Here is a 56,739-nt window from a genome sequence, read left to right on the forward strand (position 1 = left end):
ATTGGTGAACGAATACAGCACAGTGCCAACATAGGACAGATCAACCTCGGCCGCGCCATCGGACGCCATGCTGCCCTGCCCTGCCGAGAATTTGCCATAGCTGCCTTTCAGGGCGAAATCGACGTGGCGAATATCTTCGCGCGACCAGCCATCATTATTGGTGCCGTCCTGATTGGCCGAACCGGTGCTGGGCAGCCCCAATCCGGTTTCAAACCAGAACGTGAACTCGTTGCTGCCATAGGGCTGCATCAGGCGAAGCCCCACACGGCTGTTCGACAGATCATTGTCGAGTAAACGGGTTTCCGTTTCTTCCCCGTCATCTACCGAGACGATGACCGGGTGAATCTGGCCGTAGAGCTCGACATAGCCGCCGCTGTTATTGTCGTATCGCAATTGCGCCATTGCCGGAACGGCAGTCGTTACGGCCAACACTGCAGCCAGAGAATGAATTCTAAAATTCTGGGTCATTTCAGTCACCATGAGAAAAACTGTTTTGGCGCTGCTCAATTTTTTGTCTTCTACCTGCCTAGGACGGGCGCTGAACGCACAAGTGATGCCTATTGCCTTCCGTAACGTACCTCACACCGCGTCCTCGAAATCTGGCTTCTTTTTAAATTCTTACTTCTCGCAAAACCTTCCCTTGCTTCCAGGTTGGTTCGTCCCAAGGCACAGACACAATTGTCGATTGGCCAGCTTCACCCTTCAGACGGCCATTACCAGTGCAGCAACCAGCGTTCGGCGACACGTCGAATATACAATCATATATCTATGTTTTTCAATACATATGGCAGTTGCTCAGGCAAATCCTCGGCGATCAAGCCCGGCCCAAAGCTGCGCGCGCATTCCACATGCAACCACGCCCCAGTTTCCGCCGCCTGCATAGGTGTGAACCCGCGGGCCAGCAAACCGGTGATAAACCCGGCCAGCACATCTCCAGACCCCGCCGTTGCCAACCAAGGGGCAGAACGGTCATAAAAAGCCGCATTGATCGAGCATCTACCATCCGGCGCCGCAATCACCGTATCCGGCCCCTTGAAAAGCACCACACACCCAGCACGCTTGGCCGCCTCTCGCGTGGCATCCACCTTCGAATAAGCCGGTCCCTTTGTCGGCGTCGCCGCCAGCTTTTCGGTGATATCCGGGAAGAGCCGCGCAAACTCGCCCCCATGCGGGGTCAGAACACACTTGTCGTGCAACTTCGAGAACAAAGCCGCCGGGTCACCCTCAAACGCCGTCAGAGCATCCGCATCCAGCACGGTCGCCCGCTTGGCCTGCAACGCAACCGGCACCAGTTCGCGCGCCCGCTCCACCCCCATTCCAGGCCCAAGACACAGCGCATTCAACCGATCGTCGCCCAGCACATCCGCAAACCCCTCGGCCCCATCAACCCGTTGCACCATGAGGGCCGTCAGCTGCGCCGCCACCTCCATCTGAGCCGAGCCCGGCACCCCAAGCGTCACCAACCCAGCCCCAATCCGCAAAGCCCCCCGCGCCGCCAACCGCGCAGCACCAGTTTTCGCAGCGCCGCCTGAGAGGATCAGGGCGTGACCGTGGGAGTATTTATGCTCGTAATGCTTTTTGAAGAGATACTGTGGCAAGTTGCTTTGATCTGCTTCCGTACACAGGACCCGAACCAGTTTTTCCTGATCGTGGAGCTTAACCAAAGCACTCCGGGCCGCTGAATCAGGCTTTTCCAGTGACGGCAACCCAATGCCAGCCACAACAGTCTTTCCACAATATCGGGGACCATCCGCGATTAGATGACCAATCTTTCTAGTATGAAATGAAACGGTCAAATCAGCCGAAATTGCGGAGCCTATCGCCCGACCGCTGTCTGCGCACAATCCACTCGGTGTGTCTACGGACACAACCCGAACACCTTTCTCTGTTAGCAAAGTTTTCACCGCCTCTTGAGCCAAAAGGCTAAACGCCCCCCCAAAAGGACGAGTCAAACCGGTTCCAAACAAGCTATCGACAATCAGGTCCAAATGATCCGGGAAAGGCAGATACTCATCCACCAAGGGTGGTGGATCAATCTTTCGAGCTTTGACAGCCCCCAACTCCATCCAACGCTCATAATTCACTCGCGCATCCGGCGGCAGCTTCTCGGCATCCCCGTACAGAAACACCCCAAGGTTCCACCCCAACGCATGCAGCAGACGCGCAACAACAAACCCGTCACCGCCATTGTTCCCCGGCCCGCACAGCACCACGGCGCGCAACGGATCCCCTTCATCTGGCCCCAAATATCTCGGGGAGCTCGAGGGGCTGGCCCCTCGATCCTTGAACTCGGGCCACTCCTCATAAATAGCGTCGACAACGCCCTGCCCGGCCCGCTCCATCAGTTCCAGCCCGGTTACCTCACCAGACTCAATCGCGGTCCGTTCGATGGCCTGCATCTGTGCAGCCGTCAGCAGTTCCGTCATCTCACTTTTCCCAGTCGATTCAGTTTCGATCATTTTTTACGCAAACTGACTAAAATTTAACCTCAAGCCCATTTTCCCAACGGCCAAACGGGGCCAAATTCGCAATCCGATTGTCGCCCGATCTTAGACGTGGTCACTGCCATCCTTACAAGAGTTAAAGGGAGCCCGGTATGAAGAAGATCGAAGCGATCATCAAACCGTTCAAGCTGGACGAAGTAAAAGAGGCGCTGCAGGACGTAGGCGTCCAGGGTCTCAGTGTGATCGAGGTCAAAGGCTTTGGCCGTCAGAAAGGCCACACCGAACTCTATCGTGGCGCGGAATATGTCGTCGACTTTCTGCCCAAAGTAAAAGTCGAGGTCGTTTTGGACGACGATCAGGTCGATGCTGCCATCGACGCCATCGTTTCGGCCGCTAAGACCGACAAGATCGGCGACGGCAAGATTTTTGTGTCGCCCGTTGAGCAAGCCATTCGCATCCGGACCGGTGAAACCGGCTCGGAAGCGCTGTAATCGAACACTCCAATCAGAGGAAAATAGAGTATGAGCAAGGACGCAGTTCTTCAGCTGATCCGTGATGAAGACGCAGAATACGTCGACATCCGCTTCACCGACCCGCGCGGCAAGCTTCAGCACGTCACCATCATGTCGGACCAGGTTGACGAAGATTTCCTGGAAGAAGGCTTCATGTTCGACGGCTCGTCGATCGCTGGCTGGAAATCGATCGAAGCATCGGACATGAAACTGATGCCCGACACCGAAAGTGCCTATGTTGATCCGTTCTACGCGGAAAAGACCATCTGCCTGCACTGCTCGATCGTTGAGCCCGACACCGGCGAAGCCTATGAGCGTGACCCGCGCGGCACCGCCCAGAAAGCCGAAGCCTACCTGAAAGCTTCGGGTATTGGTGACGTTGCCTACATGGGCCCAGAAGCCGAATTCTTCCTGTTCGACGACGTCCGTTTCTCGAACAGCATCAACAAGGTATCTTACGAAGTTGATGCAACCGACGCGTCGTGGAACACCGACACTGAGTACGAGATGGGCAACATGGGCCACCGTCCCGGCGTCAAGGGCGGCTACTTCCCCGTGAACCCCGTTGACGAAGCGCAAGACCTGCGCTCAGAGATGCTGTCGACCATGAAGCGCCTGGGCATGAAAGTGGACAAGCACCACCACGAGGTTGCTTCCTGTCAGCACGAGCTGGGCTTGATCTTCGACAGCCTGACCAAGCAAGCTGACGAGCTGCAGAAGTACAAGTACGTCATCCACAATGTTGCACATGCCTACGGCAAATCGGCCACCTTCATGCCGAAGCCGATCGCAGGCGACAACGGCACCGGTATGCACGTGAACATGTCGATCTGGAAAGACGGCAAGCCTCTGTTCGCTGGCGACAAATACGCTGACCTGTCGGATGAAGCGATCTACTTCATTGGCGGCATCCTGAAGCACGCCAAGACCCTGAACGCCTTCACCAACCCGTCGACCAACAGCTACAAGCGCCTGATCCCGGGCTTCGAAGCACCTGTTCTGCGCGCCTATTCGGCCCGCAACCGTTCGGGTTGTGTCCGTATTCCATGGACCGAAAGCCCGAAAGCTAAGCGCGTCGAGGCTCGCTTCCCCGACCCAGCCGCGAACCCCTACCTGGCGTTTGCTGCTCTGCTGATGGCTGGTCTGGACGGCATCAAGAACAAAATCGATCCGGGCGAAGCCATGGACAAGAACCTGTACGATCTGCCGGCCGAAGAACTGGCCGACATCCCGACCGTATGTGGTTCGCTGCGCGAAGCGCTGGAAGCTCTGGCCTCCGATCACGACTTCCTGCTGCAGGGCGACGTGTTCACCAAAGACCAGATCGACGGCTACATCGCACTGAAGATGGAAGAAGTCGAAACCTACGAGCACACACCGCACCCGGTCGAGTACGGCATGTACTACAGCTGCTGATCCAAGAATTTTCGACGAAAATTCTTCCAAGGGCGCCCAACCGGGCGCCCTTGTTTCGTTTCGGGTGATCTTCCAGACTGCCTGCCAAGGAGGAGATCCCATGGACACCGAGTTTACGCATTTCGTGACCACCGCCGAAGAATTGGAACAGATAACCGGCGCGCCTCTGCCCCAGATCATCGCCAAGGAATTGCCCGCTCTGGATCAGATGTGCCGCGACTTTGTTGCAACCTCGCCGTTTTGCATCATTGCCTCTGCCAATCCCGACGGACATTTGGATGTGTCACCGCGCGGAGACCCAAGCGGTTTTGTTCACGTGCTCTCGGACACCCTGATCGCCATCCCCGACCGTCCTGGCAACAAACGCGTGGACACGTTCCACAACATCCTGAAAGACCCACGCGTCAGTTTGATTTTCTTCGTGCCCGGCAAGATGGAGACATTGCGCATGCGCGGAACGGCCCAAATCTGCGTCGACCCAAAGCTGCTGGACACCATGGCCGTGCAAGGTCGCGCGCCCAAGCTGGCCTTACTGATCAAAGTTCAAACCGTCTTCGCCCATTGCCCCAAATGCGTGATCCGCGCAAACCTGTGGAACCCTCAGGATTGGCCAGATTCGTCAAACCTGCCGAACATGAACGCCATGATGGTCAAGCACGCGCGGATCAACAAAACTCCGGATGAATGGTTCGAAACCCTCAAGCAAAGCGGAGAACTGGATCTGTACTGACCCCCTTTGCGGGACAGCTCTCGGTACGTAAGATGGGAATTGTTCTTTTCAGTCCATCAGGTTTTTCACCATGTTTCGTCTTGCCCTGCTTTTCGCCTTGATCCTTCCAACTCTTGCGATTGCTGCCCCCTGCGGTGACACAAGCGCCGATTTTGAGGCTTGGAAAAAGGACTTCGCGAAACAAGCCAAACGCGCGGGTGTAAAGAAGAAAGGCCTCCAGGCACTCGCCCAGACGACCTATGCAACACGCACTATTGCAGCCGATCGCAACCAGAAGAGTTTCAAATATTCGCTGGACAAATTCATGCAGGTTCGCGGCGCCGACACGATTGTCGCGCAGGGACGCAAGCACAAGGCGCGAAACCCGCAATTCTACGCGGCGCTCGAGCGGCAATATGGCGTTCCAGCGGGTGTTCTGATCGCCATTCACGGCATGGAAACCGGCTTTGGCGGCTTTATGGGCGACAGTCAGGTTGTTTCGGCAATCACCACCCTTGCCTATGATTGCCGCCGGTCGGAATTCTTCATTCCCCATGCGATCGGCGCACTGAAACTGGTGGATCAAGGCAGCATTACGACCGCGACACGGGGGGCGAAACATGGCGAATTGGGGCACACGCAGTTCCTGCCCGGCAACGCACTGAACTATGGGGTCGATGCCACGGGGGACGGCAAAGTGGATTTCTACAACATGACCGACGCGTTGGCCTCGACCGCGAATTTTCTTCGCAAAAAGGGTTGGAAACCGGGGCGCGGCTACCAGCAAGGGCAGCCAAACTTTGCCGTCATTCAGCAATGGAATGCTGCCACCGTGTACCAGCAATCCATCGCCATCATGGCCGCGCGAATCGACGGCTAAGGCTGGCCACAATCTCAGCACGCGCCTCCTTATTTCAGCCACATTCCTGCCACAGACATTTAATGGCCCTTAAATTGCCTAGGTTTCCAGACCGTAATCAATCTTTGCAATTTGTGATTTTTTTCCATTTTCGCCTAAATCTGCCCCATTTCTCTCACTAGACTGGAGTCCAAACAGGATGCGACAAAGGAATGCGCAGTGACTCCGAAGAACAGCTATCATGGTGGTTTGCAGTTTGACGGCGAGACCGATGGCGCGATCGAGCGGTTCAGCGCCATTGTTTCTGCAACGCTTGAAGATTACGGGCATCTGGTCGAACGCAAGAGCATTCGTGACGCGACCGAAGCCAGCATCGTCTGCAATCAATATCTGGTGCGTCTGACGCTGGACACACAGGTGCCCGTGGCTGAAGACCGGTTTGAGCGCATGAACCGCTCGGCTGGTTTGAAGACGCTGCAACGGCCCGTGGTTACGTTGCCGAAAAACCGGCTGACCATTACGATCACGCCGGTCTCACCGCTTCTGGACGACCGCGAGATTTCCGAGCTGATGCTGGTGGTTGTCCTGTATCGCATGGTCGACATCTGCGCCACGCAGCGGGTTGAATGGCTGACCCCCAACACCGTGCTGACCATCGAACAATTCATGAGTGCGTTTGACACTCTGCCCCCCGTTAAAAAAAAGAAGCGAAATAGAAAACAGATTTTCGAGGCAGTCTCAGGCCCGTTCGCGGAACTGGACACTATTGAGGAAGACCCACTGGACGAGCCACAAAAAAAGGCGCCGCCCCCGGCAGCCCGGCCGATCCAGTTGTCGGATGAGCAGTTGCTCAGCATCGCTTTTCGGACAGAACCAATCGAGCAGCCTTTGGATCGGGACGACACGCACCCCCTCGACCACGACGAACAGCCCAGTGATATCCTGCGACTGACCAGTTGGGGATTGACCGGTGCCGTGGCCAGTGTGTCTGTTCCGATCGCGGCCTCTATGGCCGCTGTGAACCTGATCCGGGGCGAAGATTTTCGCCTTAACACTCAGGTGCTTGCCTATTCGGTAGCGATCTCCGCTCTCAGCACAAGCGGGGCCTTCGCAGGTGTTGCCAACGTTTTGGGCATGTGATTCACGAACCTAAGACCCTCCTAGGAGGCCCCGCCATCAGGCGGGGTTTTCTATATTTGGCAAGCTGTACGCTTTCAGCACGTAGGTATGGATTGTAAATACCACCGCCTGCGTCTGCGGCAGCCGCAACAGTGTTTGCTTTTCGCTGCGCAGATAAGGCGCGGATCCGGGGTCTTTGATGTGACGTGACTCCTGCACGCTTCGGGGTTGGTGCAACTCGGCATCATCGTACCACAGCGCGTTGAACCTCCAGAGCGGCCGACCCGGCCGTATCCCGTCGAACAAGCGCTGGACACGGCGGGCGATGTCATCGTCATAGCTGTCGACCGGCACATGGATGTCGATCAGCGGGCGCATGAACTTCTCGGACAGGCGCCAACTGGCCGGAAAACACAAGACGGCCCCGGTCAGAACATGTTCATCGCCGCGCTTTTGCAAGATACAGATATCCTCCTGCACCAGTTTGCACAGGGTCTCCATCGGCTGGGCTCGATCGATGACCACCATTTGTCCATCGGGTCGGGTGACATGGTCGGAGCACCCCGGATAGGCGTGGTACAGCACAAGATCTAGCAGCTCCTGCGCCGCCGGTTCAGCGCTCGGGTCCAGCGCCAGAACATCCGCCCGGCGGTCGCGCAACAAAGCTTCTCGGTGCTGCATCTGCGCCGCAAAGGCATCATCCCGGTGCAGCCATGTCTCCATACTGTCGGGCTGGATACCCGGCAGTGGGCGTTGATCTAGCGGGTTGTAGGGAATTGCGGTCTGAAAAATCGTCATAAGGCTGATCTATCACTGCAACGCAGAGCTGTCGGTCAAAAAGCGACGATCCGACCGTCGCAATTTATCGAGACTGCGCGGCAATGATTCTCCACGCTGAAAAAACAGGCAGAGAGGGCATCCATGAACACACATTACCGCGACGGCCGCAAAATCGACCCCACCAAAGGCGCGACCCTTGGTGATGGCACCCCGAACGAATTGGACCGGATCGAGATCGGTCCCACCCAACTAGCCTTTTCCGAGTGGGAAGCCGCCGGGTTGACCCTGCCCAACCTTGCCAACATGCGCGAGTATCGCTGGAAACGCCTGACGCAAGCGGTCGTGGATCGCGGCTATGGCGGGGTGCTGATGTTCGACCCGCTGAACATCCGCTATGCCACCGACAGCACCAACATGCAGCTTTGGAACACCCACAACCCGTTTCGCGCCGTACTGCTGTGCGCCGATGGGTACATGGTAATCTGGGACTATAAAAACTCGCCCTTCCTTTCGACCTTCAACCCGCTGGTGCGCGAACAGCGTTCAGGCGCCGACCTGTTCTATTTCGACCGGGGAGACAAGGTGGATGTGGCGGCTGATGTGTTCTCGAATGAGGTGCGGGTGCTGATCGAAGAGCATAGCGGCGGCAACAAACGCTTGGCCGTGGACAAGATCATGCTGCATGGGCTGCGCGCGCTCGAGGCGCAGGGGTTCGAGATCATGGAGGGCGAAGAACTCACTGAAAAGACCCGCGCGATCAAGGGCCCGGACGAGATTCTGGCCATGCGCTGCGCCCATCATGCCTGCGAGACCGCTGTTGGCGCGATGGAGCAGTTTGCCCGCGCCAATGTCGGCGACAGCAAGACATCCGAGGATGACATTTGGGCCGTTCTGCACGCTGAAAACATCCGACGCGGCGGTGAATGGATTGAAACCCGCTTGCTCGCCTCAGGGCAACGCACGAACCCGTGGTTTCAGGAATGTGGACCGCGGATCACGCAACAAAATGAGATTATCGCGTTTGATACGGACCTGATCGGTTCTTACGGTATATGTATCGATATCTCACGCACATGGTGGATCGGCGATCAGAAACCCCGCCCGGACATGATCTATGCCATGCAGCACGCGCATGAGCATATCATGACCAATATGGAGATGCTGAAACCCGGCGTCATGATCCCCGATCTGACGGCCAACTCACACAAACTGGACGACAAGTTTCAGGCACAAAAATACGGTTGCCTGATGCACGGTGTCGGCCTGTGCGATGAATGGCCGTTGGTGGCCTACCCGGACAAGGCGGTTGCCGGCGCTTACGACTATGCCTTGGAGCCCGGCATGGTCCTGTGTGTCGAGGCCGCCGTGGGCGAAGTGGGCGGTGATTTTTCCATCAAGCTGGAGGATCAGGTTCTGATCACCGAAGACGGGTATGAGAACCTGACAACCTATCCGTTCGACCCCCAGCTTATGGGTCTGGCCTAGTCCGGCCAGGTTGAGCGTTTGACATTGCCGTGCCAGTCTTCAGCGGTTTGCGCCGCGACCGGCGCGGCCTCGGGCCAGTTGTGACCCGCCGCAAAGCTAAGCAGCGCCGTCAGGGCAAGAATGATCAGAAGATCGGGGCGCAGCGCGGTGCTGCGTGGTGCGCAAGAAATGTGTGCCATCATGGCCTCCGAGATTGTGTGACGTGAACAAAGTCAATGTGGAGGCTCCAAACATATTTTTAAAACGAATATTATTTTGATACCTCATCACATAAATTGATGGCAATTGAAGCCTACGTTCCGCTTCATGTACTGGATGACCGATCTGTTCTCACCTTCCCGTGACGCGCGTTACATATGGGTTGAGCGACCCGGTAGAAGCCCACAGTATTGGCGCCAACTTGCGACGTAAGGAACTGCCATGCCCACCGAACGCATTACCTTTGCCGGTCACGACGGCAACCAACTTGCTGCGCGCCTCGACCTGCCTGACGGGCCGGTTCTGGCCACAGCGTTGTTTGCCCATTGTTTTACCTGCTCCAAGGACATTCCCGCCGCCCGTCGCATCGCGGCTCGCTTGGCTGGAATGGGTATTGCCGTTCTGCGTTTTGACTTCACCGGTCTGGGTCACTCTGAAGGCGAATTCGCCAACACCACTTTCACTTCTAATGTCGAAGACCTGATTGCCGCCTCTCACTATCTTGCCGGGCGCGACATGGCGCCGTCGTTGCTGATTGGGCACTCGCTTGGCGGAGCTGCTGTGCTGCGCGCCCGCGCTGGCATTCCCAGCGTCAAAGCGGTGGTCACGCTGGGCGCACCTGCTGATCCGGGCCATGTCTCGCACCATTTCCAGGCCGCTCTTCCCGAGATCGAGCAGGAAGGCTCGGCTGAAGTGACGCTGGGCGGGCGTCCTTTCCGCATTGGCAAGGCCTTTGTCGATGACATATCGGAAACCGAACTGACCCCCGCCATCAAAGAGCTGAAAGCCGCGCTGCTGATCCTGCACGCCCCCTTGGATGAGACCGTGAGCGTCGACAACGCCAGCGCCATCTTTATGGCCGCCAAGCACCCCAAAAGCTTTGTTACTCTGGATGATGCCGACCACCTGATCACGCGGGCCTGTGACGCTGAATATGCGGCCGATGTGATTGCGGCCTGGGTGACACGCTACATAACCCTGTCCCCACCAGCCCCACCGCCCGGCGCCCCCGAAGGCATTGTGCGCGTGACCGAGGCCGACCCCAGCGGTTTCTTGCAGGACATTCAATCCGGCCCCCGTCACCATGCGGTCGCGGACGAGCCTGCCTCGTATGGCGGCACCGACCGAGGCATGTCGCCTTACGGTTTCGTGTCTTCCGGATTGGGGGCCTGCACCTCGATGACAATTCGCATGTATGCGCGTCGCAAACGCTGGCCGTTGACGGGCATTGTTGTCGATGTCTGCCACAACAAGGTCCACGGGCAGGATGCGGGGCTAGTCGGCGACGGAAAGGTTGATCTGTTCCGGCGCAAGATCCGGCTCGAAGGTCCTCTGGACGACGAACAGCGCGCCAGGTTGCTGGAAATTGCCGACAAATGCCCTGTTCACAGGACACTTGAGGGTTCGGCGGAAATTACGACCGAATTGCTGACCTGACGCACCTTACCGTCGCGGTGCCGGTCGATGGATCGGCGGCCGTGCTGTCGGGGGCCGAGCCACAGGTGGCCGGGGCCGCGCGGGCGGTTTGGCGATCGGTGGCTTGGGCCGTGCAGGCGGTTTCCCAACCGGCGGCTTCGGGCGAACCGGGCGATCTACGTCGATGTCCACATCTACGTCGTGGTAATAGTCGTTCCAAAGAAGCGAGTCGTAAAACGGATCATATCCGTATCCCACGCCAACAGTGACCCCATCACAGGCCGAAAGGGTAAAACTGGCTGCGCCCAGACTCAGGGCAAGACAGGTGCGTTTGATCAGTTTTCTGGCCATCTTCCCCCTCCTCACCGAGCAGCCCGGAACGAGGCGAACACTGCGTTCAGATCATCCACATAGGCCGGATCGGCCCCATCGCGCAGAACGGCCACGGCCACGGCGACGCGGTCATTGGGCAGGTCGATCACAGTCGCAGTGAAGTTAACGCCCCGCCCATCACGGGTACCGGTGCCCCGGATCACTTGCGCGGGCAGCCCTCCGATACGAGTCGAAACATTGTCTGAGACCACTGGAGATTTGACCAGAAACTTGTCGACATCCTGAAGATACCGCAATCCTCCGTCGATCGAGGCGACGCCGGCGGGTGCGACAAAACCGATCCAGACGTTGTCATCGGTCACAGGCCGTATCCCCATGACACGAGCCACTGCGCGGGGATCTCCGAGTTGCGTATCCTCAATCTCGCGTGTGCCGCCTGTCCGCACGGCCCAGAAATCGGGCACCGAAAAGCTAAACAAGGCGCGTCCATTATCCGTATACGTCACCGGGGTATCGGCCAACACTGGCGCGGCGCCAAGCCATATCGCCGCAATGGCAGAGCTTATTCGCAAAAACATATCATAATAACCTGTTGTTTCTGTTGGCTCAGAGTGGCCCGCGATGACTGGATTTGTCCAGTCTCATTCCACAACAAAAACCGCGTCGGGATTGCTCCGGGCGCGGGTTTCGTCGTTCTCAAAAGCGGGAAATCAGGCGCGGGCGTCGCCCACCAGTTTCCACAGGCCAGGGATCAGCAGCGCCGCCAGCGCCAGTTTGATCGCATCACCCACCAGGAACGGCGTCAGGCCCCAGGCCAGGATCGGCTGATCCCAACCATACAGCTGACCCAGCCAAAGCAGGCCGGGGACGTAGATCAACACATTGGCCAGAACCAGCGCCAGCGCCAGCTTGCCAACCGAGCGGTCCCAGCCGCGCGCGGCCAGAGCACCCAGAGCCAGGGTCGCCAGAACGTAACCCACCAGATAGCCGCCTGTGCCACCCATCATGTAAGTCAGCCCGAATTTCTCGGCCGACGAGCCGGCGAACACATCAAAGCCCAGCGCGCCGATCAGCAGGTAACCCAGCATGGTCACCAAACCCAGACGCGCGCCATAGGCGGTGCCAATGGTCAGAACGGCAAAGGTGCCCATGGTGATCGGAACCGGCCACATCGGCACTTTGATTTTCGCGGCAACGGCCAAAGCAACGATGCCCAGCGCAACCAGGATCACTTGCTTAACGCGCAGCGCCGTGCCTTCGCGCGGGCCAAACGCATTGGCCAGTACATTTGCATTCATCTTCACTTCTCCCCAATTCGGATCGGAAATCTGCGACAGCAATGCCCAATCCGGCCGCTCACTTCAAGGTGATTACGCTACCGTAGCACGTATTCCGTGTCCATTTCGTAGGATTTTCGGGGTCCGGAGACGATCCAGCGTACGCTCCATCGCGGCCAGGACGAGAAATCGTAGATAGCGTCATAGCTGTCTGGCGCGCAATCATGGTGATCCGACGTCTGCGGAACCCCCAGATTCAAACGGTGGAAATACCGCCCGTCGTCAAAAAAGACTGCTACGTCGTCGCGGTCCGCACGCCAAAGGTAGCGCCGGGCGCCTTTCACCTCAGCTTGACCGGGTATGCGCAAAACCACTTCTTCGTCATAGATCAGGCCGTCATCAACAGGACGCAGATACGCCATCCCATCCGCCTGCACCACCTGCCCCGCTCTTGCGTCGCGGATGGTGCGCGTCAGGCCCCAGCAGCCTTCGAAATCGGACAGGCTGTTCGGAGCGATCATTCCGGCAGATACCCGTCCGTGATCCCGCCCCTGTCGTCGATGAATCGAATGATTACCCCACTTTGCAACACATCGTAGCAGGCCCAAAGCCCGGATGGTGGCCAGGTCGAACAATACTGATCTCCGCGAACTGCCCACCGTCCACTGCTGGGTCGCCCCGAGAAATACTGCGTGGCCCCGCTTGCATCGAAGGTTTGCCAGACGCCTTCGCCATAGCTGAGTTTCTGTCCGGTCAAGGTCGACACGATTTCACTCCCAGTCAGTGGCCAAAACTCTGTCGCGGCCGAAATATCGGGCCAAAGGGCTAAAATCAGGGCAAACCGTCTCATCTGCGCACTCGCATCTTGTTCCCGTGGCGGGTCGCGTTTAAACCGCGCCGCAACGCCTCCTGCCAAATCACAATAAGGTGCCGCTGCCAATGATTCCACGTTATTCCCGCCCCGAGATGGTTGCCATCTGGTCGCCCGAAAGCAAGTTCCGCATCTGGTACGAGATCGAAGCCCATGCCTGTGACGCCATGGCCGATCTGGGCGTGATACCGCGCGAAAACGCCGAGGCCGTGTGGAAGGCCAAGGACGTTGAGTTCGACGTGGCGCGGATTGATGAAATCGAAGCCGTCACCAAACACGACGTCATCGCCTTCCTGACCCATCTGGCTGAACATGTCGGCAGCGAAGAGGCACGCTTTGTGCATCAGGGCATGACCTCGTCCGACGTGCTGGACACCTGCCTGAACGTACAATTGACCCGCGCTGCCGACCTGCTGATCGCCGATCTCGAAGGTCTGCTGGCCGCCCTGAAACGCCGCGCGATCGAACACAAGGACACTGTCCGCATCGGCCGCAGCCACGGCATCCATGCCGAGCCCACCACCATGGGTCTGACCTTTGCGCGTTTCTACGCAGAGATGGACCGCAATCTGTCTCGCATGCGCGACGCGCGGGCCGAGATTGCAACCGGTGCGATCAGCGGCGCGGTCGGCACCTTTGCCAATGTCGATCCTGCGGTTGAAGAGCATGTCTGCGACAAACTTGGTCTGGTGCCCGAGCCGATCAGCACGCAGGTCATTCCGCGCGACCGTCACGCGGCCTTCTTTGCCACATTGGGCGTGATCGCCAGCAGCATCGAAAATATCGCTATCGAAATCCGCCATATGCAGCGGACCGAGGTTCTGGAAGGGGCCGAGTTCTTCTCGATGGGTCAAAAGGGCTCGTCAGCTATGCCGCACAAGAAAAACCCGGTGCTGACCGAGAACCTGACTGGTCTGGCGCGTATGGTGCGTGCGGCGGTGATCCCTGCGATGGAGAATGTGGCACTTTGGCACGAACGCGATATCTCGCATTCCTCGGTGGAACGCATGATCGGGCCGGACGCCACGATCACGTTGGACTTTGCGCTGGCCCGTCTAACAGGTGTGATCGACAAGATGCTGATCTTCCCTGAAAACATGCTGGAGAACATGAACAAATTCCCCGGTCTGGTCATGAGCCAACGGGTTTTGCTGGCTCTGACCCAAGCGGGTGTCAGCCGCGAAGACGCCTATGCCATGGTTCAGCGCAACGCTTTGAAGGTTTGGGAACACCGCACTGATTTCAAAGAAGAACTTCTGGCCGATGCCGATGTCACCGCCGCCCTCAGCCCCGCGGAGATCGAAGAGAAATTCGACCTTGGCTATCACACCAAGCACGTAGACACGATTTTCGCGCGCGTGTTTGGCGAGGAATAAAGCCTAACGCACTAAACAAGGCCCGGACCGTATAGGCGGATTCGGGCCTTGTCCTTTTGTCAGGTTGCTCAAATTCGGATATGATGGGGTCGTTGTTCAGAACAGGAGACCCACCATGACCCGTACTCTTCTATGCGCATTGGCTCTGACCTGCTCTGCCTCGATCGCGATGGCCTGCAGCGGACATTCCAAGCAAACGCAATCCTGCGCGCCGGGCACCCAATGGGACTATGAGACCCAGAGCTGTACCAAAACCGTGAACAGCTAAGAAAATATTTCCTACTCGTGAATAAAAGCGAGCCGCCGATTGTTCGTCTTTTATCGGATCGCGCTATGCTTGATCAGAGCAGCCCAGAGAACGGAGTAGGAAAATGCGCCTAGTACTAGCCTCAGCAATTGCCCTGCAGGCATTCGCTTTCGCCCCAGTTGCCCACGCCGCTGGCGGTGGGGACAGCAGCCCGCCTAAACCGACGAACACGACCAAGAAGTGTCTGTTCGGTCGGGTCTATGACAAGGACGCCGGGCGCTGTGTGAAACCGAACAAAACAAATTTCACTCAGGACGAACTTTATGGCGCGGTGCGTGAGCTTGCCTATGACGGGCAGTTGGAAAACGCGCAGGACGTCCTTCGGATCATGGATCAGGATGATGACCGTGTTCTGACCTATTGGGGCTTTACCTTCCGAAAGCTGGGCGATCTGGAACAGGCCAATCTGTTCTATCAGGACGCTATCAGGGTCAATCCCGACAATATTCTGGCGCGCTCGTACATGGCACAAGGCTATGTCGCCGAAGGTCGCACCGATCTGGCCATCGAGCAATGGCGCGAGATCAAGGCGCGCGGTGGTGAAGGCACCTGGGCCGAGGCGTCTCTGCGCGAGGCAATCCGCACGGGGCTGACCTTCAACTACTAAGCTTCAGGTTTTTTTTACCCGAGTCTCCCTATTCTGCCCGTGGATCAGAATGATGGCACCGCAGGCAGATGCAGGACTCACACACATTGGTACAAATGGCGCCGGGGGCTTCGGCCCCCATTGCCGACAAAGAACAAGAAGCGCCGCGCGTGGTTCCACGCGCGCTGAGCAATCGACAAAAGGCGGCAGTGGTCGTACGGCTTTTGTTAAATGACGGCGCGGATATCCCGCTTGAGGATCTTCCCGATGACTTGCAGGAAAAGCTGACCCACCAACTGGGGCAGATGGGTCTGGTGGACCGGGTGACGCTGGACGCTGTGGCCGCTGAATTTGCCGAAGCGCTGGACAGTGTCGGGCTTTCCTTTCCGCACGGACTTGCGGGTGCGCTGGATGCTGTGAACGGCAAAATCGCTCCGGCCACCGCCGCGCGGCTGCGCAAAGTCGCAGGGGTGCGTCAAGTCGGCGATCCCTGGCAGCGCCTGCGCGAAATCCCAACCGAGGATCTGGCCGACATGGCGCAGGCCGAAAGTATCGAGGTCGCGGCAGTGATGCTTTCGAAGCTGGAAACCGCGAAGGCCGCGCAGCTATTGGGCCACCTGCCCGGCCCTGTGGCGCGACGGATCACCTATGCGGTGTCGAAGACCGCCAATGTCACACCCGAGGCAGTAGACCGGATCGGATGGTCGCTGGCCGCGCAACTGGATCAACGCCCGACCATGGCATTCACAGATGGCCCCGGTGCGCGCGTGGGGGCCATCCTCAACCAATCCGCCGCCTCGACCCGCGACGGGTTGCTTAGCGCTCTGGATGAGGAGGATTCGGATTTCGCCAGTGTCGTACGCCGGTCCATCTTTACATTCGCCCATGTCCCAACGCGCATCCTGCCGCGCGACGTACCCGCTATCCTTCGGGGCGTGGATCAACCGGTTCTGGTCACGGCGCTCGCCGGTGCCGAGACCGAGGACGACAAGACAACGGTTGAATTTCTTCTGACCAACATGTCCTCGCGCATGGCCGACAATCTGCGCGAGGAAATGACCGAACGCGGCAAGGTCAAACAGGCTGAGGCGGAAGAGGCCATGACCCAGATCGTTGGCGCAATCCGCGATCTGGTGGATGGCGGCGCGATAACCCTTGTCGAAGAAGAGGCCGAGGAATAACGAGACGCCTCCGTGCCCTTGTAACCCATTCAGAACGCTTGTGGTCGCTCGGTCGGGGTTGTATGTCTGGCCCGGCAACGCCCGCAATAGCCGCCGAGAGCCACAGATGCCCGTAGAAAAGTCAGAACTCAGCCGGATTGAGCTTGGCAAATATTTCGTGACCGGCCTGTTCCTAAAAGGGTTGATTGGCGCGATGCGCCTGCTGCCCTACGAGCGCCGCATTGCGACAATGGGCGCATTGGTCCGCACGCTTGCACCAGTGGTTGGGTTTTCGAAACGCGTGCGCGACAACCTGAAGCTGACCTGCCCCGACCTGCCCGAGGATGAAGTCAATCGCATCTGCCAGGCCGTCCCTGACAATGCTGGCCGCGCGATTATGGAACATTTCTCGCCCGAAGGGTTTACGGATCGACAGCGCCACGCAAAGGTTTCGGGTCCTGGTATCGCAGCGTTTGACGCCGCCGTGGCCGAGGGCAAGCCGGTGATGATGATCACCGCCCATTTCGGCCACTACCTTGCGGCGCGCATCGCGCTACAGGAACGCAGCGGCGAACCGATCGGTTGCCTCTATCGCCGGATGGCAAACCCCTATTTCAACGACATGTATGTCGACGCCTTTTACAAAACCGGCGCGCCGATGTTTGAACAGGGCCGCCGCGGCATGGTTGAGATGGTGCGCGCCCTGAAAAAGGGTGGGATCATCGCCATCGTATCGGACCTGCATGCCCATGGCGGCGAAGAGCTGACCTATTTCGGCAAACCCGCCGTGACCTCGGTTCTGAATGCCGAGCTTGCGATGAAGTACAAGGCGGTGTTGATCCCTTGCTATGCCGTGCGCCAGCCCAACGGTATCGACTTTGAGATCGTCCTGCACGACCCCGTCCCCCATACCGACCCCAAGACCATGACCCAGTTCACCAATGACGATCTTGAGGCGATGGTGCGCAAAAACATGGGCCAGTGGTTCTGGATTCACCGCCGCTGGAAAGCTTGGAATGGGCTGGGTGTTCAGCCGGAAGACATGGTTTAATGGGCGGTCGACCTATTTGACCCGCGCAGCGGCCACGATCGGGCCATGACCCGCCTCTTGAACCAGCACAACCGCAGGCAGGTCCGAAGTCAGCGCAACCGAATATTGCTGTGCCTGGTTGCCATCCCAGGATCCCGCCCAGTGCCAGGATTCCACCACATTGGCATAGTCCAGCTCATGCCCTGCCAGTTCCCCTCGGCGGATCGAGGCATGGCGCATCGGTGAATACTCCACCACCCGAATCTCATAGGTCGCCCCTTCGGGCAGTTCGATCGGCGTGACATCCACCGTGACATCATTCGCCGCCCGTGTTGCTGAGACCGATGCCTCTGGCGCAGCTTTCAGATGGGCTTCGATGATGCGATTTAGTTCATCAGCCTTGGCGCCCACAACATCCTGCTGCCCGTTGATCACCATCTGCGGCGTATAGATCATCGACCGCCCGCCCCCACGCGCATAGGCGCGCTGCCGGGTGGTGTGATCGGGATTGGCATATTCATCTTCCCACCCGATATAGTCCCAATAGTCCACGTGCAGCGCCAAGCCGATAACGTCGTCGCGCTTGGCAAGCTCATGCATCAGCTTGTCCGCAGGGGGACAGGAAGAACACCCCTGAGACGTGAACAACTCCACAACCACCGGGTCACTTTCCGCCATCGAAGACGAGGCAAGAAACAGGGAAACAAGCGCGGTCGCAGTAACGGTTCTGATCATGGGGCTCTCGGGATTTGTGGGATGCGAGACAGGTGTACATCTATCGCCGCTCAACCTCCAATCAAGGTTTCTTGAGAGCCGCGACAGCCAGATTTCAAAAAAATGTGTGCAATGGTATACAAAAATTGCCGCAGGTGGGCTGTTGGACCTTGAACCGGCGGCTTGGGTGATGCAGATACCCTTCAGCGAATCCCATATTCCACGTCATTTGAGAGGGAGGCCACTAGATGCCCATCAAAGTCGGACAGGATACCGCCAAGACACGCCGCAGCCTGAGCGTGAATGGCAAGTCCATTTCCTATTATTCCATCCCCGCCGCACAAGAGGCCGGTCTGGGTGATTTCTCAAACCTTCCCGCCGCGCTGAAAGTGGTGCTGGAGAACATGCTGCGGTTCGAGGATAACGGTTTCTCGGTCTCGGTCGACGACATCAAGGCCTTTGCCGAATGGGGCGCCAACGGCGGTAAGAACCCGCGCGAGATCGCTTATCGCCCTGCCCGCGTTTTGATGCAGGACTTCACCGGTGTTCCGGCGGTTGTCGATCTGGCCGCAATGCGTGACGGCATCAAAGGACTGGGCGGCGACGCACAGAAGATCAACCCACTGAACCCAGTTGATCTGGTCATCGACCACTCGGTCATGATTGACGAGTTTGGCAACCCGCGCGCGTTCCAGATGAATGTGGACCGCGAGTATGAGCGTAACATGGAACGCTACCAGTTCCTGAAATGGGGCCAGAACGCCTTTAACAACTTCCGCGTTGTGCCGCCCGGAACCGGCATCTGTCACCAAGTGAACCTGGAATATTTGGCCCAGACCGTCTGGACTGACACCGATCAGGACGGCAACGAAGTCGCCTACCCTGACACGCTGGTCGGCACCGACAGCCACACTACCATGGTCAACGGCATGGCCGTACTGGGCTGGGGTGTTGGCGGGATCGAAGCCGAGGCCGCAATGCTGGGTCAGCCGATCTCGATGCTGATCCCAGAGGTTGTGGGCTTTGAGCTGACCGGCGATCTGGTCGAAGGCACCACCGGCACCGACCTGGTTCTGAAGGTCGTCGAGATGCTGCGTGAAAAAGGTGTTGTCGGCAAATTCGTCGAGTTCTACGGCGAAGGTTTGGATCGTCTGCCCCTGGCCGACCGCGCGACCATCGCCAACATGGCCCCCGAATACGGCGCGACCTGTGGCTTCTTCCCGATCGACGGCGAAACCCTGCGTTATCTGCGCAATACCGGTCGCGACGAAGACCGTATCGCGCTGGTTGAAGCCTACGCGAAAGAGAACGGCTTCTGGCGCGATGCGGACTACGCACCGATCTATACCGACACCCTGTCGCTGGACATGGGCACCATCGTTCCTGCGATCTCGGGTCCAAAACGCCCGCAGGACTATGTTGCACTGACCGACGCCAAGGCCGCTTTCACCAAGGAAATGGAAGAGACTTTCAAGCGTCCCATGGGCAAGGAAGTCGTCGTCAACGGCGAGGACTACACCATGGAATCGGGCAAGGTCGTGATCGCCTCGATCACCTCCTGCACCAACACTTCAAACCCCTATGTGATGATCGGCGCGGGCCTTGTGGCGCGCAAAGCCGCAGCGCTGGGTTTGAACCGCAAACCTTGGGTCAAAACCTCGCTGGCTCCTGGGTCGCAGGTTGTGTCAGCCTATCTTGAGGCCGCTGGCCTGCAAGAAGATCTGGACAAGGTGGGCTTTAACCTCGTGGGTTATGGCTGCACCACCTGTATCGGTAACTCGGGACCCATCCAAAAAGAACTGTCCGAGGCGATTGCCGAAGGCGACCTGGTCGCCACGTCGGTGCTGTCGGGCAACCGGAACTTCGAAGGACGAATCTCGCCTGACGTACGCGCCAACTATCTGGCCTCGCCGCCGTTGGTGGTGGTCTATGCGCTGGCAGGCACCATGGATATCGACCTGACGTCCGAGCCGATTGGTCAGGATCAGGACGGTAACGACGTCTTCATGAAGGACATCTGGCCATCGGCCCAGGAAGTCGCTGAACTGGTTGAACAGACCGTTACGCGTGAGGCGTTCCAATCGAAATATGCCGACGTCTTCAAGGGCGATGAAAAGTGGCAGGGCGTAGATGTTCCGCAGCAGGAAACCTATGATTGGCCCGCGACATCGACTTACATCCAGAACCCGCCCTATTTCCAAGGCATGGGGGCCGAGCCGGGTACGATTTCGAACATCGAAGGTGCCAAGGTATTGCTGATCCTGGGTGATATGATCACCACAGACCACATCTCACCGGCCGGTTCGTTTGCGACGACCACGCCTGCAGGCAAGTATCTGACCGACCGCCAGGTTCAGCCGCGCGAGTTCAACTCGTACGGGTCCCGCCGTGGCAACCACGAGATCATGATGCGCGGCACCTTCGCCAACATCCGCGTCAAGAACGAGATGCTGGACGGTGTCGAGGGCGGTTACACAAAAGGCCCCGATGGCGAACAGACCTCGGTATATGAGGCATCGATGGCCTATCAGGAACAGGGCACCCCGCTGGTTGTCTTTGGTGGCGAACAGTACGGTGCGGGTTCTTCTCGTGACTGGGCGGCCAAGGGTACGGCTCTGCTGGGCGTCAAGGCCGTGATCGCCGAAAGCTTTGAGCGTATTCACCGCTCGAACCTGGTTGGCATGGGCGTCATTCCGTTTGAGTTCACCGGCGGTGACACACGCAAGTCGCTGGGTCTGAAAGGGGACGAAACGGTCTCGATCCACGGTCTGGACACGATCCAGCCGTTGCAAGAGGTGCCCTGCACCATCGTCTACGGCGATGGGTCCGAGAAGACCATCACCCTGAAGTGCCGCATCGATACCGCGCCCGAAATCGAGTATATCGAAAACGGTGGCGTACTGCACTACGTACTACGGAACCTTGCAAAGGCTGGATGACCGGAATTTGTGCATATAGAATAAGAAAGGACGCCTAAGGGCGTCCTTTTGTTATTTGCGAGGCTCTGCCTCGCGCTCCGAGGTATTTTTGAACAGAAGGACGGGCGGGCTTTATTTGCCTGCAGCTTTTTCCAAGGCTGGGCGGATGGTGCTTTCGATCACGCGTTGGGTGATGGGTCCGGCAAAGCGCAGGATTATGGTGCCTTCGCCGTTGATGACATAGGTCTCGGGTACGCCGTAGACGCCCCAATCGAGGCCCATTCGGCCCTGTTCGTCGCGACCGATGCCAGTGTACGGATCGCCGAGTTCGGTCAGGAAGTCTTCGGCATTGTCCAGTTGGTCTTTGTAGTTGATGCCGTAAAGCGGGATGCCTTCTTCGGACAGGGCCTGAAGGTTGGGGTGTTCCACTCGGCATGGGGCGCACCAGCTGGCCCAGTAATTGACCAGTTTGACATTCCCGTCGCGCAGCGTGGCGTCGTCGAAATTGGGTTTGCCCTGAAATTCGGTTAGGACAACCGGTGGCGCGGGCTGGCCTTCGCGGGCGGATGGCAGCGCGTTAGGATCGTCGCGGAACATGCCGATGCCGGCCAGAACGGCAAAGGCGCCAAAGATCAGCGGTGGCGCGATCATCAGAGGCGAGATTTTAGCCATTGCGGGTCATCCGTTCTTCGAGTTTTTCCATCTCGGTCCGAACCTTGCGGCCGCGCATCACGCTGAACAGGATCAGCGCTGTCAGAAGTCCGATTGAAACCACATAGGACCACAAGACCGTGTCGGCGTATTTTCCAAGATCGGGGATCATCCATTTACCCTTTCCCGTGCCAGCAACGCCTTGATCCGGCGCGCGCGAATTTCCGTACCCGTGCGGTAGAGCGCCAGCGCGATGAACAGTAGAACAAACCCGATGATGCACAGAAGCAGCGGGTAGAAATAGATGTTGCTGACTTTTTCCTCGGTATCCGCCCCGGTAATGGCAGCTGCACGCATCACCGATGCGCCTTGGTGCAGACCCTGATTCCAGAAATTCACCGCATAGCGGCTGAGGATCGCAAAAACCGAGCCCACCAGACACAGGACCGAGGTCAGGTCGGCGGCGGTGTCGGGGTCTTCGATCGCTTCCCACAGGGCGACATAGCCCAGATAAAACAGGAATAGAATTAGGAAGGAGGTCAGGCGCGGATCCCAGGCCCACCATGTGCCCCACATGGGTTGCCCCCAAATCGCGCCTGTCGCCAGTGCTATCAATGTCATTACGATGCCAATGGGAGCGGCTGCACGAGCCGCCAACGCACTGACATGATGGCGGCGAACCAGCCAGACAAGCGATGTCGCCAACATCATCAGCCAGCAATTGATCGCCATCAGCGCCGCCGGAACATGCAGGTAGATGATCTTGACGGTCGAGCCCTGTTTGTAATCATCCGGCGTGAAGAAGAATCCCCAGATCAGCCCCACCACGATGCACGCGATAGAGGTGATCCAGAAAAACGGCATCACCCGTTCGCTTGTCGCGAGGAATTTGCGCGGGTTGGCGTATTCCCAGAGGGCGTTGGCTTTGGCTGCGATAGACATGGGCCTTATCTAGTCCGAGTCGGGTTCATTCTCAATTGACCTTGGTCAAAGTTTGAGCACGTCACCGAAGGTTGATACGCAAAACGGCAGCGCTGGCAAAGGGCAGCATCGCGATTGTGGCGGCGGTGATCCCGGCCAGCATGAGCAGCGGGGTTTGGGTTTCCATCCCCGTGGCGCCACGGCGCGCCACCTCGGCGCCGAAGATCAGCGTGGGGACGTATAGCGGCAGGACCAGCAGCGACAGCAGCAAGCCGCCGCGTTTCAGGCCGACGGTCAGGGCTGCGCCGAAGGTGCCGATGACGCTCATGGCGGGGGTGCCGATCAGCAGCGAGATCACCAGCCACGAAAAGCCCGGCACCGGCAGATTCAGCAGCACGCCCAGAAACGGCGCGGCCAGAACCAGTGGTAGGCCTGTGGTCAGCCAGTGCGCAAGCGCCTTGATCGTAACCACGGCTTCCAGCGGCAGCGGTGCCGTGGCCAGCAGGTCGAGCGAGCCGTCCTCCCAATCCAGCGCTAACAGGCGGTCGAGCGACAGCAGGCAGGCCAGCAGTGCGCCCAGCCAAAGCACACCAGACGCGATAGTCGAAAGCAGAGAGGATTGCGGCCCGACCGAGAATGGTACCAGCACGGTCACGATCAGGAAGAAAGCCAGCCCAAGGCCGAAGCCCCCTCCGGCGCGGAAGGCCAGTTTCAGGTCGCGCAGCAGCAAGGCGATCACAGGAAGCCTCCGTCGAAATCGTCGATGGGTTTGGGTTTGGCCTTGTTGGGGCCGACATCCAGAACCTCACCGTCAAGGCCCAGGTCGATATGAGTGGCGATCAGGGCTGATCCCCCCTGCCCCAGATGCGCGCGCACGGCGTCGGCGAACATTTTCACTGCGTTCTGGTCCAGCGAGACGGTGGGTTCGTCCAGCATCCAGATCGGTCGCCCTGTAACCAGCATCCGCGCCAGCCCCAGCCGCCGTTTCTGTCCCGCCGACAGGTTGCCTGCGTGGCGGTCGGCCAGATCATTCAGAGCAAAGGCGTCCAGCGCCGGTTGTATGCCTTGCGTGCCAAAGACCGAGGCCCAGAAACTAAGATTTTCGACAACCGTTAGCGTGGGTTTCAGCCCGTCGGAATGTGAGGCATAGGCGATCTGATCCTCGGCCCCTTCGATGCGGCCATGCAGCGGCGGTTGTAACCCGGCCAGCGTACGTAGCAGGGTTGTTTTGCCGATCCCATTGGGGCCGCGCAGGATCAGTGCTTTGCCTGCGGGCAATGAAAAGCTGAGCCCTTCGAGCACGGGAATGCCACCACGGGTGATGGCCAGATCGGTCACGGTCAGTGTCATAGCGCTCGCTTAGCGGATTGTGGGGGCGGACAAAAGGTCGGAATTGACGCAGAGCTTTAGACGGAACGCGATGTGGTTGGGGTGGGAGTGAGGGGCCAGCCCCTCACGCTCCCCGGGATATTTTTGGCCAGATGAAGGGAGATCCGTCAGACCGGGAGCGCGGCAAGGGCGATGCGGCGACCTTCGGAGAGCAGTACGTTGTAGGTTCGGCAGGCGGCGGGGGAATTCATGATCTCGACCCCGATACCCGCATCTTCAAGCGTGTTACGCAGTTTGGCGGGAATATGTGCCAGCTCTGCCCCGGTGCCGATGAACAGGACGTCAATGTTGGCGGCAAGATCGAGGAGCGGTTGGGCATCCTCATAGCCCCGCCATTCCGAGGTGCCGGTTGGGCCGGTGAGAACCGCGCCGTGAAAGAGCGCGCCGCCCACGCGGAAGAAACCGGGGCCGTAGCCATCGACAGGGGTGGCGTTGGTATAGGTGATCTCGTTCAGGCGCATGGGTGCGTTCTAGCCCCAAAGTGGTAGGCCCGACAAGGCCGCAACGGCAATCACCAGATACGCGGCAGCGCGGTAGAGCCTTTCGTGTTCGGGACGGAACAGTTTGCCGCCCAGCCAATTGCCGATCAGGTTTGGCACAGCAAGCAGCAACCCCAGAAGCGCGGCCATTCCGGTCACCCGCCCCATACCTGTGAGGTACCCCAGTAGCAGAAAGTCGAAGGCAAATAGGAATAGTAGAATGGTGGCGCGGATGACCGTCACTTGCAGTGGCCGGGACATGTAGAACAGTATGACCGCTGGACCAGGCAGGCCTGCCACGCCTCCAAGAAATCCTGCAGCGCAGCCGATGCCGACCACCATCGTGCGGCTGACATAGCCGTGATAGCGCAGACCCAGGATCAGGACCGCCAGCATCGCGATCGACAGGAGGCTAACCGCGTACCGAAAGACATTCACGTCGACCTGCGTCAAAATCCAAAGCCCAAGTGGCAGGATCAGGGCGCACCCGGCCACCAGCCGGATCAGGTCGCCCCGGTCAACCTCGCGCCACGCACGGCGCAGGTTGGGGAGCGGACCGAAGATATCCATGATGGTCAGCCCAATCAGCGCGCCGAACGGGCCCAGAAAAGGCGTTGCTATAGGCAGGAAGATCAGCGCCGTGCCAAAGCCGGAAAACCCACGCACGATGCCGCTGAGGAAGGCGGCGCATAGAATAATGGCCAGCCCTGTGGGGGACTGGCCAAAAAGATCAGGCGTCGATGTTTGCAAACTGGTTGCCCGCCGTGTTCGACGGTTTGGACCAGTCGCGTTTGACCCCCAGCCACAGCAGGATGGTCGAGGCCACAAAGACCGAAGAATACGTCCCGACGATCACGCCCCAGATCATCGCGAAGACGAAGCCACGGATGACGTCTCCGCCCAACACATAAAGCGAGATCAGCGCCAGCAGGGTTGTGACCGAGGTCATGACTGTCCGGCTGAGGGTCTCGTTGATCGAGATGTTGAGGACCTCTTTTAGGTCTTTCCTTTTGTATTTGCGCAGGTTCTCACGCACCCGGTCAAAGACAACCACCGTGTCGTTCAGCGAATAGCCCACGATGGTCAGCAGCGCAGCTATGATCGCCAGATCGAACCGGATTTGCAGTTCCGAGAAGATGCCGATGGTCAGGATCACGTCATGCACAAGCGCGGCCACCGCCCCCAGGGCAAACTGCCATTCGAACCGTAGCCAGATATAGACCAGCACGGCCCCAATCGCGAGGACAACGGCGATCACGGCGGTCTGGATCAGCTCACCCGAAACCTTGGGACCGACGGATTCAACGGACACAAATTGGATATCGGGGGCTGCCGCCTTCAATGCCTCTTCCACAGCCGATACTGTTGCGGCCGAGACGGCTTCGGCTTCCGCCTGCGCCTGAATGCGGATCATGGCGACGTTTTCGTCCTCGTCAAAGGTCGGGTCGAAAATCTCGGTGATTGTGACATCGCCCAGTTCAAGCGGAGCGATGGCGTCGCGATAGGCACCCACGTCGATCTCTTGCGCCGATTGGGTGCGGATCGTGGTGCCGCCCCGGAAGTCGATGCCGAAATTCAGGCCCTGCAACATGAAGGACGTAAAGGCCAAGACCATCATCAAGCCGGAAATACCCAGCCAAACCTTCCAGCGACTGAAGAAATCGAACGAGGTTTCTTGAGGGACAAGTTTCAGTCTCATGATCAAACCTCGATCGTTTTCGGGCGGCGGCGTTCGAACCAAATCACGATCATCAGGCGCGTCACGAAGATCGCGGTGAAGACCGAGGTGAGGATGCCCAGACCCAGAGTGATGGCAAAGCCCCGCACCGGTCCGCTGCCCATGGCAAACAGGATTGTCGCCGTGATGAATGTGGTTACGTTTGCGTCCAGAATGGCCGACAGTGCCTTTTCATAACCCAGCTCAATTGCACGGGCCGGACCTCGGGCGGATTTCAGTTCCTCGCGGATACGTTCAAAGATCAGCACGTTGGCGTCCACCGCCATGCCGACTGTCAGCACGATCCCCGCGATCCCCGGCAAGGTCAGCGTCGCCCCGATCAGTGATAGAAGACCAAACAGCAGCCCGACGTTCAGGATCAGCGCGATATTGGCGAATATACCGAACAAACCATAGCTGAGCGCCATGAAGACCAGGACGGCAACAAAGGCCACGATGGTGGCCACCTTGCCTGCGTCGATACTGTCTTGTCCCAGCTCGGGGCCGATCGTGCGTTCTTCAAGGAACTCCAGCCCCGCCGGCAGCGCACCTGCGCGCAGCAGGACGGCCAGATTGGTGCTTTCCTCAACTGTGAAATTGCCGGTGATGATGCCCGAACCACCCGGAATATGGCTTTGGATCACCGGGGCCGAGATCACTTCGTCATCAAGCACAATCGCAAAAGGCGCGCCGATGTTCTCCAGCGTGTAGTCGCCGAATTTGCGGGCACCGGACGTGTTAAAGCGGAAATTGACCGCAGGGCGGCCGTTCTGGTCGAACGCGGGTTGGGCGTCGACCAGTTCCTCACCCGTCACAACGGGGGCGGATTCCAGAATGTAATACACACCGTCTTCATCAAGCGAAGGGACGACCTCTTGCCCGATGCCCGGCGCGGTATCCGCATCGGTCGTGCGGCCAGCAACCGGATTGAAGGTCAGTTGCGCAGTGGTTCCGATGATCTCTTTCAGCTCACCCGCGCTGCCGACGCCAGGCACCTGGATCAGAATACGATCCGCGCCCTGGCGTTGAATGGTGGGTTCACGCGTGCCGACCTCGTCGATACGACGGCGGATGATCTCAAGCGACTGTCGAACGGTGCGATCGTCCGAGGCCAGCTTCTCGGCATCCGACAGTTGCACGACGATGGTGTCGCCTTCGGAGCGGGCTTCGATATCAGTGGCCCCTACCCCGGACAGCGTCTGCACCTGCCGGGCTAGGCCACGCACGACTTCCAGTGCGCGCGCCATGCCCTCGGGCTGACTGATACGCACCCGAATCTCATCGGGGGCCGAGTTCTGACGGCGGATGGTGCCTACGGTCGCCCGCTCATCCCGCAGCGCGTCGCGGATTTCAGGCCACATGGCATCCATACGGGATTCGTAGACATCGCTGACCTTAACCTCGGCCAGCAAGTGCGCACCGCCCCGCAAGTCGAGGCCCAGATTGACCAAGGACGACGGCAGCCAGTTTGGCCACTGCGCCGCTTCGGCCTGCATCTCGGGCGTGTCGATGCCAAGCTCGATCGCAGCCTTGGCATCGTTGGATTGTTCAACGCGCGTGTAAAACGCATTCGGCAGGGCCATCAGCAGGCCGGTCACGCAGACCAGCCAGATCAGAACCCGCTTCCAGGTATCAATGTGCAGCATTACCCTGCCTTTTCAAGGATTTGACGCGCGACGTTACTTCGCCGGTTCGGTCTTGTTCAGAACCTGCGCGATGGTCGATTTGACGACGCGAACCTTGACACCCTCGGCCAGTTCAACCTCGATCTCGTTCTCGCCTTCCTTGACCTTCGACACTTTGCCGATCAGGCCACCCTGCGTGACCACCTGATCACCCCGGCGCACAGCTTCGACCATGGCCTGATGTTCCTTCATCTTTTTCTGCTGAGGACGGATCAGCAGGAAATACATGATCGCAAAGATCAGGATCAGCGGGAGAAACTGGGCGATTGCGCCACCTTCCATGGGATATTCCTTTTGGTTTGGTGTTTGCGGAGGGCCCGCAAATTTTGCGAGAACCTATTCTTTGAACTGACTGTTTGCAAGGAATGGCGGTACAGGTTTTTGCACCGAAACTCAGATAATGCGCAAAGATTTGGCCAAGCGTTGCAGTTAAGTCCTAGAAACAAGCGCTTGCGTCGATATAGTTGAACCGCGGGAGGTCCAATGGCGCACATTCATCTGAAACTGGGATTGCTACTTCAGATACTGGTCACGACCCTGTGGGTTGGCCTTTGTGCGGCGCCTGCTTCTGGTCAGGAAACTGTCGAAGCACCTGTCGAAAACGAAGAACAATCCGAGACCTTCAAAGCACCCGTTATCGTCGACGGCGATACTCTGTTTTTCTTACGTGGTTCCAGCGCACTACCAGCATCGGAACGCGCCGAAGCAGTACAGGAAAAAATAATAGAAGCGGCCGAAGCTTCAGATAACCTTGAAGTCACAATCACTTATGAGGATACTGAACTCGGTACACGCATACTGGTCGACGGACTTTCGGTATCGGTTGTGACGGTCGCCGACGCGGAACTGGAGCAGATTGAACTGGAAGTTCTCGGTTTTCTCCATGGCGAGGCCATTGAGCAAGCGATCCTAGCCTACAGGTCCAATCGAACTGATCAAGCGCGAGTTTCCGGAGCGATTGAAGCCACCGCATGGACAATAGGCTTTGGTATCTTTGTTGCCATCATCCTTTGGCTGCATCGCAGGATCAGACGCAAGACGCTGAAATTCGTACAACGGCATCTGAAGGACGTGGAAAACGCCACCGCAAAAAGCGTTCAGGCTGAAGCGATTGCCGCACTGGTTCGATATACCCTGAATTTCGTCCTGCTGGTGATCTTCTTTCTGGGTTTCTACTATTATCTGTCCTTCGTCCTACTCGCCTTTGCCGAAACACGGTACTTCGCGCAGCTTCTGCTGACTTACCTAACTGAGCCTGTTCTACTGATCTTCAAGGGCATCCTTAGTTACATCCCCAACTTGATCATGCTGGGTCTAATCAGCTGGGTCACGCTTTACATCATTCGGGGCATGCGGGTGTTCTTTGACGCCGTTGAGGCCGGGTCCTTCGATCTGGGGGATTTTGAGAAACATTGGGTGAGCCCAACCTTCAACATCGCGCGTGTCGTCGTCATCCTGATCGCGCTGGTCTTTGCCGTTCCTTACATTCCGGGATCAGATTCGGCTGCCTTTCAAGGCCTGACCATTCTGGTGGGCGCAATGCTGTCGCTGGGCGCAAACTCGGTCGTTTCAAACATGCTGGCGGGGCTGTTTGTGATCTATCGCCGCTCGACCTCGATTGGGGACCGCATCCAGATTGGCGATCACATTGGCGACGTGGTGCAGATCAAGCTGATGGAGACGCATCTGAAATCCATCAAGAACGAACTGATCTCGATCCCCAACGCGCAGTTGATGAACTCGGACGTGGTGAATTTTTCCAAGAAAACCGATGGCAGCGGGCTGTTACTGCACACCACTGTCGGCATCGGCTATGAGGAACCGCCCGAGAAGGTCGAGGCCATGCTAATCGAGGCTGCCCACCGCACTAAGGGGATCAAGGCCAAGCCGGAACCCTTTGTTTTGTGGACTGCTTTAGCCGATTACGCGATTAACTACCAGATCAACGGCTATACCACGCGGGGCAGCATCATTCCCAAAATCCGCTCGGACCTGCACCGCAATATCGTGGCCGTGTTCAACGAAAACGGCGTGCAGATCATGACGCCGTCTTATATGGCAGATCCGCCCGATCCGAAAATCCCCAGCGAAGACTGGGATGGCCATCTGGCGCATGAATCCCACGAGGGCGCGGATAAGTCGTAACCGGTGCTACACCCTGCGGTTCAGATGGTGCATAAGCGCTCTCAGTGATTCACGCATTCAAGGATCTGAGACATGCACGACATCCGCGCCATTCGCGAAAACCCCGCCGCCTTCGACGCCGCCCTTGCGCGCCGTGGGGACGCGCCGGTGTCGTCGGACCTGCTTCGGCTGGACGAAAGCCGCCGTGCGAAAATTCTGGCAGCTGAGACCGCTCAGGCCGAACAGAACAAGGCCAGCAAAGAGGTCGGCGCCGCCAAAGCGCGCGGCGATGAGGCCGAGTTCGAACGTCTGCGCGGGCTAGTCGCCGAGAAAAAGGCCGAGATCGCCCAAATGCAGACCGAAGCCAAGGATCTGGACGCTCTGCTGACGGATCAACTGATCCGCATCGCCAACCTGCCGACCGAGGATGTGCCCGAAGGTGCCGATGAGAACGACAATGTCGAGGTGAGCCGTTGGGGTACCCCGCGCGAAATGGACTTTGCCCCAAAAGAGCATTTTGAGATTGAGGCCGTTCAAAACGGCATGGATTTCGAGACCGCCGCGAAATTGTCCGGCTCGCGTTTTGTGCTGCTGTCCGGCGGCGTTGCGCGCATCCACCGCGCGCTGGCGCAGTTCATGCTGGACACACATATCAACGAGAACGACCTGACCGAGGTTAACGGCCCTGTTCTGGTTCTGTCGGAAATGATGCAGGGCACCGGCCAGTTGCCGAAATTCGGCGAAGACAGCTATCAGACCCGCGAAGGCTGGTGGCTGATCCCCACGTCCGAGGTCTCGCTGACCAATATCGTCAACGACACGCTGATCGAGGAAAGCTACCTGCCCCGCCGCTATACCGCGCATTCGCTGTGCTTCCGGTCCGAGGCCGGTTCTGCCGGCAAAGATACGCGCGGGATGCTGCGTCAGCACCAGTTCGAGAAGGTCGAGATGGTCTCCGTCACACATCCGGACAATTCCGACGACGAGCAGAAGCGCATGTTGCGCTGCGCCGAAGGGATCCTGGAAAAGCTGGGCGTGCCCTATCGCACCGTGATCCTGTGTACCGGCGACATGGGCTTTGGCGCGCGCCGCACCTATGACATCGAAGCCTGGCTGCCCGGTCAGGATACGTACCGCGAGATCAGCTCGGTCTCGACCTGTGGAGACTTTCAGGCTCGTCGCATGAACGCACGCTTCCGTCCCGAAGGCGGGGGTAAGCCGGAATATGTCCACACGCTGAACGGCTCAGGGCTTGCTGTGGGGCGCTGCCTGATTGCAGTGCTGGAAAACGGCCAGAACGCCGACGGCACCGTCACCCTGCCCAAGGTGCTGGCTTCCTATCTTGGTGGCAAGCTGACACTGCAACTAGACGGCAGCTTGGCATAAGAAAACCGGCGCGCCACAGCCGCCGGTTCGCAAATCTCAAAGGCGAGGAAGGGTTACTTCTTTGCCTTTTTCTTTTCTTTCTTCTTGTCTTTGTTCTTGTCGTCTTTTTTCTTCTTGTCCTTGGACTTGTCGTCCTTTTTGGACTTTTTGTCCTTCTTCGCCTTTGCCTTCACCTTGTCCTTGGCTTTCGAGAACACGGCCTCCATCTCGGCGCGTTTTTTGGCGGCCTTTTCCGCTTTGGCTTTGGCCTTGGCTTTTTTCCGTGCTTTGGCTGCGGCGGCATCTGCGGCTGCTTTTTCCTCGGCCGCTTTGCGGGCCGCCGCCTCAGCCGTTTTTTCGGCAGCGGCCACCGTCTTGCGCGCGACCGGTTTACGCGCCGCCGGTTTGCGCGTCGATGTTCGGCGTGCGGCTGGCTTGGTGGCGGCCGGCTTGACGGCTGGTTTGGTCGAAATCGCCTCTTTCGCTGCAGCGATCAGCAGCGGCGCACGCGCGACACCAATTCGGGGGACCTTGACCAGATCGGCAGGGCTTGCCTTGGCGATGGCTTCTGCGGTTCTAAAACCGTTTGCCGTAAGCGCTTGTCCTAACGCTTTGCCCACACCTTTAACGTCGGTCACTGAGGTCATTCCTTGTCCTTTCTGTATCTCCAAGCGGATGTATATACACTGAATATACAGATCCGCAAGCCGTATGATCCTAGACCTAACTGCTATGGGCCAAGTCGGCTGTTTGTCGTTTCTTTGGGAACGGCACCAGGCGTTTGGCGTCTTCGTCCCACAGTTTGAGGTTCAATGCCGCCACCGCTTCGGGGAACTTGATCCGGCGCGGCGTGTATTCGGGCGGTAGGTTGTAGTGACATTCCCGCAGTCGGTAAGACGGGATACGCGCGTTGAAATGGTGGATGTCATGCAACGTAATGCAGGCCACCGCGTTGTCGAACCACCAACCGAAATCCAATGCGGACGACCCCTGCAAAGCCGCCAGTTTAGGGTCCAGGTCAGGACGCCGATCCCAATAGGTATCCTCAAAATTATGCTGGAGATATACAAGGAATACGCCCAGCATCCCACCCAACAAAGAGAAGACAAGCCACACCAGAATGCCGGTACTGCCCGCTATCAGGTACAGCAGCCCCAGAAACACGATGATAGACAGGTTGTGCAGAACGACACCGGTCACACCGAACCGCATCGTGTTCTTAGGCCAGCGATAACGGATGAAATAGGTGAACAATGCGCCCACTGGGACAAGGATGAACGGATTGCGGTAAAGGCGATAGAACAAACGGGTTTTCCAGTCCGCCTTAGTCCACTCGCGCACTGTCATCGTGTGAATTTCACCGGTTTCGCGATGTTCCAGGTTTCCGATTCCGGAATGGTGCAGATTGTGGTTCTGCTTCATCACTTCGAACGGGGCAAAGGTGAAAGGTGACAGCCCATGCCCGGCCCATTCATTTTGTAGACGTGTTTCGAAAAGGGAATGGTGGCCGCAATCGTGTTGCAAGACATACAGCCGCACGGCGGCAAATGCGAAAACAATCCCGGCGGGGACCATAATATACCAGCGATCCACATAAGCGATGGCCAGCGCAAGCGATGCAAAATACACCGCGAAAGTCCCAAAATAACTGAGAGCCGCCAGCCGGTTGTCCTGCACCGCATATTGTCGCGTGTATTCTCTTAGATCCATCCAGCCCGCCCCTCACGATGGCCCGGTTTAATATCACTTTGAAATTAAGCGTGGAATTCTCACATGCAACCCGCACGCGCGAAAACAAATGCACGCCAGTGAATGCTAGCGTGCAGTTTGGGGCCTGTCACGCCCCTCAACCGAAAATGCTGCGATTTGGCGCGGTTACGCGCGCCCTTTGAGATGTTTGGCCAAAGCACCGGCGTTTTTCTTACGCCGTCCTTTGTAGGGGTTCTTGTCGCCCTGGCCGCGCAATGTCAGGCGGATGGGCGTACCGGGCATGTCAAAATCCTCGCGCAAGCCATTGATCAGATAGCGGTTATAGCTTTCGGGCATCTTGTCGGGATGCGAGCACATCACCACAAACCCCGGCGGGCGGGTTTTGGCTTGCGTCATATAGCGCAGCTTGATCCGGCGGCCCTGCGGTGCCGGCGGTGGGTGCTGTTCCAGCATCGCAGTCAGCCAGCGGTTCAGCGCAGCCGTGGGCACACGGCGATTCCACACATTATGCGCACGCAGGATGGCCGCACGCAGACGTTCCAGACCCCGGCCCGTCTTGGCGGACACCGTGATCAGAGGCGCGCCGCGCAGTTGCGGCAGCAGCCGTTCAAAGGATTCCTTGAGGTCGCGCAGTTTCTCCTGCTTGTCCTCTTCAATATCCCATTTGTTCACTGCGATGACGACCGCGCGACCTTCGCGTTCAGCCAGATCGGCGATACGCAGGTCTTGCTGCTCAAATGGAATTGCTGCATCCAGCAAAACCACCACGACCTCGGCGAACTTCACCGCGCGCAACCCGTCGGAAACCGAGAGCTTTTCAAGCTTTCCCTGCACTTTGGCCTTTTTGCGCATGCCTGCCGTGTCGAAAATCCGCATCGGCGTGCTGTCGCCATCCGGGTCGGCCCAGTCTACCCGAAGGCTGATCGCGTCGCGGGTGATCCCGGCCTCGGGGCCGGTTAGCAGACGATCTTCGCCCATGATCTTATTGATCAACGTAGATTTTCCCGCATTCGGGCGACCTACAACAGCCACCTGCAACGGCTTAGCTGCGGTGATCAGAGGGGTTTCGCCCTCACCATCCTCATCCAGTTCGATATCGGTCTGGGGGGCGTCATCGACGGCCTGCTCCTCGGCTGCATCAGCCAGAGGCATCAACTGGGTATAAAGGTCCGTCATCCCCTCGCCATGCTCGCCCGACAGTCGGACGGGTTCGCCAAGGCCCAGATTATAAGCCTCAAGCACACCGGCATCGGCGGCTGAGCCTTCGGCCTTGTTCGCCGCAAGGATCACATGTTTCGAACGTTTGCGCAGGATATCGGCAAACAGCTCATCGGTCGGTGTCACGCCAACCCGCGCATCGATCATGAACAGACAGACATCCGCCATGTCTACAGCGCGTTCTGTCAGTCGACGCATCCGACCCTGAAGGCTGTCATCGGTGGCGTCCTCAAGCCCGGCGGTATCAATCACGGTAAAACGCAGATCGGCCAGACGCCCTTCGCCCTCGCGCAGGTCGCGCGTCACGCCGGGCTGGTCGTCGACCAAGGCCAGACGTTTACCAACAAGGCGGTTGAAAAGGGTGGATTTGCCCACATTCGGGCGCCCCACGATGGCGAGGGTCAGTGACATGACATTCAACTTTCAAGACTCAGACGCGCCCTTTAGCGCATCTTTTCGTCAACGGAAAGCGTGTAGATCACCTTTGGTCGATACAACATACAAGGTCTGCCCAGCCACGACAGGCGCAGTGGTGGCACCGCCGGGGACCTCGACCCGGTTGACCAGCGCGCCATCGACGGGATTAAAGAAGCGCAGGTAGCCATCATTCGAGGCGATTACGATGCGCCCTCCGGCCAGAATCGGGCCGTAGTGAGCCACTATGGGACCACGACGGTTGGGTTTGTCCTTTACGAAGCCTGGCAAGTCCTGCGCCCAGACTACCTGACCAGTCGCTGCGTCCAGACGGATCAGCTGGCTGCGGTCGCTGACCTGGAAAATGCTGTTGCCCGCAGGCCAAACCGTATCAATTGCGCCTTCATCGGCGGTCCACTTTCGCTCACCGGAATCCGCGTCAAAGGCCACGGTGCGGCCCGAGTGGTTCCCAATATAAATCGTGTCACCCACCACCATCGGGCCACCGGTGACATCAACGATCTGCGCCGCCGCGCGTCCACGGCGCCCACCGGCCACCGAGGCGTTCCAGCGGCGGATGCCGCCACGACGGAACGTGGCCGACACATCGCCAGAGCCAAAGGCGAACACGGCAAATTCCTGCGCGATTACCGGAGCGGGCGCACCCAGGACGTTTCCGACGCTCGGCGTGGCTTGAATCTGCCAAGCGATCCGCCCGTCTTTGACATCCACGGCCCAGCCGGTCTCATCCCCGGCGACCAGATACAGCAAGCCGCCATTCACCAAAGGCGCGCCGCTGCCGGTGGCGTTCAACCGTTTCTGCCAGCGGGTTACGCCGGTTCTGGCATCCAGCGCGGTAAGGCGACCAAACCCAGATGACACATACAAAACACCATCAGCATAGGCCAAGCCACCGCCTGTGGCGTCCGCGTCGCCATCCTGTGCAGGGATCAGATTAACGCTCCAGACAGTTGCGCCTTGTGCGGATGTCGCGGTGACGTCGGCGCCAGAGTCCAGAGTGTAGATCAAACCGCCTGCTACGACAGGCTCGGCTGTGATGCGCTGTTTGCGCGAATCCCCCTTACCGATGGAATTCGACCATACCCGTTGCGGAGTCGCGCGCAATTGCGCATGCGTGGTGCGGAACGCCGCTGTGCCAGGACTTTGCGGCCAGGTTACATTAGCTTGCTGGGCCGGCAGGCTGATCGGTTTGGCTCCACGTGTCTCAACCGCCTCGGAATCCGCAGCGGGGCGGATATCCTCACGGGGGCCGACCAGGATCACCTCGGCTTCCTGACAGGCAGCCAGTACTGTCAAGGAAAGAACTGCGACCGACGCTCCGACGCGGGAAAATAGACTTGTTACCATGATGTTGCGCACTCGCCTGTCCAATATGTGTTCCGCCCCGGATTAGCCCTGCCGGGCTATCAGCGGTTCGGGTTCACCCCCAAGGGCTACAATCAGTTGCGCAGCACGCTGTTGCAGGTCAACACCGATCTCGGCATCTTGGCGCAGCGCTTGCAACCGCGCAATCGCCGCGTCGACATTGCCTTCAGCCACATCCAGCAGCGCCAACTGCTCCTCCGCAAGCAAGCGCAGCGGCGCACCCGGCGCAGCCAAGGCTTCGAATTGCTGGCGTCTGTCGGCGATGGGCAGGCTATCCGCTTGCAGCAACAAGGCTTTAAAAGCCGCAATCGCCCGGTAGATCTCAGGCAGGTCCCCCTGCACCGCAATGGTGTTCAGACTTGCAACCGCATCCGCCTCGGACCCGGCTTCAACCTGGGACGCCGACAGCAACATATTCAGGACCGCATCTCCACCTGGCGCCGCCGCCTCAACCTCCGACAGGGAAGCAGCACGTTCCGCCGAGTCGTTTAACGCCAGAGCCGCTAGAATCGAGTCGCCCAGATCCTGGGCCTGTCCGGTTGCCCGCGCCTTACGCACCTCGTTGAAGGCCGCGCCGCCGACGATCAGAACCACGGCCAGCACACCGACCCAGCCCCAGCGCCGCAGCAGCAGGTAAAGACGGTCCCGGCGGACCTCTTCGGTCACCTCATCAATGAAACTGTCGGTGTCGCTCATCCCTGCCCTCCGGGGCTGTAATCCGTGGTGTATGGCGCCATGTCATAACCCGCCACATTTGCCAAGCCAAGGGTCCGAATTCGCACATTTCCCACTAGGCGGCACTGGCTTGCGGAAAAAAGTGAACCAAACTATTCAGTTTAGCGTGGAAAAGCTGCACAATCAGCCCCACATTTAAGTACGTGCGTCAACACCATCTTGGCGAAAATTTCTGGGAGAAACCCTTTATGCGCTTGATTTCGCTGATAAATGCGGTTCTGGTAACAGTCGCACTGTTCCTGCTGGTGTTCGAGCGCGATGCGTTGTTTGCATTCGCAGGGCGGGCCGAAGCCGACGAAACAAGCGCAACCGAGTCGCCTGAACCAACGTCAGATGCTTCGGACAAGTCCGCCGTCAACGTGGTTGCCCTGCGTTCAGTCGCACGCGAGATTGACAGCGCTGTGTCGCTGCGGGGCCAAACAAAAGCCAATCGTCAGGTCGAAGTTCTGGCCGAAACCACCTCGACCGTGATCTCGGAACCCAAGCGCAAGGGCACCTTTGTCGAGGCCGGGGATTTGCTGTGTGAACTGGATCCCGGCACCCGCCCGGCCAGTCTGGCCGAGGCAATGGCCGCCAAGCTTGAGGCCGAAAGCCGCATCCCCGAGGCCGAAGCCCGCTTGGAAGAAGCCCACGCATTGGTGGCCGAGGCCGAGATCAACCTAACCGCCGCGCAAAGACTGTCGGAAACTGGCTTTGGGTCGGAAACGCGGCGGGTTGCCAGTCAGGCCGCCATGCGCACCGCCGAGGCGGGTATCAAAACTGCCGAGGCCGGTCTGGAAGCCACGCGCGCCGGTATCGAAGCCGCCATTGCCGAGGTCGAAGCGGCCCGGCGCGAGATCGACCGTCAAACGATCGAGGCCCCGTTCGAAGGCCTACTGGAAAGCGACACTGCCGAACTTGGCAGTCTGATGCTGCCCGGCTCGCTATGCGCCACAGTGATTCAGCTTGACCCGATTAAGCTGGTCGGCTTTGTCCCTGAGACCGAGGTCAACCGCGTGATTGTCGGGTCTGAGGCGACGGCGCAACTGGTTACAGGCCTTCAGGTGGCTGGCCGGGTCAGCTTTCTCAGCCGGTCCGCGGACGAAACTACCCGGACATTCGAGGTGGAAATCACCGTCCCCAACCCTGATTTGACAATCCGCGATGGCCAGACGGCGGATATTCGTATCGCGTCCGAAGGCACCAAGGCGCACCTGCTGCCGCAATCGGCCCTGACCCTCAGCCGTGAGGGGCAAGTCGGTGTGCGCACCATTGCGGCGGGCAACATTGTCGCCTTCCAGCCGATCCAACTGTTGCGCGACACGTCCGAAGGTGTCTGGGTCGATGGTCTGCCTGAAACGGTGGATATCATCGTGATCGGGCAGGAATTTGTGACTGCGGGTGTGAAAGTCGCCCCCACCTACAGGAACCTGACCGAATGACCGGAATCGTCAGCTGGGCCGCTGGCCGGGCCCGGATGGTCCTGGCCTTTATCGCCATCTCGCTGGTGATTGGCGGCTATGCCTATATTGGTCTGCCCAAAGAAGGCGAGCCGGATATCGAGATCCCGGCCCTGTTCGTCTCGGTTCAGTTCCCCGGCATCTCGGCGGAAGATTCTGAGAATCTGTTGGTCAAGCCGATGGAAACCGAGCTGGCCGATCTTGATGGTCTGAAAGAGATGACCTCGACCGCCGCCGAAAGCTATGCCGGGGTCGCGCTGGAATTTGATTTTGGCTGGGACAAGACCGCCATCATGGCGGATGTGCGCGATGCGATGAACAGCGCTCAGGCCGAATTTCCGGAAGGGGCCGAGCAATATTCGCTGACAGAGATCAACTTTTCCGAATTCCCCATCGTCATCGTCAACCTAACCGGCGCGGTACCCGAGCGCACAATGGCGCGCGTCGCCAAGGACTTGCAGGACGATCTGGAAGCGATGGATTCGGTTCTTGAGGCCGGTATCGCGGGCAATCGGGACGAACTGCTGGAGGTCATCATCGACCCCCTGCGTCTTGAGGCCTACAACGTCACCGCAGCAGAACTGATCAACGTCGTTCAGAACAACAACCAACTGATCGCCGCAGGTGAGGTCGAAACCGCACAGGGTACATTCTCGGTCAAGATCCCCTCGTCGTTCAAAACGGCGCAGGATGTCTACGACCTGCCGGTCAAGGTCAATGGCGACCGGGTCGTGACCATGGGCGAGCTGGCGCAGATCAACTACACTTTCGAAGACCGCGAAGGCACCGCAAGGTTTAACAGCGAATCCACGGTCGCCTTGCAAGTGGTCAAGCGCAAGGGCTTCAACCTGATCGACACGGTCGAGGACGTCAAAAAGACCATTGCCACAGCTCAGGCGAAATGGCCCGACCAGATGCGCGCCACGATCGAACTGGGCACCTCGAACGATCAGAGCCGCATCGTTGGCTCGATGGTCAGCCAGCTTGAAGGCTCGGTCCTGACGGCGATTGCGCTGGTGATGATCGTCGTTCTGGCCTCGCTGGGCACGCGGGCGGCGCTGTTGGTGGGGTTTGCGATCCCGACCTCATTCCTGCTGTGTTTTGCCTTCCTTGCCGTTATGGGCGTCAGTATTTCCAACATCGTGATGTTTGGCTTGATCCTTGCGGTGGGGATGCTAGTCGATGGCGCGATCGTTGTGGTGGAATATGCTGACAAGCGCATCAAAGATGGCGTCGGGCCCATGCATGCCTATGTCGAGGCGGCGCAACGTATGTTCTGGCCTATCGTGTCGTCTACTGCGACCACACTCTGTGCCTTCCTACCCATGCTGTTCTGGCCCGGCGTACCAGGTGAGTTCATGGGCATGCTGCCGGTCACGCTGATCTTTGTTCTGTCTGCCTCACTGATCGTTGCGCTGATCTACCTACCCGTGATGGGCGGCGTGTCTGGCCGTCTGAGCCGTGTGTTCGACCATGCCGCAGATTGGCTGCGTGCCCGTTTGTCATGGCGCGCACGTGTCGCGCTGGTACCGCCTGCACTGCTGCTGATCTTTCTGGGGGCCATGCAGGTCCTGAACCCGGCCTATCTGATGCCTGCTGGCAGCTCGGGCGGTTTGGTATTCGGGGCCATCCTGTTCACGCTGGGGGCGTTTGCCGGCTCTGTCACGCTCAGCGCCGCTCGGATTGAACGCGCGCCGGACCCGCATGTGCACACCGCCCGCGAACACACTCGCTTTGGCCATGTGATTAAGTTTCTAGTCGGCAATCCGATCATGCCGGTGGTGTCGATTCTTGTCGTAAGTGCCGCTGTTGTCATGGTCATGATCGCCTATGGCAACAACAATCGCGGGGTCGAGTTCTTTGTCGAAAACGAACCCGAACAAGCCACTGCCTATGTGCGCGCCCGTGGCAACATATCGCTGGCTGAAATGGACCAGATGGTTCTAGATGCCGAACGGATCATCGGATCGCACCCCGCCGTGGTCAATGTGTTCTCTTTCGCTGGAGAAGGTGGCCTGACGCAGAACAATGGCGGCGCGCAGGCCCCCGCTGACACCGTGGGCCGCGTTCAGTTCGAGATCATCCCATGGGAGGATCGCCCAACCATTTCCGAGCCGATCCTGTTTGGTCTGCTGGACCGTCAGACCATCGCGCCAGAGTTTGACGGCGATGTCGTTCTGGACGAGTTGAATGCCGAACTGGCTACCATTCCCGGCATCGTGGTCGAGATTCTGCCGCTGGAACAGGGCCCGGCCTCGGCCAAGCCGGTACACCTGCGCCTGAAGGGCGACAGTTGGCCTGAGCTGACTGCTGCCACGCAAACCGCACGCGGAGTGTTTGACGAAACGCCGGGGCTGATCAAGATCGAAGACACCCTGCCCCTGCCCGGTATCGACTGGCAGATCGACGTGGACGTTGCCAAAGCGGGCCGGTTTGGCGCGGATGTGGCGACCGTCGGTGCCATGGTTCAGCTTGTGACCCGCGGCCTACTGCTGGGTGAAATGCGTCCCGACACGGTCGATGAAGAGATCGAAATACGCGTCCGACTGCCCGAAGATGACCGCGTGCTGTCAACGTTGGATACCTTGAAAGTGCGCACAGCGGACGGTCTGGTGCCCCTGTCTAACTTTGTGACCCGCCAACCTGTCGCCAAACTGGCCGAGATCAATCGCGTCGACCAGCAGCGTTACTATGATGTGAAGGCGGATGTGGAACCGGGTTTGGTCGATATGGTCGCCATGTCGACCGACAGCGAAGGACAGAGCATCGAAGACAAGCGTCTTGCCTTGGTTCGCGAGGTTCTGGACGGTGCGTCCTCGTCGCTCGGAACGTTCGAAGGGGGCAATGGAAAGACCTATGAGGTCGTGCAACTAACCGGCGCTGCGGATATGCAAGAGTTGCTGTCCCAGGCTGAAACCGCGACCTACCGGCCCGTGACACCGAACGAGCGCATCGCGCTGCTGACCGAGTGGCTGGATAGCGATCCGTTTGGTCCCGCGATTGCGTGGGAATGGACCGGCGATCAGGAAGAACAGGCCGAATCCGGTGCCTTCCTGGCGAATGCCTTCCTGGGGGCGCTGGGGTTAATGTTTGTGATACTGCTGGCGCAGTTCAACTCGCTCTATAACTCGGTGCTGGTGCTGCTGGCGGTGGTCCTGTCGACCACCGGGGTGCTGATCGGCATGATGGTGATGCAGCAGCCCTTCTCGATCATCATGACCGGGACGGGCATCGTGGCTCTGGCCGGGATTGTGGTGAACAACAATATCGTTCTGATCGACACCTATCAGGAATACAGCAGCTATATGCCCCGGATCGAGGCGATCATACGCACCGCCGAATCCCGTATCCGCCCGGTCTTGCTGACCACGCTGACCACCATGGCCGGTCTGACGCCGATGATGTTCGGCCTGTCGCTGGATTTCATCAATGGTGGCTACTCGATCGACAGCCCGACTGCGCTGTGGTGGAAACAGTTGGCCACCGCCGTCGTGTTCGGGCTGGGCATTGCAACGGTGCTGACGCTGATCGTAACGCCCTCGATGCTGGCGCTGCGCGTCTGGGTCACGACCTACGCCCTGTGGCTAAGCCGGTTGCTGATGCGCGTCACGGCGGGTGAGAACAGCGCGCTTGCGCAAGAGGTGGCGATCCGGCGTGCTGCCCGCAAGGCGCAAGCGTCCGAAATGGTTTGGGATGATTCAACGGCAGATGACCGCGATCAGAAACCGGGTCATCCGCCTGGTCCACCGCTGAAAGCTGCCGAATAGAACTGGGTCAACCGCCGGAAAGCCCTTATAACCGGGTCCAGGACTGGTGCGCGCAGATATGATGCTCGCACCCTTTGACCTTGAGCGTATCGCCCTGCAAGGTCATCTGCGGTACCGCGTCCACATTGATCAACGGCACCCAGAACTCACCGCCGCCATAGCTACCGCCGCCTTGGCTGGACACGTCCCAGAACAGCTTTTTGCCAATATTGGGCGTCTGCACCTCTTTCCCCGAGGAATCATAGGCCGACAGAATCTGACCGCAGAATTTGTCGCCGCACGCAGTGATCTTGATATGCGAGGTTAGGTTCTTGCGGTCCGGTTCAGTCTTCCACACTCCGACAATCGGATCATCTGACGCGAGCGCTGGCATCGCGCTCAGAACAATTGCGGCAACTGCCAGTTTCAAAGCAATACGCATCACCAGACCTCTAACCATTGGGGGCAGTATAACAGGTTATGCAGCTTGGGCATCCGATTGCTGACGGCTCCACAACTGGGCGTAGCGGCCCTGACGTTCCAGCAGCTCGTCATGGGTGCCCTGCTCCAGAATCTCACCTTGTTCCAGCACCACGATCCGGTCCGCTTCGGCGATGGTACTCAGACGGTGGGCGATGGTCAGAACCGTGCGCCCTTCGCCCGCGCGCGCTAGCGCATCTTTGATGTCCTGCTCGGTGTCTGTATCCAGCGCCGAGGTCGCCTCGTCCAGCAACAGGATCGGCGGGTTCTTGAGCAAAGTACGTGCGATCCCGACGCGCTGCTTTTCTCCGCCCGACAGCTTCAGGCCGCGTTCGCCGACCTTCGTGTTATAGCCTTCGGGCAGTGTCACGATGAAGTCGTGAATCTGCGCAGCCCTTGCGGCGGCCTCAACATCCTCTTGCGTAGCGCCATCGCGGCCATAGGCGATGTTGTAGCGGATCGTGTCGTTGAACAGGACGGTGTCCTGCGGCACCACTCCGATCGCTGAATGCAGGCTGGTTTGCGAGACATCCCGCACATCCTGCCCGTCAATCTTCAGCGCCCCACCTGTCACGTCATAGAAGCGGAACAACAGCCGCCCAATGGTGGATTTGCCCGAACCTGTCGCCCCAACGATGGCCACCGTCTGCCCCGCCGGTACGGTCAGCGACACTCCCTTCAGGATTTCCCGGTCCGCGTCATAGCCAAAGCGCACATCCTGCAATGTCACTTCGCCGCCCGTCACCTTTAGCGCGGGCGCATTGGGCTTATCCGTCACCTCGGCGGGTTGTTCCAGCAGATCGAACATCTGCCCCATATCGACCAGAGCCTGCCGGATCTCACGATAGACCGTGCCCAGAAAGTTCAGCGGCACGGTGATTTGGATCATGTAGGCGTTGACCATGACGAAATCACCCACCGTCAGCGCTCCATTCTGCACGCCGATTGCGGCCAAAACCATGACCCCGATCAGCCCGCAAGTGATCAGGAACGACTGTCCGAAATTCAAAAAAGCCAGCGAATACGCCGTCTTGAGCGCTGCCCCCGCATAGGCCTTCATAGACACATCATAGCGTTCAGCTTCGCGCGTTTCGGCGTTGAAATATTTGACGGTTTCGAAGTTCAGCAGGCTGTCTATGGCACGTTGATTGGCCTCGGTGTCCTGATCGTTCATCTCCCGGCGCAGTTTCACCCGCCATTCGGTCACGGCAAAGGTGAACCAGATGTAAAGCGCGATGGTGACGGCTACCACGACCAGATACCACACGTCGAACAGCCACATCAGAATGATCGCGACCAGCAACAGTTCGAGTATCAACGGCCCGATGGAGAACAGCAGGAACCGCAAAAGAAACTCGACACCCTTCACACCGCGCTCGATGATGCGGCTCAGGCCGCCGGTGCGGCGGGTCACGTGATAGCGCATCGACAGTTGGTGTATGTGCTGGAAGGTCTCTAGCGCCAAGGCGCGCAGGGCGCGTTGACCCACGGGTGCAAAGGCCGCGTCGCGCAGCTGCTGAAAGCCAACATTCATCATGCGTGCGATACCATAAGCAATGGTCAGTCCGACGGCCCCCAACGCCAGCGGCGGCACGCCGTCTCCGGCCAGGCTGTCCACCGCATCGCGATAAAGGATGGGAGTGCACACCGCGATCACCTTGGCCAGCACCAGCATTGCCATGGCGATCACAACACGCCGTTTCACCCAAGGCTCATCATCCGGCCAAAGGTAGGGCGCGACCTTGCGGATCGTGCGCCAACCCGACCGTCGCTCGTCGGTTTCAGGCATATCTGCGGATTGCATAGGGGCTGCTCGTCTCATCACGTACCAGAACTGCGGTCAGAGATTGGCCCCTGACCCAAGAGGGCCAGAGGTACAGGATTATTCAGGAATGGTGAAGACCTGCCCCGGATAGATCAGATCGGGGTCTCGGATGGCGCTGCGGTTGGCCTCAAACACGCGCACAAACAACAGACCGTCACCATAACGTTCCCGCGATATCGCCCAGAGCGTATCACCCTCTTGCACGGTAACGGACCGGATAGCCGGGGCCGCAGCCGCGGCTGCGGCCGCGTTGGACGCCTCGGCCGCGCGCAGAACCTCCAGCGGTTCGCGTTTGAACGGCGTCTCCAGCCGGCTGACAACGGTGCCGTCAGAGCCCACCTCATCCACGCGCAGAGTATAGACGCCGGGATCGACATCCTCCAGCTCACTGCGCCATTTGCCGTCATCGGCAGGCGGCAGGTCATCCACCAACTTATTGTTGAGGTAAAGCCGAACGACCGAGCCATCCGGCACGCGCCCGGTCAGCTCCACATCTCCAGTGTCCGAATACCCAATCGTATCCAGTGCTACCTGATCCGCGTCCTCCTGAGGTGTTGCAGGCTGCACCAGCTCGACCCCATCTTCACCTGAGCGCAGGATTGCAACCTGCTGTTCCGGTTCCTCTATTTTGGGCTCTGGTTCCACTGCGGCGATTTGCTCATCCGCCGCTGGTTCTTCCGGAGCTTCAGCAGCCTGTTCTTCCTCGGACGCAGTGTTCTCGGCAATCTGTGTGCCTTCATCCGCCGGTGGCGCATCGTCTTCCTGCACCGTCGCCGGGGGTTCATCCTGGACCGGTTCAGCCTCCACCACAGGTTTGGGCAAGGCTGCGATCAGGTAGTCATCCGAGCGCACGGGCTGATCTTGCCCATCGGTTTCAAGCGTCAAACCACGCGCCACACTGGAAAACGGGATCAGGACGAACTCGGCAAACTGTCCGCTGCGATCCACGGTGAAACTGTGCACCGTTTCACCATCCAGCAGCACTCGCACCACCGAGCCCGGCTCGGCATTACCCGACAGCACCGCGTTACCGTCGGGCTCGACAAAGATCTGATCAAGGCTGGGCGGGATTGTCTCAGGCGCGGCCTCGGCCGTGTCTTCCGGTACTGGTTCAGCCTCAGCCGGCGCAGCATCCTCAGCCACCTCCGGCTCCGACGGCGCGGTCGTCTCGGGCTGCGTTGAAGCAACGGGTTCTTCGGACGTGGCCGGTTCCTCCTCCACGACCGGCGCTTGCGCGCTTTCGGTCGGCGCGGGCTGTTCGGGGTTGGCTTCTGCTTGTGGCGCAGGGTCTTCGGCCACAGGATCGAACGCGCCGGACAGATAGGCCCCGCCCGCCCCGATCAAAACCACTATTCCGGCGATCACCCCCCAGGTGAAAGTACCGGAGCTTTCGCGTCCAGACTGATCGTCCATTCTTTTCCTTCCACTCCGCAGCGCAAATGCTTTGACTTCCACGCATTCTGCCTGACGGTTGAGCCAATCTATCAATCTCGCTATCAGGGGTCAAAACCCCAGATACAACCCCGGAGAGCCTATATAATGACCCAGAAATCTGTCTGTGTGTATTGCGGGTCACGCAATGGTGTTAATGCGGCTTATGCGCAGGCTGCACACCGGTTCGGACAGTTGCTGGCACAAGAAGGCTGGCGACTGGTCTATGGCGCCGGAGATGTAGGTCTGATGGGCGAGGTTGCCCGCGCCACGCAGGACGCTGGTGGCGACACGTTCGGCGTCATCCCCGTGCACCTGCTGCAACGCGAGGTTGGCAAGACCGATCTGACCCGCTTTGTCGTGACCGAAACGATGCACGAGCGCAAAAAGGTCATGATCATGAACGCGGATGCGGTCGTTGTGCTGCCCGGCGGCCCTGGCTCGCTTGACGAGCTGTTCGAGGCGCTGACATGGCGGCAGTTGGGCCTGCATGACAAACCCATTCTGGTGATAAATGTGGATGGCTACTGGGACGCGCTGCACGATCTTGTGCAGCAGGTCATAGGTCAGGGCTTTGCTGATGCATCGCTGGGTGATTTCATCACATGGGTCGATGGGCCGGATGCAGCCATGGTCAATCTGCGGCATTTGTTGGAACCCAGCATAGGGTAAGCAGGCGACCACGTCACCTGCTTTCAAAACTCCGCTTAAGTCGCTGGTTTCAAACGATTGATCAGCACCTGCTCGACCTTGTGGAGCGGATGATTTGTCAACGTCTTGTCGACCTCGGCGACCACTTTGCTCAGCACCTCTCCATGAAGGCGACGGCGCAACAGGCCCAGAACATGCGGACTGGCGACCAAAACAAGGCGTTGATACGCGCCTTTCAGCCCCTTGCGGTTCAACAGATTGGCCACATCCTGCACGAACAGGGATTTCGCATGCGCTTTCCACTTGGGTTCTTCAACGGCAGATTTCTGGTTCGGACCCGAATCCGCCCGCCGTCCCGCCCGGTCCGAGGGCTTGCTGCTGGCCCCATCGGTTTCTTCAACGGAGACAACCACCAGATTGGGGTCTTCGGCATCGGTGATATTCTCCATGAACAAAGCCTTTTCGCCATCTGCGATGACAATCCAAGTTCCCTGTGAAAGTGCAACCATCGTTTTCTCCTGCTATGGTTTTATGTGACCATCCCTTATTCAACAGACATAGGCATCCCGTTGCGTACCAACGGTTTTTCGGCACGCTGTTTAAGTGTTTTTAGTAGATTGGCGGTTCTCTCCCTCCGCTCTATATAGCTAGGGACGACCGGGGCCCGTACAATATGTTTTGTGATGAATTCGAATTTTTCGGCGGGAATCTTCCGACAGGCAGATTATAAGAAAATTGAAGCGGTAACACGCGTTCCAACCAATAGGTTGCGCACACTTTTGCGAACAATCCAATCAAGCGTAACGACTGTACAAACAAGCGAAAGGTTCCATTCCTAAAAATTAGTTACTCGCTAACCAGAAATTAAGTTGTTTGGCAGCCGGTATTTTCCTCGTTTAATGTCACTACTCCATAAACGAGCGATTTTGGACACTATTTTCTTGTCAAACGTGAACTCTAGTTTTTGTTTTGGTGGGGCTCCGTTCTTCTCTGTGAACATGTAGTCCCCAACATTTTCGTGATTGTTGGGGCGAGATTTCCACAGATCCGAGAATTTTGGCAATCGTTCGTCCAAAACACTTACTAAAGTGTCAAGTTCATCTTCGATCTTAAAAACTTGCGTCGAATTGAATAGACTAACTGGACGAGCATACGAAGAACATCGATAGTAACGCGACCATTCCTCGAACTTCGACTTGGAACGGTGCCATGACCAACCTTTTGACGAACCGTATAGCCAATCCGATTGGCTCAAGTGCCCACTCTCCGGATCGTACGCCGGGTCCCACCATGGCCGTCCATTGGCGTCATATCTTGCGAACTTAAAGTGCGACTTAACTCTCAGCCAGGGATTTCGGATAGTAGTAAAAACAAAAGCGTCGCCAAGCGAAATTCCAAGAGAATTGAGCTTGTTTTCCATAGCACGGCGGTTGGGATGTTCTTCCCAGTCCGATGAGCCGACAATGCCATAGTCGGCATGTCTCTTGTAGGAAATGCCATTTAAGTAGCAATAGTCGTGCAATGCGTTACATATTGTAACGCTCCCGGCTTTTGGTGCGTTTAGGTAAAGAACCTTATGCTGAGGCAGCCATATCATCGCGTAGAAGTCCTTGATTCTAAACCATTGGAAATGCACTGGTTTTACATCTCGGTGCTTTGCATCACAATGGTCTCTTGTGGCTAAAGTCGGAGCGTTGGTTCACTTGCCGCAATTTGGATCACGGCAAAAAGTTTGCCAACTCCAAAAAATGTGCGCCTGATAAAGTCTTGTGTTTCTGTAATGCTTCATCTTTGCTAAAATCTCTGTCCGGTCGTAGGAACGATAAAAGCTCCGCCAAGGCCTGGACCACCTCGAACAACTTACAACTGAATCAAAAAAGGCCCACTCACTTACGCAAGTAGGCCCTCAAAAAAGTACTACCGGTCAGCCGATCACATCCGCGAGGCGACGTTTTCCCAGTTGACCAGATTGTCCAGGAAGTTTGTCAGGTAGGCCGGACGCTTGTTGCGGAAGTCGATGTAGTAGGAATGCTCCCACACATCGCAACCCAGCAACGCAGTCTGACCAAAGCACAGCGGGTTCACGCCGTTTTCGGTCTTGGTGACAGCCAGCGAGCCGTCTGCGTTCTTGACCAGCCACGCCCAGCCCGAGCCGAACTGACCGGCACCTGCAGCGCTGAATTGCGATTTGAATTCGTCGACCGAGCCAAAGCTTTCGACCAGAGCCTTCTCCAGCTCACCGGGCATGGCGCTCACGCCGGGGCCCATCATCTCCCAGAACTGGTTGTGGTTCCACAACTGGCTGATGTTGTTGAAGATACCGTTCTGAGCGACAGCATTTGCGTCATAGGTGCCCACGATGATCTCTTCCAGCGACTTGCCGTCCCATTCGGTGCCAGCGATCAGCTTGTTGCCGTTGTCGACATAGGCCTTGTGGTGCAGGTCGTGGTGATATTCCAATGTTTCCGCGGACATGCCCTTGGCTGCCAGCGCGTCATGTGCATAAGGAAGATCAGGAAGTTCAAAAGCCATCTCGGCCCCCTGTTGAAATGATTGTTGCGGTTCCAAAGGTTAAATGCTTTGGCAACGGCCATAGGTCAAGGGCAGAGATCACAAAACCGAAAGGTCCGCGATGCTTACACAGGCGCGCAAGATGTTTTACCGCGCCCGCGGGTACTATGCTGGGTCCCTGAATGGTGAAGCGTTTCACCTGGATCCCTATCACTCGAAATTCTGGCGCAGGGCAACTGCAGGAAAGTGGGAGCCAGAGACATTCGCGGTTCTGGATGAGCACCTTTCACCCGACCGCGACTATCTGGATATCGGTGCGTGGATCGGGCCAACGGTTCTGTATGGCGCACGCCGTGCACGGCAGGTCTGGTGTTTCGAGCCTGATCCCACGGCGTTCCGCTATCTGGCGTGGAACCTGGATCTGAATGACATCCGCAATGTCTCGGCCTTTGGGGTGGCCTTGTCGGATCAGTTCGGCGTCGCCCGTATGGCCTCAGTCCGGGGTGAGCCCGGCGATTCCACCAGCTCGCTGCTGCATGATGGCGCTCATGGTACTGACGCGCTGACCATCGCTTGGGATCAATTCCAGGCGGTGAATGACCTGTCCCAAGTGTCACTGGTCAAGATGGATATTGAGGGCGCCGAATTCACCGTGCTGCCCAGCCTGATATCATTTCTGGAGGAACACCGTCCGGCCCTGTACCTGTCGACCCACGCGCCTTTGTTGCCAGAGGAGCAGCGCGCCGACAGGATGGCAGCACTGGCGCAACTCTTGTCATTCTATAAGTCCTGCAAGGATGCGACCGGGGCCGAGGTCGGATTGCAGTCCTTTACCTCAGCCCCTGCCCTGACCGGTTTCCAAACATTCCTTCTGAACGGCTAAATGCCGATCTGACGTTCCTTCGTTCAATACAGGTTCGGACTGGGAACCGGTTTACACCGTCCGACACCACTGGGGCGGTTTACAACGTCCACCATTGGAAACCGGGCTGTCATGTCAAACTTGTTTGTCTTCGGGTCCAGACGCGCCATGTAGGACACCCGAAGCTTTTGGGTCGTGCTGGTCGACAGCGTCACTTTCCATTGCATCTGATACTGGTCTTTTCGGTTGACCTTGAATTTTGTGTCCATCGGTTTTTCATCCGACCAGCCTTTGTATTCGTTGTACGAGGCAATCGCCCCATCGTAGGCGCGCGCGCGCTTGTTGTCGGCATCCACGCTCAGCAATACCCGAGGGGGAATCCAGCCCTGCGCTTCCATGCTATGCAATTCACAGTCATAGTTTACAATTTCCGCCTGAGCCATTGTTCCGGCGATAGAAAATGCCAGCGCGACGAGTGCAACTTTCATCTATATTTTTCCTTCATTTGGTTAATTTGGTGTAGGAACTGCTCTGCAATTCCCCTCTGCGAAACCGGTACGTGAAAATACAGCAAGGTAGGATTCCGACCGGGCTGTCGCTTTCATATTTTTGCGATCCAAGAAAACCGCGAACTCTTGATCCTTCAGATCAACAACGTCCGAGCGTGATGCATTGGAAGAAAGAGTGCGCCCTGTATCAGAATAGACATAGTCTTTTCCGGACCACGCGATTGACAGGTTTCGGACGCCGTCGCGCTTGATGCGGGCGTGCCCAGGCAGTGTATCGACATTTGGCAGCTGCACCTCGTGAAGATAGGCAGATCGGCCATATTCATCGACTGAAAAGACAAGATGCTGAGGCGTAGGGCTGCTGACAATACCCGGACCGAAATCGCACTCGAACGTCTCTTTGAAAGTTTGAGAGAGTGAAGCGACCGGGATGATGGTTAAAGCACCAATGAGAGCAATTGCGCTTGAATTTGGCCTCACTTGCCAACCTTTTCGCTATTCAACTTGAAAACTCAATCTCAACGCAGGTCCCGTTCGCATTGCCATCATGGGACGTCTGCACATTGGATCTTGAACTCGCAATTGCGCGCATAGTCTGGCGATTCAAAAAGATTGAAAATTCTTGACGCCCAATATCCAGAACTTTGGTTCTGGGGTCGCCAACCCTGGTACGACGACCGTTTTCGGAAAACGTATACAGCTCGCCGAACCAACTGAATGAAAGTAGACGATAGCTGGTTCTGTTGATCGAAGCCCAGGTTTTCGGAGTATTGATTCCCTGCATTTCAACTTCGTGAAGCACAATGGAACGTTGACTTTCATCAACTGAAAAAACGACTCGCGTTGGTGTTGGACGGTTTACCAGGCCTTTGCCGAAGACACATTCAAACGATTCTGCATATGTCTCGGAAGCGGCAAAGTTTGGCAGGCTCAGACCGGCAATGAAGCCATACACAAGTAATTTTGAAATTCTCATTACCGACGTCACTATTAATATTTCGTCTTTTGCTACCGCATAAGTCAGGCACCCGCAATGGGGGAAAAGAACGTAGCGCAGCACGACAATAAATTGTGCTGCAAAGTAGGCTCTACCGACTAATTGGGCGCTCAAAAAGAAAGGCCACCAGTACAAGACATGGTGGCCCTACTTCAAAACGATAAAGGTTCAGATTCAGTAGATCCCAACCTCGCTGCCCGGTTGCGCGGCCACTTTAAGCAAGTTGAACGCGTAATCCGCAGCCGAACGGAAACAGACAACGCGGAAAGTCTCAGTGTCGTCCATCCAGAACGCCCCGGCGATCTGTGCAAGGCGCGAGCGGCGGATTTGACCGGGTTGGAAGGCCTCGGCCGACAGCTCAACCGGGGCGATTTTGCCCAGAACCTCGCGGGAACTGGCGCCCGAGACACGGAACACAGCCCGCGCGTCCGACACGTTTACAGCCAACGAATGGGTGCCGCTTAGTGTCTTGGTCATGGCCGCCAGCTTGGCGTCGACTTCGGCATAGGGCACCAGCACTAGCAATTCGTCCGAGGACATCCAGCACACGCCGGACTCGCCTTCGACGAAAGCTTCGCGCTGACCGGGCATTTTTTGCCCGGTTGCGTCTTTGACGGCCTTCGCCAGCGCCTTATCGGACAGATCGCCGCGCAGCGTGATCATGCCTTGCAGGCCGCATTCTTCGACTTTGGCGATGCCCTCAAAGCTGGCGTGGTTCAGTGCGCTGATGGGTTCAGACATTCTGCTTCTCCCCGTCCTTGTCGAAGAAGATCTGGTCCACGATCTTCGCTTTGTAGATTTTTCCGTCGGTGCCCGGGAACTCGACAATCTCGCCCATCCGGTCAGGGCCGTGCTTGATCAGGCCCATGGCGATGCCTTTGCCCAGATTGGCCGAGTAATAGGTCGAGGTCACGCGCCCGATCATGTTGCGCTGACCGTTGGCATTGACGCCTTCGCCCACCGCATAGGCACCATCGGGAAGGACAGAACCATCCACAGTCTCAAGCCCGACCAGTTTCCAACGGTCCGGATCGGCCATGTGGCTGCGTGTATGAGCGCGTTTGCCCAGATAGTCCTCTTTCTTTTTCGACAGCGCCCAGTGCAGCCCCAGATCTTGCGGGATCACGGTGCCGTCTGTCTCGTCTCCGATCATGATAAAGCCCTTTTCGGCCCGCAGGATGTGCAGACATTCGGTGCCGTAAGGCATCACGCCGAATTCTTTGCCCGCGTCCATCAGAGCGTCCCAGAAGGCCTGACCCTGAGATGCGGGAACCGCGATCTCATAGGACAGCTCGCCCGAGAACGAGATGCGATAGGCCCGCGCGTCGAACGCGCCGATCTTGCCATCGCGCCATTCCATGAATGGCAGCGCCTCTTTCGACAGATCCATGCCGCCGCCCGCCTGTGCGTTCAGCTTGTCCAGCACCTTACGAGCGTTGGGGCCGACCACGGCGACCTGTGCGTATTGCTCGGTCACGTTGGCGACGTAGACTTTCCAGTCCCACCACTCGGTCTGCAGCCACTCTTCCATGTGACCATGGATACGCTCGGCACCGCCGGTGGTGGTGTGGCACAGCCATGTGTCCTCATCGATGCGGGCCACAACGCCGTCGTCGATCAGGAAGCCGTTTTCCGAGCACATCAGGCCATAGCGGCATTTGCCGACCTTCAGCGTGGACATCATGTTGGTATACAGCATGTCCAAGAACTTGCCCGCGTCGGGGCCCTTCACGATCAGCTTACCCAGCGTCGAGGCATCCAGCAGGCCGAGGTTTTCACGGGTGTTCTTCACCTCGCGATTGACCGCGTCATGCACGGATTCACCGGGACGAACATAGGCATAGGTCCGGCGCCAATGGCCGACCGGCTCCCAATCAGCGCCGTTCTTGTCGTGCCAATCATGCATCGGGGTTTGACGGATCGGCTGGAACACCTCACCGCGTGCTTCGCCGCCGATCGACGCCAGCGAGATGGGCGTATAGGGTGGGCGGAAGGTTGTGGTACCAACCTTCGGGATTTCGGAATCCAGCGCATCAGCAAGGATCGCCAAGCCGTTGATGTTGCTTAACTTACCTTGGTCGGTCGCCATGCCAAGCGTCGTGTAGCGCTTGGTGTGCTCAACGCTTTCGTAACCCTCGCGCGCGGCCAATTGTACGTCGGATACTTTGACGTCGTTCTGGAAATCCAGCCAAGATTTCATCCGCAAACCGATCTCGGCATTGGCGGGCATCAACCAAACCGCCGCCATAGGAGCCTCAGCCGTGGTCTCACCGACCGGAGCCTTGGTGCGTTTCGCTGTGAAACCAGCCGCCTTGGCTGCTGCCTTGCCCGCCGCATCCGCGTCGGTCAGAACATCGCCCAGCGCCAGCGGACCATTCGACGAGCCCGCGGCCAGCACGAACCCTTCACCATCAGCGCCCAGAGGAGGCCGCGACGGGTCAGGCCGGAAATGCGCCTGCGCCTCATCCCAGATCAGTTTGCCGCCGCAATGCGACCACATATGAACGACCGGAGACCAGCCGCCCGACATGGCGACCGCGTCGCACTCGACCTCTTCGCGTGCACCGCCGATGCCTTCCTGATTGCACAGTTCGACCTTTTTGACGCGTTTGCCGCCCTTGACCTTGGCAATGGCTTTGCCCGGATCGACCTGAATGCCAAGCTGGCGCGCCTCATCGGCCAGCGGTCCGGCTGTCGTGCGCGCATCCACGATACGCAGAACCTCGACACCGGCCTGTTTCAGGATGATCGCAGTGCGATAGGCGTCATCATTGTTGGTCGCAACGATTACGCGGTCGCCGGGGGTCACGCCCCAGTTCACCACATAGTCGCGCATGGCCGAGGCCAGCATCACGCCCGGCACATCGTTGCCCGCAAAGGACAGCGGACGCTCGATCGCGCCGGTGGCAGTTACAACCTGTTTGGCGCGGATGCGCCACAGCCGGTGACGTGGGCCCTGAGTGCCCGGCTTGTGGTCGGTCAAACGCTCATATCCCAGCACGTAACCGTGGTCATAAACCCCGGCCCCCATGCAACGATTGCGCATCGTGACGTTGTCCATTGCTTCGAGTTCGGAAACCAATTGTTCCACGAACTTATCCACAGGCTCATCATTGATCGTACCACCGTCAACCGGAGCCCGGCCACCCCAATGGGCAGTCTGCTCGATCAGCATGACTTTGGCACCGGACGCGGCTGCCACTTTCGCAGCCTGAAGACCCGCTACACCGCCGCCGATTACCAGAACATCGGTGAAGTGGTAGAAGTGCTCGTACGTGTCCGCATCGCGGTTGTCCTTGTCAGGCGCTTTGCCAAGACCCGCGGACTGACGGATGAACGGCTCGTAGACGTGTTTCCAGAACGGCTTGGGATGAATGAACATCTTGTAGTAGAAGCCCGCCGGCAAGAAGCGCGACAGGTGGGTGTTGATCGACCCGATATCAAACTCGAGGTTCGGCCAGTGGTTCTGCGAGATCGAGGTCAAGCCATTGAACAGCTCGGTCGTGGTTGCACGCTGGTTCGGCTCGAACCGGTTGCCCTGCCCCAGACCGACCAGAGCGTTCGGCTCTTCCGCGCCGCTGGCGACAACGCCGCGCGGACGGTGATATTTGAACGATCGGCCCATCATCATTTGATCATTGGCCAGCAGAGCTGAGGCCAGCGTGTCGCCCTCATAGCCCTGCATCGAGGTGCCGTTGAAGCTGAATGTAACCTGTTTCGACCGGTCGATCAGCCGGCCTTGATTTGCGAGACGGGTGCTCATGTTGCGGACCTTTCGCAGGCGGAATTACGGGTGGCTGGTTGGATCATTCGAACTCTCTCCAGGTCCAGCCGGGGCGCTTGGCGGTGATCGCCTCGCGGATTTCTTGCGGAGGCTCGGTGGTCTGAGCGGAATAGGTACCGAAGACTTCGAGCGTGTTGGTGCAGCGCGCCGCATGGAACCACTTGCCGCAACCATTGGCGTGGCGCCAGCGTTCGAAGTGAACGCCTTTGGGGTTTTCACGCATGAACAGATAGTCGTGGAACTCATCATCCGACGAGCCGGGGCCATAGCGCTTGAGATGCGCCTCGCCGCCTGCGGCCAGTTCGGTTTCTTCGGCGTCGACGCCGCAATATGGGCAATTCAGGATCAGCATCTGGTCATCCTTTTGGCAGCAGGTACACGGCAGTGTCCTGCGAAATCAGCGTGTCGGGCGCGTAAGATTTTTCGACGAAAAATCTCATCAGTGCGCCACCCCGGCGGCGACGCTTTCGTCGATGAAGCGGCCCTCTTTAAAACGGTCCATCGTGAAGGCTTCGGTCAGCGGCGAATGACCCGTAGCCATCAGCTGCGCCATACCCCAGCCCGAGCCCGGAATGGCCTTGAAGCCGCCCGTGCCCCAACCAGCGTTGATAAAGCATCCACCCAGAGGCGTTTTCGACAGGATGGGTGAGCGGTCGCCGGTCATGTCCACAATACCGCCCCACTGGCGCAACATCTTCAGGCGCGAGATCATCGGGAAGGTCTCGACCAGCGCCCGCACGGTTTCCTCGATATGATGGAACGAACCGCGCTGGGTGAAGTTGTTGTAAGCGTCAGTGCCGCCACCGATGACCATCTCACCCTTATCGGATTGCGACATGTAGCCGTGCACAGTGTTGGCCATCACAACCACGTCCATGCAGGGTTTGATCGGCTCGGACACCAGCGCCTGCAGCGCCACGGCCTCAAGCGGCAAACGGAAGCCCGCCATCTCGGCCAGCTGACCGGAATGGCCCGCGACCACAATGCCCAGCTTGTCACAGTCGATCGCGCCTTTGGTGGTGTCGACGCCCACAACGCGGCCATTTTCCTGACGCACGCCGGTGACTTCGCATTGCTGGATGATGTCCATTCCCATGGCCGAACAGGCACGGGCGTAACCCCAGGCCACCGCATCGTGACGCGCGGTACCACCGCGTTCCTGCCAAAGACCGCCCAAAACCGGATAGCGCGGCCCGTCCA

General features: G+C 58.3%; 55 protein-coding genes (2 of these 55 only partly in view). 19 read left to right on the top strand and 36 right to left on the bottom strand.

The window, feature by feature from the left end; translation table 11 throughout:
• On the bottom strand, positions 1-468 hold the beginning of the coding sequence (locus tag GOV79_RS05205; protein WP_170788827.1) for a porin. 657 nt of this gene lie to the left of the window's left edge; the window shows 468 of its 1,125 coding nt (coding positions 1-468); it begins with the start codon at positions 466-468; the stop codon falls past the left edge of the window.
• Between the two features lie 290 nt (positions 469-758).
• Positions 759-2,426 carry an NAD(P)H-hydrate dehydratase gene (locus tag GOV79_RS05210; RefSeq protein ID WP_170788828.1) on the bottom strand — a complete coding sequence of 556 codons (1,668 nt, stop codon included), beginning with the start codon at positions 2,424-2,426 and terminating at the stop codon, positions 759-761.
• Between the two features lie 170 nt (positions 2,427-2,596).
• On the opposite strand from GOV79_RS05210, the gene GOV79_RS05215 reads away from it, so the two are divergent.
• From GOV79_RS05215 to GOV79_RS05235, 5 genes are all read left to right on the top strand, one after another.
• A complete protein-coding gene (locus GOV79_RS05215) occupies positions 2,597-2,935 on the top strand; it encodes a P-II family nitrogen regulator (protein WP_170354532.1) in 339 nt (112 codons plus the stop codon).
• Between the two features lie 30 nt (positions 2,936-2,965).
• Positions 2,966-4,372, top strand: a complete 1,407-nt coding sequence (gene glnA / locus GOV79_RS05220) for a type I glutamate--ammonia ligase (protein WP_170354533.1) — start codon at positions 2,966-2,968, stop codon at positions 4,370-4,372.
• 100 nt (positions 4,373-4,472) lie between these two features.
• Complete coding sequence (locus GOV79_RS05225; protein ID WP_170788829.1) at positions 4,473-5,102, top strand: MSMEG_1061 family FMN-dependent PPOX-type flavoprotein; 630 nt, start codon at positions 4,473-4,475, stop codon at positions 5,100-5,102.
• 70 nt (positions 5,103-5,172) lie between these two features.
• Positions 5,173-5,961, top strand: a complete 789-nt coding sequence (locus tag GOV79_RS05230; RefSeq protein ID WP_170788830.1) for a lytic murein transglycosylase — start codon at positions 5,173-5,175, stop codon at positions 5,959-5,961.
• A gap of 198 nt (positions 5,962-6,159) precedes the next feature.
• Complete coding sequence (locus tag GOV79_RS05235; RefSeq protein ID WP_331252086.1) at positions 6,160-7,080, top strand: hypothetical protein; 921 nt, start codon at positions 6,160-6,162, stop codon at positions 7,078-7,080.
• Between the two features lie 36 nt (positions 7,081-7,116).
• Here GOV79_RS05235 and GOV79_RS05240 read toward each other — a convergent pair whose 3' ends face one another.
• Positions 7,117-7,857, bottom strand: a complete 741-nt coding sequence (locus GOV79_RS05240) for a heme-dependent oxidative N-demethylase family protein (RefSeq protein WP_170788831.1) — start codon at positions 7,855-7,857, stop codon at positions 7,117-7,119.
• Positions 7,858-7,980: 123 nt separating this feature from the next.
• On the opposite strand from GOV79_RS05240, the gene dddP reads away from it, so the two are divergent.
• Entirely contained in the window at positions 7,981-9,324 is a 1,344-nt protein-coding gene (dddP, locus tag GOV79_RS05245; protein ID WP_170788832.1) for a dimethylsulfonioproprionate lyase DddP, read from the top strand.
• On the opposite strand, the gene GOV79_RS05250 is transcribed toward dddP, so the two are convergent.
• Positions 9,321-9,503 (bottom strand): hypothetical protein, encoded by a 183-nt coding sequence (locus tag GOV79_RS05250; RefSeq protein ID WP_170788833.1) that lies wholly within the window; start codon positions 9,501-9,503, stop codon positions 9,321-9,323. The genes dddP and GOV79_RS05250 overlap by 4 nt on opposite strands.
• A gap of 241 nt (positions 9,504-9,744) precedes the next feature.
• On the opposite strand from GOV79_RS05250, the gene GOV79_RS05255 reads away from it, so the two are divergent.
• On the top strand, positions 9,745-10,959 hold the full coding sequence (locus GOV79_RS05255) for a bifunctional alpha/beta hydrolase/OsmC family protein (RefSeq protein ID WP_170770456.1): 1,215 nt from the start codon (positions 9,745-9,747) through the stop codon (positions 10,957-10,959).
• Positions 10,960-10,965: 6 nt separating this feature from the next.
• Here GOV79_RS05255 and GOV79_RS05260 read toward each other — a convergent pair whose 3' ends face one another.
• From GOV79_RS05260 to GOV79_RS05280, 5 genes are all read right to left on the bottom strand, one after another.
• Complete coding sequence (locus tag GOV79_RS05260) at positions 10,966-11,289, bottom strand: hypothetical protein (RefSeq protein ID WP_170770454.1); 324 nt, start codon at positions 11,287-11,289, stop codon at positions 10,966-10,968.
• A gap of 11 nt (positions 11,290-11,300) precedes the next feature.
• The gene (locus GOV79_RS05265) at positions 11,301-11,849 is read right to left on the bottom strand and encodes a hypothetical protein (RefSeq protein WP_170788834.1); all 549 of its coding nucleotides are present in this window, start codon (positions 11,847-11,849) and stop codon (positions 11,301-11,303) included.
• A gap of 132 nt (positions 11,850-11,981) precedes the next feature.
• Complete coding sequence (locus tag GOV79_RS05270) at positions 11,982-12,569, bottom strand: biotin transporter BioY (RefSeq protein ID WP_170770450.1); 588 nt, start codon at positions 12,567-12,569, stop codon at positions 11,982-11,984.
• A 77-nt stretch (positions 12,570-12,646) separates the two neighbouring features.
• Positions 12,647-13,069 (bottom strand): DUF6314 family protein, encoded by a 423-nt coding sequence (locus GOV79_RS05275; RefSeq protein ID WP_170788835.1) that lies wholly within the window; start codon positions 13,067-13,069, stop codon positions 12,647-12,649.
• Positions 13,066-13,398 carry a hypothetical protein gene (locus GOV79_RS05280; protein WP_170788836.1) on the bottom strand — a complete coding sequence of 111 codons (333 nt, stop codon included), beginning with the start codon at positions 13,396-13,398 and terminating at the stop codon, positions 13,066-13,068. Before GOV79_RS05280 ends, GOV79_RS05275 begins: the two co-directional genes overlap by 4 nt.
• Positions 13,399-13,487: 89 nt before the next feature.
• Here GOV79_RS05280 and purB point away from each other — a divergent pair, with 89 nt between their 5' ends.
• The 5 genes from purB (at position 13,488) to GOV79_RS05305 (ending at position 17,899) form a co-directional block, all read left to right on the top strand.
• Positions 13,488-14,795, top strand: a complete 1,308-nt coding sequence (purB, locus tag GOV79_RS05285; protein WP_170770444.1) for an adenylosuccinate lyase — start codon at positions 13,488-13,490, stop codon at positions 14,793-14,795.
• A gap of 115 nt (positions 14,796-14,910) precedes the next feature.
• The gene (locus GOV79_RS05290; RefSeq protein WP_170788837.1) at positions 14,911-15,063 is read left to right on the top strand and encodes an adenylosuccinate lyase; all 153 of its coding nucleotides are present in this window, start codon (positions 14,911-14,913) and stop codon (positions 15,061-15,063) included.
• 103 nt (positions 15,064-15,166) lie between these two features.
• A complete protein-coding gene (locus GOV79_RS05295; RefSeq protein ID WP_170788838.1) occupies positions 15,167-15,709 on the top strand; it encodes a tetratricopeptide repeat protein in 543 nt (180 codons plus the stop codon).
• Positions 15,710-15,804: 95 nt separating this feature from the next.
• The gene (locus tag GOV79_RS05300; RefSeq protein ID WP_170789000.1) at positions 15,805-16,869 is read left to right on the top strand and encodes a flagellar motor switch protein FliG; all 1,065 of its coding nucleotides are present in this window, start codon (positions 15,805-15,807) and stop codon (positions 16,867-16,869) included.
• 106 nt (positions 16,870-16,975) lie between these two features.
• Positions 16,976-17,899, top strand: coding sequence for a lysophospholipid acyltransferase family protein (locus GOV79_RS05305; RefSeq protein WP_170788839.1), 924 nt, complete (start codon positions 16,976-16,978; stop codon positions 17,897-17,899).
• Positions 17,900-17,911: 12 nt separating this feature from the next.
• Here the strand turns inward: GOV79_RS05305 and GOV79_RS05310 are convergent, their stop codons facing one another.
• A complete protein-coding gene (locus tag GOV79_RS05310; RefSeq protein ID WP_170788840.1) occupies positions 17,912-18,613 on the bottom strand; it encodes a DUF1223 domain-containing protein in 702 nt (233 codons plus the stop codon).
• A 227-nt stretch (positions 18,614-18,840) separates the two neighbouring features.
• On the opposite strand from GOV79_RS05310, the gene acnA reads away from it, so the two are divergent.
• Positions 18,841-21,531: an aconitate hydratase AcnA gene (acnA, locus tag GOV79_RS05315; RefSeq protein WP_170788841.1), complete on the top strand. Its 2,691-nt coding sequence runs from the start codon at positions 18,841-18,843 to the stop codon at positions 21,529-21,531.
• A 111-nt stretch (positions 21,532-21,642) separates the two neighbouring features.
• On the opposite strand, the gene GOV79_RS05320 is transcribed toward acnA, so the two are convergent.
• The 10 genes from GOV79_RS05320 to yajC form a co-directional block, all read right to left on the bottom strand.
• Positions 21,643-22,182, bottom strand: a complete 540-nt coding sequence (locus tag GOV79_RS05320; RefSeq protein WP_170788842.1) for a DsbE family thiol:disulfide interchange protein — start codon at positions 22,180-22,182, stop codon at positions 21,643-21,645.
• Positions 22,175-22,333, bottom strand: a complete 159-nt coding sequence (gene ccmD / locus GOV79_RS05325) for a heme exporter protein CcmD (protein WP_170770430.1) — start codon at positions 22,331-22,333, stop codon at positions 22,175-22,177. Before ccmD ends, GOV79_RS05320 begins: the two co-directional genes overlap by 8 nt.
• Positions 22,330-23,103, bottom strand: coding sequence for a heme ABC transporter permease (locus GOV79_RS05330; protein ID WP_170788843.1), 774 nt, complete (start codon positions 23,101-23,103; stop codon positions 22,330-22,332). Before GOV79_RS05330 ends, ccmD begins: the two co-directional genes overlap by 4 nt.
• A gap of 61 nt (positions 23,104-23,164) precedes the next feature.
• Positions 23,165-23,821 carry a heme exporter protein CcmB gene (ccmB, locus tag GOV79_RS05335; RefSeq protein WP_170788844.1) on the bottom strand — a complete coding sequence of 219 codons (657 nt, stop codon included), beginning with the start codon at positions 23,819-23,821 and terminating at the stop codon, positions 23,165-23,167.
• Entirely contained in the window at positions 23,818-24,432 is a 615-nt protein-coding gene (gene ccmA / locus GOV79_RS05340; RefSeq protein WP_170788845.1) for a heme ABC exporter ATP-binding protein CcmA, read from the bottom strand. Before ccmA ends, ccmB begins: the two co-directional genes overlap by 4 nt.
• Positions 24,433-24,578: 146 nt before the next feature.
• Entirely contained in the window at positions 24,579-24,932 is a 354-nt protein-coding gene (locus GOV79_RS05345; protein WP_170788846.1) for an Mth938-like domain-containing protein, read from the bottom strand.
• A 9-nt stretch (positions 24,933-24,941) separates the two neighbouring features.
• Positions 24,942-25,700, bottom strand: a complete 759-nt coding sequence (locus GOV79_RS05350; RefSeq protein WP_170788847.1) for a sulfite exporter TauE/SafE family protein — start codon at positions 25,698-25,700, stop codon at positions 24,942-24,944.
• Positions 25,681-26,649 (bottom strand): protein translocase subunit SecF, encoded by a 969-nt coding sequence (gene secF, locus GOV79_RS05355; RefSeq protein ID WP_170788848.1) that lies wholly within the window; start codon positions 26,647-26,649, stop codon positions 25,681-25,683. Before secF ends, GOV79_RS05350 begins: the two co-directional genes overlap by 20 nt.
• 2 nt (positions 26,650-26,651) lie before the next feature.
• Positions 26,652-28,313, bottom strand: coding sequence for a protein translocase subunit SecD (gene secD / locus GOV79_RS05360; protein ID WP_170788849.1), 1,662 nt, complete (start codon positions 28,311-28,313; stop codon positions 26,652-26,654).
• A gap of 33 nt (positions 28,314-28,346) precedes the next feature.
• Positions 28,347-28,634, bottom strand: a complete 288-nt coding sequence (gene yajC, locus GOV79_RS05365; RefSeq protein WP_170770420.1) for a preprotein translocase subunit YajC — start codon at positions 28,632-28,634, stop codon at positions 28,347-28,349.
• 201 nt (positions 28,635-28,835) lie between these two features.
• On the opposite strand from yajC, the gene GOV79_RS05370 reads away from it, so the two are divergent.
• Positions 28,836-30,497, top strand: coding sequence for a mechanosensitive ion channel family protein (locus tag GOV79_RS05370; RefSeq protein WP_170788850.1), 1,662 nt, complete (start codon positions 28,836-28,838; stop codon positions 30,495-30,497).
• A 72-nt stretch (positions 30,498-30,569) separates the two neighbouring features.
• Positions 30,570-31,862, top strand: a complete 1,293-nt coding sequence (gene serS / locus GOV79_RS05375; RefSeq protein ID WP_170788851.1) for a serine--tRNA ligase — start codon at positions 30,570-30,572, stop codon at positions 31,860-31,862.
• A gap of 53 nt (positions 31,863-31,915) precedes the next feature.
• Here the strand turns inward: serS and GOV79_RS05380 are convergent, their stop codons facing one another.
• From GOV79_RS05380 to GOV79_RS05400, 5 genes are all read right to left on the bottom strand, one after another.
• Positions 31,916-32,488, bottom strand: a complete 573-nt coding sequence (locus GOV79_RS05380) for a helix-hairpin-helix domain-containing protein (protein ID WP_170788852.1) — start codon at positions 32,486-32,488, stop codon at positions 31,916-31,918.
• 76 nt (positions 32,489-32,564) lie between these two features.
• Entirely contained in the window at positions 32,565-33,551 is a 987-nt protein-coding gene (locus tag GOV79_RS05385; protein ID WP_170788853.1) for a fatty acid desaturase, read from the bottom strand.
• 165 nt (positions 33,552-33,716) lie between these two features.
• Positions 33,717-35,180: a ribosome biogenesis GTPase Der gene (der, locus tag GOV79_RS05390; protein WP_170788854.1), complete on the bottom strand. Its 1,464-nt coding sequence runs from the start codon at positions 35,178-35,180 to the stop codon at positions 33,717-33,719.
• Between the two features lie 48 nt (positions 35,181-35,228).
• Positions 35,229-36,551: a PQQ-like beta-propeller repeat protein gene (locus GOV79_RS05395; protein ID WP_170788855.1), complete on the bottom strand. Its 1,323-nt coding sequence runs from the start codon at positions 36,549-36,551 to the stop codon at positions 35,229-35,231.
• 42 nt (positions 36,552-36,593) lie between these two features.
• A complete protein-coding gene (locus tag GOV79_RS05400; RefSeq protein ID WP_170788856.1) occupies positions 36,594-37,265 on the bottom strand; it encodes a hypothetical protein in 672 nt (223 codons plus the stop codon).
• A gap of 227 nt (positions 37,266-37,492) precedes the next feature.
• On the opposite strand from GOV79_RS05400, the gene GOV79_RS05405 reads away from it, so the two are divergent.
• Positions 37,493-38,725 (top strand): efflux RND transporter periplasmic adaptor subunit, encoded by a 1,233-nt coding sequence (locus tag GOV79_RS05405; protein ID WP_170788857.1) that lies wholly within the window; start codon positions 37,493-37,495, stop codon positions 38,723-38,725.
• The gene (locus tag GOV79_RS05410; protein WP_170788858.1) at positions 38,722-42,510 is read left to right on the top strand and encodes an efflux RND transporter permease subunit; all 3,789 of its coding nucleotides are present in this window, start codon (positions 38,722-38,724) and stop codon (positions 42,508-42,510) included. Before GOV79_RS05405 ends, GOV79_RS05410 begins: the two co-directional genes overlap by 4 nt.
• Positions 42,511-42,535: 25 nt before the next feature.
• On the opposite strand, the gene GOV79_RS05415 is transcribed toward GOV79_RS05410, so the two are convergent.
• From GOV79_RS05415 to GOV79_RS05425, 3 genes are all read right to left on the bottom strand, one after another.
• Entirely contained in the window at positions 42,536-42,931 is a 396-nt protein-coding gene (locus tag GOV79_RS05415; protein ID WP_170788859.1) for a DUF2147 domain-containing protein, read from the bottom strand.
• Positions 42,932-42,967: 36 nt separating this feature from the next.
• Positions 42,968-44,773 carry an ABCB family ABC transporter ATP-binding protein/permease gene (locus tag GOV79_RS05420; protein WP_269150117.1) on the bottom strand — a complete coding sequence of 602 codons (1,806 nt, stop codon included), beginning with the start codon at positions 44,771-44,773 and terminating at the stop codon, positions 42,968-42,970.
• Positions 44,774-44,851: 78 nt separating this feature from the next.
• Positions 44,852-46,207, bottom strand: a complete 1,356-nt coding sequence (locus tag GOV79_RS05425) for a LysM peptidoglycan-binding domain-containing protein (protein WP_170788861.1) — start codon at positions 46,205-46,207, stop codon at positions 44,852-44,854.
• 126 nt (positions 46,208-46,333) lie between these two features.
• Between GOV79_RS05425 and GOV79_RS05430 the strand changes: the two genes are divergently transcribed.
• A complete protein-coding gene (locus tag GOV79_RS05430; RefSeq protein WP_170788862.1) occupies positions 46,334-46,897 on the top strand; it encodes an LOG family protein in 564 nt (187 codons plus the stop codon).
• Positions 46,898-46,932: 35 nt separating this feature from the next.
• On the opposite strand, the gene GOV79_RS05435 is transcribed toward GOV79_RS05430, so the two are convergent.
• Both GOV79_RS05435 and GOV79_RS05440 read right to left on the bottom strand, forming a co-directional pair.
• Positions 46,933-47,385, bottom strand: a complete 453-nt coding sequence (locus tag GOV79_RS05435; RefSeq protein WP_170788863.1) for a host attachment family protein — start codon at positions 47,383-47,385, stop codon at positions 46,933-46,935.
• 1,423 nt (positions 47,386-48,808) lie between these two features.
• Positions 48,809-49,408, bottom strand: coding sequence for a superoxide dismutase (locus tag GOV79_RS05440; RefSeq protein ID WP_170788864.1), 600 nt, complete (start codon positions 49,406-49,408; stop codon positions 48,809-48,811).
• 121 nt (positions 49,409-49,529) lie between these two features.
• Here GOV79_RS05440 and GOV79_RS05445 point away from each other — a divergent pair, with 121 nt between their 5' ends.
• A complete protein-coding gene (locus tag GOV79_RS05445; RefSeq protein ID WP_237217943.1) occupies positions 49,530-50,270 on the top strand; it encodes an FkbM family methyltransferase in 741 nt (246 codons plus the stop codon).
• Between the two features lie 23 nt (positions 50,271-50,293).
• On the opposite strand, the gene GOV79_RS05450 is transcribed toward GOV79_RS05445, so the two are convergent.
• The 6 genes from GOV79_RS05450 to GOV79_RS05475 all read right to left on the bottom strand — a co-directional run.
• Positions 50,294-50,737 carry a hypothetical protein gene (locus GOV79_RS05450; protein ID WP_170788866.1) on the bottom strand — a complete coding sequence of 148 codons (444 nt, stop codon included), beginning with the start codon at positions 50,735-50,737 and terminating at the stop codon, positions 50,294-50,296.
• A 520-nt stretch (positions 50,738-51,257) separates the two neighbouring features.
• A complete protein-coding gene (locus GOV79_RS05455) occupies positions 51,258-51,869 on the bottom strand; it encodes a hypothetical protein (protein ID WP_170788867.1) in 612 nt (203 codons plus the stop codon).
• A 60-nt stretch (positions 51,870-51,929) separates the two neighbouring features.
• Positions 51,930-52,496: a sarcosine oxidase subunit gamma gene (locus GOV79_RS05460; protein WP_170788868.1), complete on the bottom strand. Its 567-nt coding sequence runs from the start codon at positions 52,494-52,496 to the stop codon at positions 51,930-51,932.
• Entirely contained in the window at positions 52,489-55,518 is a 3,030-nt protein-coding gene (locus GOV79_RS05465; RefSeq protein ID WP_170788869.1) for a sarcosine oxidase subunit alpha family protein, read from the bottom strand. The genes GOV79_RS05460 and GOV79_RS05465 overlap by 8 nt, the downstream gene beginning before the upstream one ends.
• A 43-nt stretch (positions 55,519-55,561) precedes the next feature.
• Positions 55,562-55,891 (bottom strand): sarcosine oxidase subunit delta, encoded by a 330-nt coding sequence (locus GOV79_RS05470; protein ID WP_170788870.1) that lies wholly within the window; start codon positions 55,889-55,891, stop codon positions 55,562-55,564.
• Positions 55,892-55,978: 87 nt separating this feature from the next.
• Positions 55,979-56,739, bottom strand: partial view of a sarcosine oxidase subunit beta family protein gene (locus GOV79_RS05475; RefSeq protein WP_170788871.1) — the 3' portion only. Its footprint extends 484 nt past the window's final position; the window shows 761 of its 1,245 coding nt (coding positions 485-1,245); its start codon lies off the right edge, out of view — the gene reads right to left on this strand; its stop codon occupies positions 55,979-55,981.

The sequence above is a fragment of the Ruegeria lacuscaerulensis genome (assembly GCF_013034745.1).
GTDB classification, from domain to species: Bacteria; Pseudomonadota; Alphaproteobacteria; order Rhodobacterales; family Rhodobacteraceae; genus Ruegeria; species Ruegeria lacuscaerulensis_B.

What these genes read in the sequence shown, in the direction of transcription:
- GOV79_RS05210 (WP_170788828.1), bottom strand. Translation starts at nt 2,426, where the DNA reads ATGACGGAACTGCTGACGGCTGCACAGATGCAGGCCATCGAACGGACC.
- GOV79_RS05215 (WP_170354532.1), top strand. Translation starts at nt 2,597, where the DNA reads ATGAAGAAGATCGAAGCGATCATCAAACCGTTCAAGCTGGACGAAGTA.
- glnA (WP_170354533.1), top strand. Translation starts at nt 2,966, where the DNA reads ATGAGCAAGGACGCAGTTCTTCAGCTGATCCGTGATGAAGACGCAGAA.
- GOV79_RS05225 (WP_170788829.1), top strand. Translation starts at nt 4,473, where the DNA reads ATGGACACCGAGTTTACGCATTTCGTGACCACCGCCGAAGAATTGGAA.
- GOV79_RS05230 (WP_170788830.1), top strand. Translation starts at nt 5,173, where the DNA reads ATGTTTCGTCTTGCCCTGCTTTTCGCCTTGATCCTTCCAACTCTTGCG.
- GOV79_RS05240 (WP_170788831.1), bottom strand. Translation starts at nt 7,857, where the DNA reads ATGACGATTTTTCAGACCGCAATTCCCTACAACCCGCTAGATCAACGC.
- dddP (WP_170788832.1), top strand. Translation starts at nt 7,981, where the DNA reads ATGAACACACATTACCGCGACGGCCGCAAAATCGACCCCACCAAAGGC.
- GOV79_RS05250 (WP_170788833.1), bottom strand. Translation starts at nt 9,503, where the DNA reads ATGGCACACATTTCTTGCGCACCACGCAGCACCGCGCTGCGCCCCGAT.
- GOV79_RS05255 (WP_170770456.1), top strand. Translation starts at nt 9,745, where the DNA reads ATGCCCACCGAACGCATTACCTTTGCCGGTCACGACGGCAACCAACTT.
- GOV79_RS05260 (WP_170770454.1), bottom strand. Translation starts at nt 11,289, where the DNA reads ATGGCCAGAAAACTGATCAAACGCACCTGTCTTGCCCTGAGTCTGGGC.
- GOV79_RS05265 (WP_170788834.1), bottom strand. Translation starts at nt 11,849, where the DNA reads ATGTTTTTGCGAATAAGCTCTGCCATTGCGGCGATATGGCTTGGCGCC.
- GOV79_RS05270 (WP_170770450.1), bottom strand. Translation starts at nt 12,569, where the DNA reads ATGAATGCAAATGTACTGGCCAATGCGTTTGGCCCGCGCGAAGGCACG.
- GOV79_RS05275 (WP_170788835.1), bottom strand. Translation starts at nt 13,069, where the DNA reads ATGATCGCTCCGAACAGCCTGTCCGATTTCGAAGGCTGCTGGGGCCTG.
- GOV79_RS05280 (WP_170788836.1), bottom strand. Translation starts at nt 13,398, where the DNA reads ATGAGACGGTTTGCCCTGATTTTAGCCCTTTGGCCCGATATTTCGGCC.
- purB (WP_170770444.1), top strand. Translation starts at nt 13,488, where the DNA reads ATGATTCCACGTTATTCCCGCCCCGAGATGGTTGCCATCTGGTCGCCC.
- GOV79_RS05290 (WP_170788837.1), top strand. Translation starts at nt 14,911, where the DNA reads ATGACCCGTACTCTTCTATGCGCATTGGCTCTGACCTGCTCTGCCTCG.
- GOV79_RS05295 (WP_170788838.1), top strand. Translation starts at nt 15,167, where the DNA reads ATGCGCCTAGTACTAGCCTCAGCAATTGCCCTGCAGGCATTCGCTTTC.
- GOV79_RS05300 (WP_170789000.1), top strand. Translation starts at nt 15,805, where the DNA reads ATGGCGCCGGGGGCTTCGGCCCCCATTGCCGACAAAGAACAAGAAGCG.
- GOV79_RS05305 (WP_170788839.1), top strand. Translation starts at nt 16,976, where the DNA reads ATGCCCGTAGAAAAGTCAGAACTCAGCCGGATTGAGCTTGGCAAATAT.
- GOV79_RS05310 (WP_170788840.1), bottom strand. Translation starts at nt 18,613, where the DNA reads ATGATCAGAACCGTTACTGCGACCGCGCTTGTTTCCCTGTTTCTTGCC.
- acnA (WP_170788841.1), top strand. Translation starts at nt 18,841, where the DNA reads ATGCCCATCAAAGTCGGACAGGATACCGCCAAGACACGCCGCAGCCTG.
- GOV79_RS05320 (WP_170788842.1), bottom strand. Translation starts at nt 22,182, where the DNA reads ATGGCTAAAATCTCGCCTCTGATGATCGCGCCACCGCTGATCTTTGGC.
- ccmD (WP_170770430.1), bottom strand. Translation starts at nt 22,333, where the DNA reads ATGATCCCCGATCTTGGAAAATACGCCGACACGGTCTTGTGGTCCTAT.
- GOV79_RS05330 (WP_170788843.1), bottom strand. Translation starts at nt 23,103, where the DNA reads ATGTCTATCGCAGCCAAAGCCAACGCCCTCTGGGAATACGCCAACCCG.
- ccmA (WP_170788845.1), bottom strand. Translation starts at nt 24,432, where the DNA reads ATGACACTGACCGTGACCGATCTGGCCATCACCCGTGGTGGCATTCCC.
- GOV79_RS05345 (WP_170788846.1), bottom strand. Translation starts at nt 24,932, where the DNA reads ATGCGCCTGAACGAGATCACCTATACCAACGCCACCCCTGTCGATGGC.
- secF (WP_170788848.1), bottom strand. Translation starts at nt 26,649, where the DNA reads ATGAGACTGAAACTTGTCCCTCAAGAAACCTCGTTCGATTTCTTCAGT.
- secD (WP_170788849.1), bottom strand. Translation starts at nt 28,313, where the DNA reads ATGCTGCACATTGATACCTGGAAGCGGGTTCTGATCTGGCTGGTCTGC.
- yajC (WP_170770420.1), bottom strand. Translation starts at nt 28,634, where the DNA reads ATGGAAGGTGGCGCAATCGCCCAGTTTCTCCCGCTGATCCTGATCTTT.
- GOV79_RS05370 (WP_170788850.1), top strand. Translation starts at nt 28,836, where the DNA reads ATGGCGCACATTCATCTGAAACTGGGATTGCTACTTCAGATACTGGTC.
- serS (WP_170788851.1), top strand. Translation starts at nt 30,570, where the DNA reads ATGCACGACATCCGCGCCATTCGCGAAAACCCCGCCGCCTTCGACGCC.
- GOV79_RS05380 (WP_170788852.1), bottom strand. Translation starts at nt 32,488, where the DNA reads ATGACCTCAGTGACCGACGTTAAAGGTGTGGGCAAAGCGTTAGGACAA.
- GOV79_RS05385 (WP_170788853.1), bottom strand. Translation starts at nt 33,551, where the DNA reads ATGGATCTAAGAGAATACACGCGACAATATGCGGTGCAGGACAACCGG.
- der (WP_170788854.1), bottom strand. Translation starts at nt 35,180, where the DNA reads ATGTCACTGACCCTCGCCATCGTGGGGCGCCCGAATGTGGGCAAATCC.
- GOV79_RS05395 (WP_170788855.1), bottom strand. Translation starts at nt 36,551, where the DNA reads ATGGTAACAAGTCTATTTTCCCGCGTCGGAGCGTCGGTCGCAGTTCTT.
- GOV79_RS05400 (WP_170788856.1), bottom strand. Translation starts at nt 37,265, where the DNA reads ATGAGCGACACCGACAGTTTCATTGATGAGGTGACCGAAGAGGTCCGC.
- GOV79_RS05405 (WP_170788857.1), top strand. Translation starts at nt 37,493, where the DNA reads ATGCGCTTGATTTCGCTGATAAATGCGGTTCTGGTAACAGTCGCACTG.
- GOV79_RS05410 (WP_170788858.1), top strand. Translation starts at nt 38,722, where the DNA reads ATGACCGGAATCGTCAGCTGGGCCGCTGGCCGGGCCCGGATGGTCCTG.
- GOV79_RS05415 (WP_170788859.1), bottom strand. Translation starts at nt 42,931, where the DNA reads ATGCGTATTGCTTTGAAACTGGCAGTTGCCGCAATTGTTCTGAGCGCG.
- GOV79_RS05420 (WP_269150117.1), bottom strand. Translation starts at nt 44,773, where the DNA reads ATGCAATCCGCAGATATGCCTGAAACCGACGAGCGACGGTCGGGTTGG.
- GOV79_RS05425 (WP_170788861.1), bottom strand. Translation starts at nt 46,207, where the DNA reads ATGGACGATCAGTCTGGACGCGAAAGCTCCGGTACTTTCACCTGGGGG.
- GOV79_RS05430 (WP_170788862.1), top strand. Translation starts at nt 46,334, where the DNA reads ATGACCCAGAAATCTGTCTGTGTGTATTGCGGGTCACGCAATGGTGTT.
- GOV79_RS05435 (WP_170788863.1), bottom strand. Translation starts at nt 47,385, where the DNA reads ATGGTTGCACTTTCACAGGGAACTTGGATTGTCATCGCAGATGGCGAA.
- GOV79_RS05440 (WP_170788864.1), bottom strand. Translation starts at nt 49,408, where the DNA reads ATGGCTTTTGAACTTCCTGATCTTCCTTATGCACATGACGCGCTGGCA.
- GOV79_RS05445 (WP_237217943.1), top strand. Translation starts at nt 49,530, where the DNA reads ATGTTTTACCGCGCCCGCGGGTACTATGCTGGGTCCCTGAATGGTGAA.
- GOV79_RS05450 (WP_170788866.1), bottom strand. Translation starts at nt 50,737, where the DNA reads ATGAAAGTTGCACTCGTCGCGCTGGCATTTTCTATCGCCGGAACAATG.
- GOV79_RS05460 (WP_170788868.1), bottom strand. Translation starts at nt 52,496, where the DNA reads ATGTCTGAACCCATCAGCGCACTGAACCACGCCAGCTTTGAGGGCATC.
- GOV79_RS05465 (WP_170788869.1), bottom strand. Translation starts at nt 55,518, where the DNA reads ATGAGCACCCGTCTCGCAAATCAAGGCCGGCTGATCGACCGGTCGAAA.
- GOV79_RS05470 (WP_170788870.1), bottom strand. Translation starts at nt 55,891, where the DNA reads ATGCTGATCCTGAATTGCCCATATTGCGGCGTCGACGCCGAAGAAACC.